Source organism: Propionicicella superfundia DSM 22317, assembly GCF_000423465.1.
Taxonomy (GTDB): Bacteria; Actinomycetota; Actinomycetes; order Propionibacteriales; family Propionibacteriaceae; genus Propionicicella; species Propionicicella superfundia.
Genome location: NZ_KE384023.1, coordinates 55,124 through 112,794, shown reverse-complemented (window position 1 = coordinate 112,794; position 57,671 = coordinate 55,124). Strand labels below are relative to the sequence as shown.

The window sequence follows — 57,671 nt, the reverse complement described above, 5'->3', positions numbered from 1 at the left end:
CTGCGAGCCGGCACTGAAGGGCATGAGACCGTGCAACCACGCGGGTACCGTGCTCAGCGGGTCACAACGGACGGTGAACCAGCGGGGAAAGGAGTTGCCCAGTGGCGGAGTCGGCCGGGGCGTCCCGCCCCACACTGCTCGACGTGGGCAAAGTGGTCGGCGTGTCGCCGACGACCGTGTCACTGGTCCTGTCGGGCCGGGACGCGAAGATCAGCGCCGAGACGCGCGCCCGCGTCCTCGCCGCCGTGGAGCAGCTCGGCTACCGCCCCAATCGGGCCGCCCAGAGCCTGCGCCTCGGCCAGTCCCACACGATCGGCTTCATCACCGAGGACATCGCGACCCACAACTTCTCCGGCCCACTCATCTCCGGCATCCACGACACCGCCTGGGAGCGCAACTCGCTGATGCTGATGGTCAACACCACGCGGAACCCCTCCCGGCTGAAGAACGCGCTCCACGATCTGCTCGACCGCCAGGTCGACTCGGTGATCTACGCGTCGGTCGGAACCCGGAAGGTGGCCTTCCCCAGCACACCCAAGAACGTCCCCGTCCTGCTGGTCAACGCCTTCACCAAGGACGATCGCATCCCGGCCGTGCTGCCCGACGAGGAGGGTGGAGGACGCGCCGCCGTCGAGCACCTTCTCGGCCTCGGGCACGAGCGGATCGCGTTCCTCACCGGACGACCCGGCGCGTGGGCCACGAAGAAGCGGATCGCCGGGTTCCGCGCGGCGCTGGTCGCGGCCGATCGCGACCCCGACGAGGCCACGGTCCTGACCGGGAACTACCGGCTCGACTCCGGATACGAACTGACCTACGAGCTCATGAGCCGAAAGGGACGGCGCCCCACCGCCCTGATCATGGGCAACGACCAGATGGCCGGTGGCGCCTACCTCGCCCTCGCCCGGCTGGGCATCCGGGTGCCCGAGCAGGTGTCGGTCGTGGGGTACGACGACGAGCCGCTGGCTGCCGACATCGCACCGAGCCTCACCACCGTGCGGTTGCCCTTCTACGAGATGGGACGGCTCGCCGCGACGCACGCGCTGAGCTCCACCGTGTCGTCCCTGCCGGCCCGCACGCTCCTGCCCTGCCCACTGGTCCAGCGCTCGTCCACCCTGCCCCCTCCCGGACAGTGACGCCGCCGCGCAGGAACGGCGTGACACCGTGCCGCGCGGCCCGGGGACCCGCGCGACGCCGGGCGCGGGACGCTGCGGACCCGCGGGCGCGGATCGGCGGCCGAAAGCGTCGCCCGCGACCGGTGCGGACTAGCTCTCGGTGACCGTCGTCTCGTCATCGGTGTCGCGGGCACGGGCCCGCCGGCGCTCGTTGAGGATGACGCTGCCGACCATGACGACGACGATCGCGAGGCTCACGTACCACAGGTACGTGTTGTACTGCTCGATGAGCTGGACCGCGGGGGCGCCGAGGAGGAACCCCAGCCCCATGTAGGCCGCCGTCGAGAGCACCGCGCCGATCGCGTCCACGACGAGGAATTTGCGCAGGCTGGTGCCCGCCCACCCCAGGACGGCGTAGATGACCGCCGCCGGCAGCGGGATCGGCAGATAGGTGAGCAGGATCGCGAGCGTCTCGTACTTCAGGGCGAGCCGCTCGGCGCGGGCATTGCGCTTCCGCGCCCGGGCGGAGCGCCCGGACCACATCTCGATGATGCCCCGGCCCCACAGCTTGCCGGCCCACCAGTAGATCCAGTCGAACTTCATCGCCATGAGGGAGGCCAGCACGAGCAGCAGTGGCCACCACGGGTCACCCGTGGCCGCGAGCGCGCCGATCATGACGACGCCGGTGCGATAGCCGAGCCCGGCGAGCAGATGGGGGGTGAAGCCGAGCATCACCGGACGCAGCGGCAGCATCACCAGCGAATACGCCGCGACCGCGAAGATCAGCGCCATGCACGCGATGTCGCGGCGCCCGGGTTTGCGCCCCTGCCACGGCATGCCCTCGGCCTGCCACCAGTGCTCGATCTCCGCGTCGTCGGCCGCGGGCGCCCCGTCCGTGGCATCCGCCGTGGCGGGCGATCGGGGCTCGTCGCCACCGGGCAGGCCGCCGTCGGGCGCGGGCGCGACGGGATCGATGACGTCCGGCGACGGCTCGGTTGGATCGGCGACCATGCGCCTGAGGATAGCCGGGGGCAGAATCGGAGCATGTCCGGCTCCGTGTTCGACCTGTTCACCATCGGCATCGGCCCGTCGAGTTCGCACACGATGGGACCGCTCGCGGCCGCGGCGCGGTTCACCGGCGGGCTCGCTGCGCCCGCCGACGTCACCAGGGTCACCGTCGACCTCTACGGCTCCCTCGGCGCGACGGGGAGGGGGCACGGCACCGACCGGGCCGTGGAGTGGGGACTGGAGGGCGAGGACGCGCGCACGCTCGATCCGGTGGCCGCGCGCCGACGCAGCGATGAGATCGCCGCCACCGGACGGCTGCGGCTCGGCCGGGCGACGTCCCGCCCCGGCCCGGAGATCGACTTCTCTCCCGACGACATCGTGTTCCATCGCCGAACGCTGCCGGGCCACCCGAACGCCCTCCGGCTCACCGCCTGGGCGGGGCGCCGCATCCTCGCCCAGCGGACGTACTTCTCGATCGGCGGCGGCGAGATCCGCGAAGCGGGTCCCGACGGGCTCCCCGTGCGGCCTCCGCAGACGCCGGCGACGGTCCCGTTCCCGTTCCGGACGGCCGCCGAACTCCTCGCCCACTGCAGCGACCGCACGATCCCGGAGGTGATGTTCGCCAACGAGTGCGCGCTCCGCCCCCGCGAGGAGGTCCTGCACCGCCTGAGGGAGGTGTGGGACACGATGGACGCCTGCATCGCCGCCGGCGTGTCGACCGACGGCACGCTGCCCGGCGGGCTGGGGGTCCAACGGCGCGCGGCCTCCTTCCGCCGCCACCTGGAGGCCTCTCAGGGCCGCGAGCGCGGACTGCCGGACCAGTTCGCGGGCGTGGACTGGGTGACGTTGTGGGCGTTGGCGGTGAACGAGGAGAACGCCGCGGGCGGGCGTGTCGTCACCGCCCCGACGAACGGTGCCGCAGGCGTCATCCCCGCCGTCTTGAGCTACTGCGTCCGGTTCGTGCCCGGGAGCTCGGAGAAGTCCATCGCGTCCTTCCTGCTCGCCGCCGGCGCCATCGGCCTGGTGTACAAGGCGACGGCATCGATCTCGGGCGCCGAGGTCGGCTGTCAGGGCGAGGTCGGCACCGCATGCTCGATGGCGGCCGCCGGCGCCGCGCAGATCCTGTCGGGGAGTCCCCAGCAGGTCACCAACGCGGCCGAGATCGGCATGGAGCACAACCTCGGCCTCACCTGCGACCCCGTGGGCGGGCTCGTGCAGATTCCGTGCATCGAGCGCAACGCGATGGCCGCCCTGAAGGCGATCGCGGCCGCCCGGCTCGCGCTGCTGCGGGAACGACAGCAGGTGTCGCTCGACCAGGTCATCGCGACGATGATGGCGACGGGCAGGGACATGTCCCGCAAGTACAAGGAGACCTCGCTCGGTGGTCTGGCCGTGAACCTGGTGGAGTGCTGAGCGATCCTCGCCGACGGCCTTTCGGGACGGCGGCCGCGACGCCCCGGAGGCGTCCGCGCGGCGGGCCCCGGGCAGGGCCATCGGCCGGACCCCAACGTTCAAGGAGAATTCGCGTTTCGTTGAAGCTGCCCCCGCGGCGTGGCAGGATGCGTTTTGCAGTCGCGTTTTTTCCACTACGGATCGTCGGGCACGTACCTGCCCGTGGAAAGGGCTATACAAGAAAATGGCAACTATCAGCTTCCGGGATGCAACCCGGGTCTATCCGGGTGCCGACCGTCCGGCGGTCGACAAGCTGAACCTCGAGATCGGCGACGGCGAGTTCATGGTTCTCGTCGGACCCTCGGGATGTGGCAAGACCACCTCGCTGCGTATGCTCGCCGGGCTGGAGGAGGTCAACTCGGGCTCCATCTGGATCGGTGACCGCGACGTCACCCACCTGCCGCCCAAGGATCGCGACATCGCGATGGTGTTCCAGAACTACGCGCTCTACCCGCACATGACCGTGGCCGACAACATGGGCTTCGCGCTCAAGATGCAGAACGTGCCCAAGGACGAGCGGGAGCGCCGCGTCGCCGCCGCCGCCGATCTGCTCGGGCTCAAGGACTTCCTCGCCCGCAAGCCGAAGGCGTTGTCCGGTGGCCAGCGGCAGCGCGTCGCCATGGGCCGCGCGATCGTCCGCGAGCCGCAGGTCTTCCTCATGGACGAGCCCCTGTCGAACCTCGACGCCAAGCTGCGTGTCCAGACCCGCACGCAGATCGCGTCCCTGCAGAACAAGCTGGGTGTCACGACCGTGTACGTCACGCACGACCAGGTCGAGGCCATGACCATGGGCAACCGCGTCGCGGTCCTCAAGGACGGCCTCCTGCAGCAGGTCGACACCCCGATGGCGCTGTACGACAAGCCGGTCAACGTCTTCGTGGCCGGCTTCATCGGTTCGCCGGCCATGAACCTGCTGACCGGCACAGTCACCGAGGGCGGTGTCAGGGTCGGCGACTACGTCGTCCCCGTCCCCCGCGACACGCTGGCCAAGGCCGGCGACGAGACGACGCTCATCATCGGCATCCGTCCCGAGAACTTCACGATCGCCGACGACGGCATCAGCCTCGAGGTCAGCGTCGTCGAGGAGACCGGGGCCGACGGCTACGTGTACGGCACCCTCGTCGGCGACGAGCAGGCCGACGGCACCGCGGGGCAGCAGCTCGTCGCCCGCGTCTCGACCCGTCAGTCGCCGCAGATGGGTTCGGTCGTCAAGCTCGCCGCCCGGGATGCCGACGCCGTCCACGTCTTCTCGGAGAAGACGCAGAACCGGCTGTAGACCGCGCCGCTCCGCCGTCGAGCACGAGCCGGCGGCAGGCGCATCACCACCACGCGACTGTGAGGAAGGCCCCGGCATCGCCGGGGCCTTCGCCCGTCCGGCGTGTCTCTCCGCCTTCGCCGCCGGACTCCATGGGGCAGGGGCGCCGGCATGGTGTAGAACTTGGGCGTGCCCAGGTTTCTGTCGTCGCGGCCAGACTCGCGGCTGATCCCCCTGCCCTGGGGGACGCCGCTGGCGGAGTGGCCCACCGAACACCTGGTCGCGCTCCCCCGCGGCCTGTCCCGGCACGTCGTGCGGTTCATCCGTGTCGGCGAGTCGGTCTACGCGGCGAAAGAGATCGTCGAACCGGTCGCGCTCCACGAGTACCGTCTGCTGCAGGACCTCACCCGGTTGGGCACCCCGGCGGTCGAACCCCTGGCGGTCGTCACGCAGCGTCATCGCGCCGACGGACGCGAACTGGAGTCGGTGCTCATCACGCGGCACCTGCAGTTCTCGCTGCCGTACCGCTCGCTGTTCTCCGTCGGTGTCCGTCAGGACACGGTGAGCCGCCTCGTCGACGCGATGGTCGTCCTCCTGGCCCGGCTCCATCTGATCGGGTTCATGTGGCGCGACGTGTCGCTGTCCAACATCCTGTTCCGGCGGGACGCCGGCGAGTTCGCCGCGTATCTGGTGGATGCCGAGACCGGCGAGATGCACGCCGACCTCACGACCGGCCAGCGCGAGCACGATCTGAGCATCGCGGTGACCAACCTCTTCGGCGACTTCTCCGACCTGCAGGCGGGCGGGATGCTCGACCCGTCCCTCGACCCGTTGCAGCTCGTCGAGACCATCGAGACCCGGTACCGCGAGCTGTGGTCCGAGCTGACCGGCGTCGAGGAGTTCCCCGAGCGGGAACTGGACCGCATCGAAGGGCGTGTGCGGCGACTCAACGCTTTGGGTTTCGACGTCGCGGAGCTCGACATCTCCACGGCCGGGAAGACGATCCGGATCCAGCCGAAGGTCGTGGACGCCGGCCACCACTCGCGACGCCTCATGCGCCTGACCGGCCTCGACACCGAGGAGAACCAGGCGCGGCGGCTGCTCAACGACCTCGACACCTATCGCGCCCGCAACAACCTCCAAGGAACCGACGAGGCCGTGGCCGCCCACCAATGGCTGGCCACCAGCTTCGAGCCCGTCGTCAACGCGATCCCGAAGGATCTGATGGGCAAACGCGACCCGGCGCAGATCTACCACGAGGTGCTCGACTACCGCTGGTACCAGTCCCAGCGCGAACGCCGGGAGGTCCCGCTCACCGAGGCCGTGCACGGGTACATCGACGACGTGCTCACGAGCCTGCCCGACGAGGAGCTGTCCGCCGACAGCGTGACGCTCATCCAGCCCGACGACGCGCAGGCTCTCGTCAACCCGTACGACCCGTCGCAGGGGTACGTGGACGACGAGGAGACGCCGTACGACCCCTGGGAGGACGACGCCGGCGAGAACGCGACCGAGCCCGCCGTCCTCGACCTGGACACCCTGCGGAGACTGCGCGGCCCGAAGAACTAGAGAGAGGCGTCGGCGGCGGAGTTTTTCACCTTATGAGAGCGCTCCACGCCGAAGCGAGCCCCGACCGCGGACTTCTGTACCCAATGACGGCGCCTGCAGGGCGCATCGGGTGCAGAACCGCGCATCCGGGCGGTCCGATCGCTCCGACCGACGGCATTCGGTAAGAAAGACCGCACGTCGGCACCGGCGCCCGGACGGACGCCGCGGCGGAGGCGGCGGCGCCGAACCTCTAGACTTCTGGGGTGACGTTCCATCTGTACGACAGCGCCACCCGCGCGGTCACCGAGTTCGTGCCGACCATCCCCGGCAAGGTCTCGATCTACCACTGCGGGATGACCGTCGACGGCGCCCCGCACCTGGGCCACATCCGCAAGGAGGTCGTCTTCGACGTCCTGCGCCGCTGGCTCACGTCCTCGGGGTACGAGGTCACGGTCGTCGCCAACGTGACCGACATCGACGACAAGATCCTGGCCAAGTCGGCCGCGCGGGGGGTGCCATGGTGGGCACACGCGTACCACTACGAGCGCGAACTGCACGCGGCCTACGCCGCGCTCGGCTGCACGCCCCCCACATACGAGCCGCGCGCGACGGGGCACATTCCCGAGATGCTCGCGCTCACCCAGCGGTTGATCGAGCGCGGCCACGCCTACGTCGCGCCCGACGGTTCGGGGGACGTGTACTTCGATGTCCTGTCCTGGCCCGACTACGGGCGCCTCTCCGGGCAGAAGGTCGGCGAGATGGAGCCGGCCGCCGACGCCGACCCGCGCGGCAAGCGGGACCCTCGCGATTTCGCCCTCTGGAAGGGCTCCGGCCCCACCGATCCGCCGACCGCGTCCTGGCCGTCGCCGTGGGGGCCGGGTCGTCCCGGCTGGCACCTGGAGTGCTCGGCGATGGCCGGGAAGTACCTCGGCGCGACGTTCGACATCCACGGCGGAGGGATCGATCTGCGCTTCCCCCATCACGAGAACGAGCTCGCCCAGTCGACGGCGGCCGGATACCCCTTCGCCCGGTACTGGATGCACAACGCCTGGGTGACGGCCGCCGGCGAGAAGATGTCGAAGTCGCTGGGCAACACCGCGCGCGTAACAGAGGTCACGAAACGCTTCCCCGCGCGCGCCGTCCGCCTGTACCTCGCCGCGCCCCACTACCGGTCCGCGGTGGAGTTGTCCGACACATCGCTGGCGGAGGCGACCGCGTCGCTGGCCCGCATCGACTCCTTCCTGGAGCGGGCCGCCGAGGTGGCGCCGTCCGAGCCGCTGCCGGTGCCGGCCGCGTTCGCCGCCGCGATGGACGACGACCTGGCGACGCCGGCCGCCATGGCGGTCGTGTACCAGCGGGTCCGCGACGGCAACGTCGCCCTTGAGACCGGCGACGCCGAGGCCGTGGGTGCGGCGCTCGGGGACGTGCTCGGCATGCTCGGCGTGTTCGGCCTCGACCCCGCCGACGAGGTGTGGGCGAGCACGACCGGGGCCGGGGCCGACCTCAAGCCGGTCGTCGACGGCCTCGTCGCATCCCTGCTGCAACAGCGGCAGGACGCCCGCGCCCGCAAGGACTACGCGGCGGCCGACGCGATCCGCGATCAACTCGGCGCCCTCGGCGTCAAGATCGAGGACACGCCCTCGGGCGCGCGCTGGAGCCTGAGCCGCTGATGGCCGGCAACAGTCAGCGCAAAGGCGCGGTGCGCAAACGCGGCAAGGGCACCGGACAGGGCAACACCGCCGGCTCGGGAGGGCGCATCCGGCGGTCGCTGGAGGGCAGGGGACCGACCCCGAAGGCCGAGGACCGCCCCTACCACAAGGCATATCGCAAGACCGGATCGTCACAGGGACAGCAACGGGCGCCGCGCGCCAAGAGGTCCGGACGCGCGGGGCCGGAATGGGTCGCCGGCCGCAACCCGGTCCTGGAGGCGCTGCGCGCGGACCTGCCGGTGCGGCAGCTCCACGTCGCCGAGGGGATCGAACGGGACGACCGCATCGCCGAGATCCTCAAGACCGCGGCGGCCCGGTCCATCCCCCTGCTGCAGACCACCCGGCACGAGCTCGACCGTCTCACCGACGGCGCCGTCCACCAGGGCGTCGCGCTGCAGTTGCCCGCCTACGAGTACGCGGACCCGGCGGACATCCTCGACGCAGCGATCGACTCCGACGCCCCGGCGCTCGTCGTCGTCCTCGACGCGATCACCGACCCCCGCAACCTCGGAGCGATCATCCGGTCGGCCGCTGCGTTCGGAGCGGTCGGGGTGGTCATCCCCGAACGTCGCGCGGCGTCCGTGACGGCCGCGGCGTGGAAGACCTCCGCGGGCGCTGCGGCCCGGCTGCCGATCGCGCGGGCGACGAATCTCAACCGCTCGCTCGAGACGTTCGCCAAGGCGGGCTTCACCATCGTCGGACTGGCCGGGGAGGCCGAGACCGACCTCGCCGCGGTGGACCTGTCCGATCCCGTCGTGCTGGTCGTCGGGTCCGAGGAGACCGGCCTGTCCCGGCTCGTGCGCGAGCACTGCGACGTCCTGGCATCGATCCCGATCTCGTCGGCGATCGAGTCCCTCAACGCGGGGGTCGCTGCCGGGATCGCGCTGTACGAGATCGCCCGCGCCCGCGGCTGACGCCTGCTGGCTTCGACAGGCTCAGCCACCGGCCCTTGAGCCTGTCGAAAGGGCCCTTGAGCCTGTCGAAAGGACCCTTGAGCCCGTCGAGAGGATCCTTGAGCCCGTCGAAAGGACCCGGGGTTTCGACAAGCTCAACCACCGTAGCTGGCAAGCTCAACCACCACGGCGGGGGTCCCTGAGCCTGTCGAAAGGACCCTTGAACCTGTCGAAAGGACCCGGGGTTTCGACAAGCTCAACCACCACGGCGGGGGTCCTTGAGCCTGTCGAAAGGGTCCTTGAGCCTGTCGAAAGGGTCCTTGGTTTCGACAAGCTCAACCACCGTAGCTGGCAAGCTCAACCACCAGGACGGGGGTCCTTGAGCCTGTCGAAAGGACCCAGGGTTTCGACAAGCTCAACCACCGTGGTGACAAGCTCAGCCACCGGTCTACGACAGGAGCGGGTCTGCGTCCTGCAGGTCGCGGACCTCTGCGAGGGTCGGTGCGTACGACCCGGCGCGGCTCACGGTGATCGCCGACGTCACCACCGCCCGGTGGAGGGCGGGTTGCACCTGCGACCAGTCCGCGCCGCGCAGCCGCCGCCGGGCGTCCGCACCGCCGAGAAGCCCGGCCTCCAGCAGGCCCGAGACGAGCCCGGCCATGAACGAGTCGCCGGCACCCACCGTGTCGGCCACCGGCACGGTCAACGGGTCCACGACGAGCAGATCGCGGTTGCCGCGCAGCAGCGCGTAGGCACCCCACGGCCCACGGGTGCACACGACGAGTGCAGGCCCGAGACCCGCCCAGCGGCGCAGGACGTCCTCGACGGGCTCCTCCGGATACAGCCAGGCGAGGTCCTCGTCGGAGGCCTTCACGACATCGCAGAGACCGACGAGATCCTCGACGCGGGCCAGCACCTGTCCGGGCGTCCCCATGATCGCGGGCCGGATGTTCGGATCGTAGGAGACCGTCGCCGTCCGCCGCGCGCGGCCGACCACGCCGACGACCTTCGCCCCGCCCGGTTCGAGCGTCGCCGCGATACTGCCGGTGTGCAGGTGGTCGACGAGGTCCAGACCGGCGATGCCCGGGACGTCCCAGGTCAGATCGAAGGTGTAGGAGGCCCGCCCGTCCCGGTCGACCCGCGCGTAGGCGACGGACGTCGCGGCCGCGCCGTCGCTGCCGGGTTCCACGCGTGCCCCGGCCGCTGCCGCGGCTTCGGCGAGCCGGTGCCCGCGGTCGTCGCGCCCCCACCATGCGCAGATGCTCGCGGCGTGCCCCAGCCTCGCGAGCCCGGTGGACACGTTCAGCGGACTGCCGCCCACATGCTCGACCGGCTCGGCTCCTTCGCGGACGACGACGTCGATGAGCGCCTCGCCCAGGCACAGGACACGACGGGGGCGCACGCCGTCGCCGGCCTCGTCTGCCGTCTTCGCCACCATGCGTGGAGCGTAGTACGCGATCGCCGCGCGTCCGGCGCGCCGGACGACACCGGCGCGAGGCGGACACGACCGGACGACCGGTTCACCGCCTCAGGTGCCCCGGACGTCCAGGTCGGCGACGAGTCGCCGCGGCGCCGTCTGCCGGTACGACCCCTCGACGAACTCGGCGACCTCCTCCCAGTCGGTGTGGCCGCCCAGATCCTGGCCGAGCCATCCGGCCGGACCGAGGTAGGCGGGCACCCACGTGCGAGGGTCGGCACGCAGCGCCGGGCCCAGCCCCGGCTCGGGAAGGAACAGCACGGCGCGCTCGTGCCGAACCCACTCGCCGCCGATCCGTTGCGAGCCCCCGAAATAGGCGAACACCTTCACCGTGTGGAAGGCGGGATGCCCGTGCGACAGCTTCTCCCGTGCGCCCGGCAGGGCGAACGCGATCCCGCGCAGCCGCGCGAGCAGCGGATCGTCCGGCGCGAACATGAGCGGATGCGGCATCCGGCCAGTGTAGGAACGCGGTGCCACGACCGGAAGGACGCCCCCGCCACGACCGGAAGGACCGGCACCGGGGCGTCCCGCCGTGGGCATCGGTAGGCTCCGGGGCGTGGAGCCCTGGATCATGCCACTCGTTCTCGTGGTCGCGGCCGCCGTGAGTGCGTGGCGCGACCCGCGCAAGCTGCGCATCGGCCTGGCGCTGGCCGCCGCGGTCCTGCTGAGCGCGCTGTACCTGCTCGTCATCGTCCTCACCGTGGCCAGCGAGACGCCGGATCTCGGGGTGTGGGTGGTGCTCGGTCTCTTCCTCCTCCTGCTCGCCCTGGTGATCGTGCTCGGAGTGGTTCTCGTGCTGAACGGGCTCACCATGGTGCGCAAGGAGGGCCGGCACCTGGCGAACCTGCTCTCGCTGCTGCTCGGGATCGCCATCCTCGGCTACGTGGGCCTGGGCATCGCCTCGGTCATGCTGTCGCTGAGCCAGGTGTTCCTGTTCCTCCTCCTGCTCGGTCTGCCGGTCGGCTACCTCTCCTTCGGCTTCGTCGCGTATCTCGGCTACTCGCAGCTCTACCAGGCGTGCACGAAGCGGTGGGGACGGCCGGTCGAGGCGATCGTCGTCCTCGGATCGGGGCTCGTCGGGGGCCGTGTGCCGCCGCTGCTCGCCAGCCGGCTCGACCGGGGGCGGGCCGTGCTGGAACGCGCCCGGCTCGCCGGCCGGGACCCGCTCATGATCACGTCGGGAGGCAAGGGCGATGACGAGACCCGCGCCGAAGCCCACGCGATGAGCGAGTACCTCGTCGAGCACGGCGTCGATCCCGACCGCATCGCCGAGGAGGACCGCTCACGCACGACGGAGGAGAACCTGGCCAACACGGCCCGTGTCCTCGCCGCCCGCCTGATCACGGGCCGAGTGGCCGTCGTGACGAACAGCTTCCACGCGTTCCGGGCCGCGCTGCTCATGCGACGCGTGGGCATACCCGGCTACAGCCTCGGGTCCGCGACGGCCGGCTACTACTGGCCGAGCGCGACGATCCGCGAATACGTGGCGATCCTGCGCGACAGCCGGTGGTTCAACGCGGTCGGGCTCGGCCTGTCCCTGCTGCCGCTCGCGGGCCTGCTGATCGTCGGCCTGCTCGACGCCGTCTGACGCGGCACTTCCCCTCCACCGACAGCGGCCCTCAGCCGCGTTGCGTCTCCAGGTACGCCGCGAAGCGCTCGTACCGCTGTTCCCAGAAGGCGGTCCTCTCCGGGTCGGGGGTGACGACCTGGCGCGGCTCGCGCGTCATCCTGGACACGGCGGTCACGACGTCGGGCCACATCCCGACCGCCACCGCCGCCATGATCGCGACGCCGAGCGTGCCGGCCTCGGGGGCGTCCACGACCTGCAGCGGAGACCCGATGGCATCGGCGAACATCTGCGTCCACATCGGCGAGTTCGCGGCGCCCCCGGTGAACGTCGCCGTGTCGGCAAGCGTGGCGTACCCGCGCAGCCGCCGGATGTCGTACAGGTGGCTGAGGACGACGCCCTCGTACACCGCCCGCACAAGGTGCCGCACGTCGTGCAGTGTGAGCAGGCCGACGAACGCGGCGCGTCCGTCGGGGACGACCCCGCTGCCGTTGATGAACGGCACGAAGAACGGGTCGTCGAGGCTCGGCTCGATCTCGCCGATCATCTGCTCGCAGGCGGCGAAGACGTCCCCGTCGCCGGGCTCGGCACCGAAGCGCGCCAGGAGCGGCTTGAGCACGGACCGCAGGTACCACTCAAGGTTGGACACGCCGTTCGGGGACGCCTCCAGCACGAGCCACGTGCCCGGCACCGGGTACACGGCGGTGAGGAAGGGAGCCGAGTCGGGGCTCGGCTCGGTGGTGACGTACTCGTTGATGCTCCACGTGCCGGTGACGACCGCGAGCTTGTCGGGCGACACGACGCCGCTGGCGAGCGCGGACGCGGCGATGTCGGCGCAGCCGCCGGCGACCGGCGTCCCCTCGGGCAGGCCGGTCAGGGCGGCGGCCTCGGCGGTCAGCCTGGCCGCGATCGCCGTCGACGGGACCTGCGGGGGCAGCTTGTCGATCCACCGGCCCACGCCGAAGAAGTCGAGCAGGTCACGGTCGTAGACGCGCCGCGTGATGTCCATGACGCCGACGAACGACGCGTCGGTCTCCTCGAACGCCGCCTCGCCGGTGAGACGGAAGCGGACGTAGTCCTTCGCCATGAAGACGTAGGCGGTGTCGTCGAACACCTCGGGGTGGTGCTCGTCCATCCAGGCCAGCAGCGCGACCGGCTGACCGGCCCACACGCTCGACAGCGTCTTGCGCCGCGCCCGCTCGTCGAAGTCGGGACGCGCGTGCCAGGCGTCCACGTAGGGTTGCGCCCTGCCGTCGGTCGAGATGATCCCGTTCCATGGGGCCGAGCCATCCGCACGGGACAGGTACATGCCGTTGCCGTGCCCGGTCAACGCGAGCCCGGCGACCTCGGCCGGGTCCACGCCCGCCGCGGCGATGCACTGGCGGATCGCGCTGATGTTGGCCTGCCACAGCGCCTCGGTGTCCCGTTCGGTCCACAGCGGATGAGGCGTGAGCGTCGGAACCTTCACCGAGGCCGTCCCCAGCAGGCTCCCCTCGGCGTCGTACAGACACGCCTTCGTGACGGTCCCGCCGTTGTCCACACCTATGACGTACGTGCCCATCAGCGACTCCTTCGTCTCCTGATCCGGACCCCACGGTAACCCGCGGGCCCGACGGCTGGGGAGGCCTGCGGGCTCCTGGGTGCCGGCGTGCACGGACTTCGCTCATCGGCGCGCCGGAGGTCCGCCCGAACCACGCTCTTCGTCGTCCCACAGATCGTGATCATCCGCGTGAGTGTCGCTCCGTGTCGTCGGGTGTGGGCAGCGATGCTGCTCTGTGCGTGTAAGTGAGACACGTGCGCGCGGCCAAGGGATGTGCAGTGAACACTGCGGGCTAAGCAGTAGCCCATCTGACGATGGCCGCCCAGAACCAGATCATTGCGGTGAGTTCCAGGGAGAGAACGACGTAGCCAATGACAAGTGCGGCAAGAGCAATGCCGTCACCGTCACCGCCCCGTGTGCGGATCTGATGCCGGCTCACATGACCGAGCACGATGCCGATGATCGGGGCTCCGATCAGCGCGACGGCGAGAGCGACAACAGGCAGGGCGATGCCGTGGGGTCCATGTGCAGGCTTCGTCAACAGGGCGTCCGGGGCAAACGCGGCGTAGAACATGAGGGCGGCAAGCGCGACGCCTGGCAGGATCACGGCAATCTGCGCGCTGCCAAGCAAGGCCCCCCCCCGGCGCCGAGAGCCATGTAGCCGAGCGCGAGAGGCGCTGCCATGTCCACTCCGAACTGGGTCATCGGAACGCGTTCGTTTGTGATCAAGGCGATCCCCCTCGGGTGCGGCCACCAAGAGCGCAATGCATGCATCAGTGGCGTTTCGTCATCTGCGGCGAAACGAGGATATCGAACTCCTTCGGCCGGCGCGCTGCAGCCAACGTCAAGAAGCACGAGCGTCTTCAGTTCGGCGTGATCCCGCAGGCGGCGAACCACGCATCGTCCGCACCACCCGCGACGCGACATCGACCCCGTCGGCTTCCGACTCCTCCGCTGGTTCTGCCTGATGACACAGCCGAACAGGCTGACCGCCAGGTTGCGAGGCATACCGGCCGGGTTGGCGCGCCGCGGAAGGCTGACCGCCAGGTTCTGAGGCATACCGGCGCGGATTCGCAGCTCGTATGCCGCACAACGTGGCGGTCAGCGAGACGCGCCCCTCGGACCGTCCCTCGGAGCCCGCACAACCTGGCGGTCAGCGCTCCGCCTCATGCCTGGGCCGGGACGTCCGTGGGCACGCCGCTGCACGGCGCGACCTTGGACGCCGGCCGTTGCGCAAAGCTGCAGCCCGGCCCACGGTGTCCGGGTCGCGGCAGCGCTGCGTGGACCACGCCCGCGCGGAGCGGGGCGACACGCACCCGGCCGAGCGCGGCGCCTACCTCCGCAAGAGACAATGCCCGCGCCGGGGGCGGGGCGGTACGCGACCGCCCCGCCTGATCGTCACCGCCGCAGGGACGCCGCCTTGAAGGCCGCCGTCGCCGCGCGCAGCGGCTCCTCCACCGGGATCCGCTCGGCACTCGACGCGCCCAGGAACCCGACGGCCTGGGTGTGCTCGTACATGTAGGCCGTGTCGGGCGGGTACGCGATCGCGCCGCCGTGGCAGAAGACCATGATGTCGGGGTTCTCCGCCCGGGCCGCGTCGCCGATGGCGTCGACCAGCTTCGCCGCCTGCGCCAGGTCCTCCTCCTTCGAGATCGTCGATCCGATCGACCCGCCGCGGGTCAGGCCCATGTGGGCGATGACGACGTCCATCCCGGCAGCGCCGACCATCGCGCCCTCCTCGGGCCGGAAGGCGTAGCCCATCGTGAACAGTCCGAGCTCCTTGGCGATCTTCAGCGCCTCGATCTCCTGGTCGTACCCCATGCCGGTGCTCTCCAGTTCCTGGCGGTACTTGCTGTCCCAGTCGATGAGGCCGACCGTCGGGAAGTTCATGACGCCCGCGATGCCCAGCCGCTGCAACTCCGCCAGGTAGGTGCGCATCTCCCGGGTCGGGTCCGACCCGCAGATGCCGCCGATGACGGGCGTCTCCTTGACGACCGGGAGGACGGTGCGCGCGCCGAGGTCGATGACGATCTGGTTGGCGTCGCCGTAGGGCATGAGCCCGGCCAGCGAGCCGTGCCCGTCCATGCGGTACTTGCCCGAGTTGTAGACGCCGATCAGGTCGGCTCCGCCTCGCTCGGCGAACTTCGCCGAGATGCCGGTTCCCGCGCCGACGATGACGACGGGGCGTCCCGCGTCGATCTCGGCCCGCAGGCGGGCGAGAACCTGCTCGCGCGTGTAGTGAACAGCCATGGTTGTTGTCCCTTTCGTTGTTGTCGAAATCTCCTACGATGCCCGCGGTCAGGTGCGGGCGAGGGCGCCGCGGAAGGCCCGCACGGCCGCGCTCATGCCTTCGAGCACCGGCAGCCGCTCCAGCGACGAGCCACCCAGATACCCGTCGGCGCCCGAGTGGGCGAGAGCCTTGGCCACGCCCTCCGGATCGTGCAGCGGCCCGCCGTGGACGATCGTGATCGCGTCCGGGTTCTCCCGCCGCGCCGCCGCCGCCATCTCGGCCAGCAGGTCCAGCGACTCGGCGAGCGCGACGCCCGGCTCCGACCCGAGGCGCCCGCCCGCGGTGATGCCGAGCATCAGCCCCACGTGGCTGGCCCCGGTCGCCGCCATCGCCGCGGCCTCCTGGGGGTTCCATGCCCAGCCGAGCACCAGTGCCCCCGCTCGCGTCGCCTCGCGGGCGAGGTCGAGCTCCCGCGCATAGCCCAGGCCCGCGGCCTCCAGTTGCGTCCGCAGATCGCCGGAGTACACCCCGACGAACGGCTCGTTCATCACACCCACCGCGCCCTGGTCGAGCCGGGCCCGGACCAGGTCGCCGGGCCGCCAACGCGGGTCGTGCGCCCCGATCCCCGCGAACACCGGGACGGTCCCCGCCGCGGCGACGACATCGGGCAGGACGTCGGCGACGGCCCTGTTCGGATCCTCGTAGGGCAGGAACGCCAGGACCGACGGCAGTCCGCGGGAGCGGTACACGGCCGTCGAGTAGCAGGCCAGCAGATCCGCCCCGCCCGCAACGGCTCCGGCCGCGGTCAGTCCGCAGCCCACCCCCACGGCGATGAGTGGTTCGGCACTCATCGGCGCTCCCAGGCCGCGGCGAACTCCGCCAGGACGGCGTCGGTGAACGTCGGCTCGTTGATCGCCGCGTCCACCTCGACGAGCTTCACCTCCGGGCGCAGTCCCGCCCTGATCTCGGCGAACAGGGCATCGTCGGCGGCGCGGTCCTCGTACGGCTCGCCGGGCGCATCCAGCGCCGAGAGCCCCTTCAGCGGCAGGACGACCGTCGTCGGACCGACGGCCAGGTTCGCCTTCGCGGTGAAGATCCGGCCCAGCTCGCGGCTCTCCTCGATGTTCGTCCGCACGATCGTCACGGCGCTGTTGTGCACGTGCAGTCGGCGCTCCGGCGTCCGGAAGGCCGCGGGCACGGTGGGCTCCGCTCCGAAGTTGACGATCTCCAGCGCGCCGGGGACGAGCACCTGTGGGATGCCTCGCCTGCCGGCCGCCTCCATCCGCTCCGGACCGGCGCTCAGCACACCCCCGACGAGCTCGTCGGTGAGCTCGCTCGTCGTGAGATCGACCACCGCGTCGATGAGCCCGTCGGCGACCAGCCCCTCCATCGCCCGGCCGCCGGCACCCGTGGCGTGGAAGACGTTCGTCTCGAAGCCCGCACGCTCCAGCCCGGCCTGCACCGCCATCACCGCCGGCGTGGTGACGCCGAACATCGAGATGCCGACGAGCGGCAACTCCTCGGTCTGCGTCCCGCCGGCCGCGCCGTCGGGAGCCGCCATCCCCGCCGCTGCGCGGGCGGCGTTGCGCAGCACCACGCGCGAGATGCGGTTCAGCCCGGCGATGTCGGTGACCGAGTACATGAGCGTGACGTCCCGGATGCCCACGTACGGGGACACGTCCCCGCTGGCCATGGTCGAGACCAGCAGCTTCGGCACCCCGACGGGCAGCGCCTGGAGGGCACCGCCGATCACCGACGACCCGGACGAACCGCCGATGCCGAGCACGCAGCCCAGCCGTCCGGCGTCCAGTTCCCGCCGCAGGGCTGCGGCGAGCCCCTTCGTCATGACCTCCAGCGCGTGGCCGCGCGCTCCTCCCTGTTCGCTGCCGGTACGCAGCGATTCGAGAGACTCTCCGCCCAGCCCGGCCACCTCGTCCGCCGGGACGGCGATGGGGACATCGACCTCCGACGTGGTCCCGAGCACTCCGATGTCGATGACCCGAGCGCTCGCTCCGGCGATCGCAAGCTGCTCGAGGATGTACTGCGCCTCGCGGCCCTTCGTGTCGACGGTCGCGACGACGACGACATCCGGCATGATCCACCTCCTTGTGTGTCAGTGGGTTCAGCCAAGCGGCCGGGCTCCGCGCGCCCAATGGCCACTTGTGGGCTAGTGGCAACGGTTCTCATCCGGGACCCTCCGGCGGGTGCGGCCGTGCGAGGATGGGACGAAGCCTCCGGATGACGATGCGCAGGAGGTCTCATGGACGGATCGAGGATCGCTCCGAACCACCTGGCCCGCCAGCTCGCGGGGTGGGATCTCGGCAAGGGTGCCCTGCACACGCTCCTCGCCGACGCGTTGCGGGACGTGCTGGCCGAAGGGGGCCTCACGCCCGGCAGCGTGCTCCCCTCACGGCGGGAGTTGGCGCGCGTTCTCGCGGTCAGCCGGATGACCGTGGGCGCGGCCTACGACACGCTGAAGGACGAGGGCTGGGTGTCGACGCGCCACGGCGCCGGGACGCGCGTGCGCATGTCCTCGCAGCGGTGCGCTCCCGACTGGCACGGAGACCGGCTGCGGACCTATGCGGCTCCCGACACCCCGCTCGACCTGAGCAGCGGCGCCCTCCCCGCCTCGCCGCTGCTGAGCCGGGCGCTGCGGGGGCCGTGGACGGCGTCGGTGCGCGAGTCACTGCTGCTCGACCGGTTCGTCCCGCGCGGGCTGGAGTCCACACGGGAGGCCGTCGCGGCCGCCTACAGCGAGCAGGGGCTCGCGACCACGACCGACGACATCGTGCTCACGAACGGCTCACACCATGCGCTGTCGATCGTCGCCGACGTCCTCGTCCAGCCCGGCGACACCGTGCTCGTGGAGGACCCCACCTACCGCGGCGCCCTCGATGTGCTGGGGCGCCGGGAGGCGCGCGTCGTGGGAGTCCCGTGCGACGAGGAGGGCATCGACCCGCTGGCTCTCGAGACGGCGGTGCGCCGTGACGGCGCGCGGCTGCTGTACGTCCTGCCGACGGCCCACAACGTGACCGGCGTCACGTGGAGTCCACGTCGGCGACGCGAGGTCGCCGACGTCATCGCCCGCACGCAGCTCCCGACGATCGACGACGGATCGACGGCGGACCTCCATGCCGGTCAGCACCCCGGACACCTCGGGGCGCTGGTGCCGCCCGGGCTGTCCATCAGCATCGGGTCGCTGACGAAACTCTTCTGGGCCGGCATCCGCGTCGGGTGGATCCGCGGGAGCGCGCAGGTCCTCGACGCGGCGATCGACCGGCGGGTGACGACCGACCTCGCCGGCAGCGTCCCGTCACAGGTGCTTGCCGCGGAACTGCTCCCGCTGGCCGCCGAGGCGCGCGACCTGCGCCGCGCCGAACTGGCGCACACCCGCGACCTCACCGTCGGCCTGCTGTCGGAGTATCTGCCGGGGTGGACGTACTCGGTGCCCGACGCCGGGGCCTGCCTGTGGGTCGACGCCCACACCGACACCGTGGCGCTCGCGGCGCGGCTGGCTCGCGCCCGGATCGTCGTGATCCCCGGCTCCCACTTCTCCCCCACCGACAACTGGACGACGCATCTGCGTCTGCCTCTCGGACGTCCGGCCACCCTCGAGCGGGCGATCCCGGCCATCGCCGGGTTCCTCGCCGAGTGGGCGGGCGGGCCGCGAGAAGTGGCGACCTCCCGCTGATCCTCCGTTAGGTTGGAGGCGAACATTCCAAGGAGGTAACCCGTGGCCGATCTCGCCGCGACCGCATCCAGCGTCTACCGGCAGGCGCTGTCCGTCATCGAATCCGTGGAGCCGCGAATCGCGCAGGCCACCCGCCAGGAGCTCGCCGACCAGCGCGCGTCCCTGAAGCTCATCGCCTCCGAGAACTATGCGTCGCTTCCCGTGCTCATGACGATGGGCACCTGGTTGTCCGACAAGTACGCAGAGGGCACGGTCGGCAAGCGGTTCTACGCCGGCTGCCGGAACATCGACACCGTCGAGGCCGTCGCCGCCGAGCACGCCCGCGAACTGTTCGGAGCCGAGTACGCCTACGCGCAGCCGCATTCCGGCATCGACGCCAACCTCGTGGCGTACTGGGCGATCCTCGCGAAGAACATCGAGTCCCCGACGCTGGAGCGCCTCGGCGCGAAGACGGTGAACGACCTGTCCGAGGCGGACTGGGAGGAGTTGCGCGCGGAGTTCGGGCGGCAGCGGGTCATGGGCATGTCCCTGGACGCCGGCGGGCATCTCACGCACGGCTTCCGCCACAACATCTCGGGCAAGATGTTCCAGCAGCACTCCTACGGCACAGACCCCGAGACCGGCCTCATCGACTACGACGCGCTGCGGGCCACCGCGAGGGAGTTCAAGCCGCTGATCCTCGTCGCCGGGTATTCGGCCTACCCGCGCCGTGTGAACTTCGCGAAGATGCGCGAGATCGCCGACGAGGTCGGCGCCACCCTGTTCGTCGACATGGCCCACTTCGCCGGTCTCGTGGCCGGCAAGGTGTTCACCGGCGAGGAGAACCCCGTCGGCTACGCCGACATCGTCGCCACCACGACGCACAAGTCCCTGCGCGGTCCTCGCGGCGGCCTCCTGCTGTCGACCGAGGAGTACGCCCCGTTCATCGACCGCGGCTGCCCGATGGTGCTCGGCGGCCCGCTCGGCCACGTCATGGCCGCGAAGGCCGTCGCGCTCGCCGAGGCACGCACGCCCGCGTTCGCGACCTACGCGCAGGCGGTGGCCGACAACGCGCAGACGCTCGCCGAGGCTCTGGCCGCACGTGGCGTGACGCTCGTCACCGGCGGCACCGACAACCACATCGTCCTCCTGGACGTCAGCGGCTTCGGCGTCACCGGCAGGCAGGCGGAGACCGCGCTCCTCGAGGCCGGGATCGTCACCAATCGCAACTCGGTGCCGCGCGACCCGAACGGCGCCTGGTACACCAGCGGTGTCCGCATCGGGACGCCGGCCCTGACCAGCCGCGGGTTCGGCGCCGACGAGTTCGTCCAGGTCGCGGGGCTCATCGCCGATGTCCTCGCCGCGGCCGAGCCGGCGACGACCAAGGCCGGGACGCCGTCGAAGGCCAACGTGCTCCTGCCCGCCGGGATCGCGGAGCGGACGCGGGCTGCGGCGGCCGAACTGCTGGACGCGAACCCGCTGTATCCGGGACTGGAGCTCTGAGCAGCAGCACGGGGCGACCGGGTCCGACGGCGGTCACTTCTCCGTGGGATCCGGCGCCGCGCCGGTCGGGCGCGTGCTGCTCGCTTCAGCGGCTGAACAACGTGCCCTGCAACGTGGTGAGCAGGTTCCGCAACGATCCCGGCAGATCCTGCAGATGCCAGGTGGCGGGCGCGTGGTACCAGTCCAGGTCGGTCGGGTCGGCGACACCCGCGTCGTCGTCGGCAGCGACGAGCGCACGGATCCACCGGTCCTGACCGCCGAGGACGACGGCATAGGGCAGCACGCGCGAGAGCTGCTCGTACTCCCTGCCCGCCGGGGCCTCGTCGGTGGGGTGTGTGAGCAGTTCGGCCTGCAGCGCGCGCAGCCCGGCCAGCACCGAGGTGCCGGCCGCCGTTCGCGACGGCATCTCCTGCGCGACGAACAGCAGCCCCAGCGCGAGCAGGACGATCGCGAGCCCGACGAGCCCGAAGGTCGTGAACGCCACGAGCACCACCGTCGCGACCGCCGCGACGGCGAGGACGATCCAGCCGAGACGTCCCCACAGGCTGCGGGTGTCGTCGGGGCGCTTGGCGAACCAGCCGCGGGACACGACCTCGTCGTAGAGCTCGGACTGGATCCGCGGCACGGCGTCGACCACCGCAGGCCCGATCTCGGACACCGTGAGCCGCCCCTCGGCCGGCGCGACCGCGTCCAGGATCGCCGACTCGTAGGGCGCGAGATCGTCGGTCGCGCGGTCGGTGCGGGTGAACGTCCAGTCTGTCGGCGCGTAGTCGCTCTCGCGCGGTAGCTCCGTGATGAGGAGGTAGCCGCGCACCGCGAGGTCGAGGACGCTCGCGGTGACATCGACCGGGTCGACCCGTTCGTCGAGCAGGGTGCCGACCATGCCGGGGCGGACGTCGTTCGCGACGACGAACTCGCTCGCCCCCGCCCCCACGGGGCGGAAGGAGGCCACCACGGTCGGGTCTTCGAGGGACGTCGCGTCGCGGCCGATGCGGCGGTGCAGCGCGTAGAGCGCGGCGCCCCCGAGCACCAGCAGCCCGAATGCGGTCAGCAGTTCGGCCAGGCCGGGCCGGAACGCCCGGTCGAGGCTCCACAGCTCGACGACCGTCTCGTTGGCCGCGACGCTCGACCCGGGATAGCGGACCGACGGCGCGACGATCTCGCCCGCCCCGCGCGGGCCGTCATGGAAGGTGGGGTCGGGAGTATCATGCGTTCCGCCCTGGAACCACGAGCAGGTGCTGGGAGCGCTCGGCGGGCCGGACACGCAGTCGACCTCCAGCACGGCCGCTTCGGACGTGACGGTGACGTCGACGGACTCGACCCCCGCCGAGAGGCCCTGCAGGACGCGCCACTGGACGAGTGTCGAGCCGTCGGCCTGGCGCAGCGCCGCGCCGCGCACCGTGTAGGTGAGGGTCACCGAGCCGGACAGCCCGCCCGTCGGAACCGACAGCACGGTGTAGTCGCCGTCCTGCGAGACCTCGGCCGCGAGGTCGGTGTCCCCGTTGACGGCCTTGAGGTTGGACACTTCGAAGACGCGTTCGCTGTTGTCGAGGACGCGTTCGCGGGTCGCGAACCGCTGCGTGACGGTCGAGGGGAAGGAGCCGGACGGGTCGAGGGTCGCGGTGACCTGCAACTGTCCGTCCTGGAGGACCTTCACCGTCGCGTTGTACGCCGCAAGCTCGTCCTGGGCGTGAGCCATCGGCGCGGCGACGAGCCAGAACAGCCCCGCGACCGACAGCAACAACGCGGCTCGGACCCGTCGCCGGGCTCCGTGCGACCTCACCATCTGCACTCCTCGGCACTCGCTGGCGGCCGGCCGGGCCGCCGCCTGGTCTCGCGCAGGACTCTATCCCACGCGGGGGCGCCCGGCCCTGCCTGTGCGCCTCGGTCGTGAGTGTCGGCTCCCGGCCTTCTCGTCTGAGAACCCCGGTCCGACTACGCTGAGCGCGTGACACAGCAGCCGTGGCGGCCGCCGCAAGGGCAGGGTGGATGGCCGCAGAGCCCCCAGACCTGGGGCCAGCAGCAGCCCGTCTGGGGCGCACAGCAGGGCCGTGCGCCGCAGGGTCAGCCGGGCTGGGGCCCTCCGCAGGGTCAGCCCGTCTGGGGCCCGCCGCAGGGGCAGCCCGTCTGGGGCGCTCCGGTCATCGGCCCGCAGTCCTACGGGCAGCCGTCCACGGCATCGTGGCAGGGCACCCGGACGCCCACCGCCTACCCGCCGATGATGGGCCAGTACGCCGGGTACCAGCCGCCGCCCACACCGCCCCGGCGCAACCCGCTGCGCACCGTCCTCGTGGTACTCGTCGCGGTGTGTCTCGTCACTCTCGCCGGCATCGTGGCCGTGAGGCTGTTCCGGGGTGAGGCGCAGGTCACCGGCGACTACCAGAACGAGGACTACCGGCCGCCGGCGGCCGACACGAATCCCGACCAGGTCCCGATCCCCGCCGAGACCGAGTACTCGGCGACGATGCAGTCGAACCCGTTCTACGACCAGACCGTCCCGTCGCCCGTGCGCTGCGACGTCGACGACATCGCACCGAGGACGGCGTCCAACTCCACCCAGGAGGCGTATCTCAACGAGCTCACCGCGTGCCTGATGCGTGTCTGGGACACCACCGTCCAGAAGGCCGGGTACACCCTGCCGCGCCCGACCGTCACGGTGTACTCGACGTCCATCACCACCAAGTGCGGCAAGGCGTCGGATCAGAATGCCTTCTACTGCATGGCCGATCAGCAGGTGTACTTCGCCGACAACGTCCTGGACATCCTGCCGAGCAGCCTCCGCTCGAGCCGGCTCGCGCTCGACATCATCCTGGGCCACGAGTTCGGACATGCGCTGCAGGGCCGCACCGGGATTCTGGCCGCGGCGAAGCTCGAGGCCTACGACCTGCCCGAGCGCGAGGGGGACGTCTACCAGCGGCGGCTCGAGGTCCAGGCGGACTGCCTCGACGGCATCTTCCTCAACTCGGTCGCGCGCAGCCGCGGCATCACCGACGCCGATCGGCAGGACATCTCCGACACGTTCTACGCCATCGGCGACGACGTGCTGACCGGCAAGTCGACGGTGTGGGGCAACCACGGGCTCGGCAGGACGCGGCAGGCGTGGGGCGAGAAGGGTCTGGCGACGACCTCGGTCGGCGTCTGCAACACCTTCACCGCCTCCGACGACGCCGTGCGCTGACCGCCGAGCCACACCGAGACCCGCGTAGCTACCCTTCGGGACAGGCCGCTACGCCAAGGCCGCGACGCTACCGGTCCCCCGGTAGCGTCCCGGCCGGAGCGTAGCTACGCCGGAGCCTCCTCGCCCCCGCCGAGCCTGCGAGGCGGGTGGTTGCGAACCGCACCCGTGGCCCTGTGGTCCGGGAAGACGGTGCCGCGAGCGTGGACGGGACTGGCCCCCGCCGAGCTTGCGAGGCGAGTGGTCGCGAACCACACCCGTGGCCCTGTGGTCCGGGAGGACGGTGCCGTGAGCGTGGACGGGACTGGCCCCCGCCGAGCCTGCGAGGCGGGTGGTTGCGAACGGCACCGATCCCCGGACCACAGGACCGAACCAGACCGGACCCACAAGGGACCGGACCGAGCCGTCGTCGCCCCGACGTAGCTACCCTTCGGGACAGGCCGCTACGCCAAGGCCGGGATGCTACCGGTCCCCCGGTAGCGTCCCGGCCGAAGGGTAGCTACGGCAGGGTTTCCCCTGTCGGTACCGTCGCCGCTCAGGGTTCCTCGCCCGTGTCGGCGACGACACGGGCCACGTGGAGCGACAGGTAGGAGACCTCGTCGCCCGAGATGGACGCCCCGAGCCGCAACTCGAGCATCCCGGCCAGCCGCTGGGAGCATTCCGCGGCCTCGGGATAGGCCTCGCGGATCGCCGCGCCCACGGCCGAATGCTCATCGCTGAGCTGTCGGTGCTGATGGATCCGGACGAACAGGTAGCGCAGGTGGGTGATGAACCGCCCGACGCTGACGCTGCTCGTCTCGAGCGTCCGGCCGAACGACTGCTCGATCACCGTCACCATCTGCTGGATCACGCCGGTCATCTTGTAGGTGTACGACAGGTCCCCGCTCGCGAATCCCGCGTTCACCAGGTGCAGCGCGAGACCCACCGCTTCGCTGTCGGGCAGAGGAATGTCGCTGTGCAGGTTGATCGCCGTGAGAAGCGCCCCCGCCTGGGCGTACTCCTCGGTGTAGAGATGCTGCACCTCGGCGAGCAGCGGGTACTCGAGGTCCTTCCCGAGCGCCGCCCGGCGCAGGGCGAAGCTGACGTGATCGGCCAGCGCGATGACGAGGGCGGGGTTGCGTGCGACGGTGTCGAGGCCGACCTCCGCGAGTGCCCGGCCGACCAGATGGATGTGCTCGGGCGGAATGCCGGCCAGCAACTGCGCGAGGTGGTCCGGATCCCGCCCGTCCATCGGCACGAAGACCCGGGCCACCAGGTTCTCGTCGACGTCCTGCCCCGGCCGGGCCTGGAAACCCAGGCCACGGCCGGTCAGGATCACCTCGCGATCCGCGTCGTCCAACGCGAGGACGATGTTGTTGTTGAAGACACGCGCGATCCTCATGTCAGGTCCCGCGACGACTCGGGTCCGGCATCACGCGCGCGCTCCTCTCACGGGGTGACACCAATAATGGCCTCACCGCGGGCAACCTCGCCATGCGCCTGCGGCTCGACCGCGGCCAGGGACTTGGTGTTGATGACGACCACCACGGTGGTCGGGTCGAAACCGGCGGCCGCGACCGCGTCGAGGTCGACCTCGACGAGCACGTCGCCGACCTCGACCCGCTGGCCCTTCTGCACCTTGACGTCGAAGCCCTCGCCGCCCATCCGAACCGTGTCGATCCCGACGTGGACGAGCACCTCCACGCCGTCGTCGGTCTTGATCCCGAAGGCGTGGCCGCTCTTGTGCACCGTCACCAGGACGCCGGCGACCGGAGCCACGACGCGGCCTTCGCTCGGCACGATGCCGACGCCGTCGCCCAGAGCCTTGGAGGCGAACACCTTGTCGCCGACCTCGGCGAGCGGCAGGACGCGACCGGCGACGGGTGCGACGAGAGCACTCGTGCGGACGAGCGTGGCCACCCCGCCTGCGGGGACCGCCGCGACAGGGGCGGATGCGGACTCGGCCTGCGCCAGATCGGCCTCGGCCTGCTCACGAGCCGCGAGAGCCTCGGCTTTCTGCTCGGGAGTGCGGTAGTCGGACACGATGACGAGCACCATCGCCACGACGAAGGCCGCGAGGACGCCGAGGGCGTACAGGCCGATCGGATCGAAGGCGGGAATGGTGAGCAGGGAGGTGAACACGAACGCGCTGGTCTTGATCTTGAGCCCGAACAGGCTGCCCAGGCCCATGACGAGGCCACCGGTGAAGCAGCCCACGAGCATGCGCGGATAGATCCGCTTGAAGCGGAGATGGATGCCGTACAGGGACGGCTCGGAGATACCTCCCAGCAGGCCGGCGGCGAGCGCGCCCGTCGCGGTCTGCCTCATCTGGGCGTCCTTGTCGCGAACGGACAGGAACAGCACCCCGGCGGTGGCGCCGAAGCAGGCGAAGTTCCACGCGCCCATCGGCCCCTGGATGAAGTCGTAGCCGAGCGTCTGGATGTTGAGCAGCATGATCGCGTTGATCGGCCAGTGCAGTCCGAGCGGCACCATGAACGGGTAGAGCAGCGGGATCAGGATCGCGAAGATGAACGGCGAGAAGTTGTTGATCGCGTTGAGCGCCCCCGACACCGCTGCGCCGGCGTAGACGCCGATCGGACCGATGACGAACGCGGTCAGCGGGATCATGATCAGCATGGACAGGAACGGCACGAAGATGAGCTGCACGTTCTCGGGAATGATCTTCTTCAGGCCCTTGTACAGCGGCCCGAGCACTCCCGCCATCAGCAGCGGCGGGAACACCTGCGAACTGTAGTCGAAGATCGTCAGGGGAAGTCCGAAGATGTGCACGACCTTCACCGCCGACCCGAACACGGTCATCTCGGTCGCCGACGTCCCCAGCGCGGTGAACCCCGGCAGCATGAGCACGGCCATGACCGCGAACCCGATCCACGGATCGGCGTTCACCTTCTTGCTCGCGTTGTAGGCCACCATCAGCGGCAGGAAGATGAACACGGCCTGCCAGCAGAAGTTGATGAACTGCCACGACGGCTCCAGCGTCACCCCGGGCGCATTCCAGGCCGGGATCACCTTCAGGGTCGCCATCAACGCCATGAACGTGATGAACAGCGACGCCCCCAGCAGGGCGCCGAGGACCGGACGGAACGAGTCCGACAGGAACTCGAAGAACGAGTCGAGCCAGGCGAAGCGGCCCCGCGGGCCCTGCGCCCGTGCCGCCGCCTTCACGTCGGCGTCGCTGCCCCCCGTGGCCACGCCCCGCATCTGGGGCAGGTTGACGATCTCGTTGAACGTGGTCTGCACGGCTCCGCCGATGACCACCTGATACCGGTCCCCGCTCTGGGGCACGGCGCCCATCACTCCGGGGATCGCCTCGATGGTCGATTGCTCGACGCCCGATGCGTCCTTCAGTTCGAAGCGCAGCCGCGTCGCACAATGCGTCAGCCCGAGGATGTTGTCGGCCCCGCCGACGCCGTCGACGATCCGTTCGGCCGTGTTCTGTTTCGTTCCGGACTCCATTGTCAGACCTCCGTTCCTTCCGGAAAACAAAAAAGACCTGAGACGCACCTTCGTGCATCCCAGGTCTTGCCCCTCGATGGGGTAACAATCCCGTGAACTTTCGTTCGCGAGCACGGTAGCACACCGGTTTCGCCACCGCCAGCCCCCCGTGGAGAATCCGGTTCCCAGGCGAGAGCGTCCCGCGCCGGGCATAGTGGCCCTGGATGATCGCGAGGAGGCGCCATGGGGACCACACGACGGCAGGCGGAGCGCATCGGCTTTCGCGCGCCCTTCCTGATCGTGAACTCCAAGGCATACCTCACCGGGGCGGCGGTCCGGGAGCTGGCCGTGCTGACCGACGAACTGGCAGCCGCGTTCGGCATCGACACGCTCTTCACGGCGCAGCACGCCGACCTGCGGCTGGTGGCCGAGGCCACGACCCACCTCACCGTGACGGCACAGCACATGGACCCGCTTCGTCCCGGCCGCGGAATGGGGCACGTCCTGCCGGAGTCCCTGGCCGAGGCGGGCGCACGCGCGGTGGTGCTCAACCACGCCGAGCACCCCCTCACAGTGGCAGATCTCGACGCGTCCATCGGCCGGGCCCGTGAAGCGGGACTGCTCAGCATCGTCTGCGCCGACAGCGACGCCCAGTGCCGCGCCGTCGCCTGCCTCGGGCCCGACATCATGATCTGCGAGCCGACCGCGCAGATCGCCAGCGGGGCGATGACCGACACCGCCTACGCGGTGCGCACCACCGCCCTCGTCAAGGACATCGACCCGTCGATCCTCGTCATCCAGGCGGCCGGGGTCTCCGGTCCCGCGGACGCGGCGCGCGCGCTCGCCTCAGGCGCCGACGGCACAGGAGGGACGACGTTCATCGTCGAGGCGTCCGACCGCCGCGCGGTGCTCTCGAGCCTCTACGTCGCGGTGCGGGAGCACCGCGACCAGCGCTGTGGCTAAACTCGGCAATATGCCCGAGCCCGTCGTCGCCCTCGTCGTCGCTGCGGGGCTTGGGCTCCGGTACGGCGGCTCAACGCCCAAGCCGGCGCTCCGACTCACCGGGAAGGCCCTCATCGGCCTGTCCATCGAGGCTCTCGCCGCCGGCGGCTGCACCGATGCCGTGGTCGTCCTGAATCCCGACACCGCTCACCACCTGACTGCCGAACTCGCCGTCTCGCCGATTCCCGTGACGATCGCCATGGGCGGATCCAGCCGGCAGGAGTCGGTGCGCAACGGGCTCGATGCGATCCGTTCCGACGAGCACCTCGCCTCTACGGAGGTCGTGCTGATCCACGACGCCGTGCGCCCGATGGTGCCCGCGTCTGTCGTCGCCGACGTGATCGCCGCGGTCGCAGGCGGGGCGAAGGCGGTGACCCCGGTCGTGACGCTCGCGGACTCGGTTCGCATGATCGGCGACGACCCCGCGACGAGCGCGGTCGTGGATCGTTCACGCCTGCGGGCCATCCAGACGCCTCAGGGCTTCCCGCTCGACGTGATCTGCGAGGCGCACGCCGCGGCCGCCGAGTCGGAGACGTCCTTCACCGACGATGTGTCCTGCGCGGAAGCCCTCGGCCACCCCGTCACGCTCATCGAAGGGTCGCGCCTGGCGATGAAGATCACCGAGCCCACCGACCTCACCGTCGCGAACGCGCTGTGGAAGATCCGCAACACCATCGGCCACCACTCCGGACGCCGGCTGCTGCGGCACGTGCACCATGGCGAGTGACCTGCGTGTCGGGATCGGCACCGACGTCCACGCCCTCGCCGCAGGCGTCCCCATGTGGCTCGCCGGGCTCCATTTCCCCGCGGAGCCGTGCGGACTCCGGGGACACTCCGACGGGGACGTGGCCGCGCACGCCGCCTGCGACGCGCTCTTCTCCGCGGCGGGCCTCGGCGACATGGGCAGCAACTTCGGAACGTCCGAGCCACGATGGGCCGATGCGCACGGCGTCGTGTTCCTCGCGGAGGCGGCGGCGCGTGTCCGCGCGGCAGGGTTCGAGATCGGCAACGTCGCGATCCAGGTGATCGGCAACCGCCCGCGCCTCGGGGCCCGCCGGGCGGAGGCGGAGCAGGTGCTGGGGGACGCTCTGCGCGCCCGCGTGACCCTGAGCGCCACGACCGCCGACGGCCTCGGGCTCACGGGCAGAGGCGAGGGTGTGGCGGCGGTGGCGACCGCGCTGATCACCGAACGGTGACCTGACCGTCGCGACCGATCCCGGGATCGTGACGACACGCGTCACGCCCGGGATCGCACGATCAAGACCGCGTTGCCGCCTTCGGTCGTGGCGGCGTCGGAGGCGTCAGTTCAACTGGCGAGGACCTCGTCGAGCAGCACCTCGGCGCGCTCCTCCTCGACCCGCTCCGCCAGCGCCAGCTCGGAGACGAGGATCTGACGGGCCTTCGCGAGCATGCGCTTCTCGCCCGCCGACAGGCCGCGCTCGCGCTCGCGGCGCGACAGATCGCGCACGACCTCGGCGACCTTCATCACGTTGCCCGAGTGCAGCTTCTCCAGGTTCGCCTTGTACCGGCGCGACCAGTTCGCGGGCTCCTCGGTGTGCGGCGCGCGAAGGACGTTGAAGACTCGCTCCAGACCGTCGGCGTCGACAACGTCGCGAACGCCGACAAGGTCGAGGTTGTTCGCAGGGACACGAACGACCAAATCACTCTGCCCGACGATTCGCAGGACGAGAAAAGACCTTTCTTCACCCTTGATCGTGCGAGTTTCGATAGCCTCGATGACAGCCGTCCCATGATTGGGGTAGACCACTGTTTCGCCGACAGCAAAAGTCATATTGATGTGACCCCTTCCAACGACCAGTGTAGCACGCCGGGTGTACCCTCGGTAGTGTTTGCGCTAGCCAGAGGCCCATTTGGGGGTTGACAACCGCCAACGTGTATGCTCGGGCCACCCCGGGCCGACACGAGGAGTAACCGGATGCGATCGTCCATTGTACCGCTCGCCAAGGCCACGGGCGCGATCGCGCTCGCCGCAACGCTCTCCCTCGGACTCGCCGGCTGTGGTTTCGACGTCCAGACTCTTCAGGTGGATTCCCCTGGTCAGGGCGTGAATACTGACGCCGGGCAGGTGAAGATCCGCGACATCGCCCTGGTCGCGACAGGGGAGCACACCGCCCGTGTGACCGGCGCCGTCACGAGCCCCGCCGCCGACAGGCTCGTGTCCGTCGACGGGCACCCGTTCACCCCCGACGGGGACACGGGCACCGCCTTCAGGGTCACCGGCGCTCCGATCGCCGTGCCGGCCGGCGACGTCCTCGATCTCACCTTCGGGACGACGGGCATCATGGTCACCTCGCCCGACCTCACCGCCGGCTATTCGGCCGAGCTCACCTTCACGTTCGCCTCGGGGGCATCCGCCACGGTGCAGACCCTCATCCTGGACACCGAGGCGAAGGACTTCTCCTCGGTCACGCCGGTGCCGCCGGCGACCACGTCCGCCACGCCGTCGACCCGCGGCTGAGCGGCCCCTGTCGCGCCTGCGGGCGCCTCAGGCGCCGTAGGTGTTCTCGGGCGAGAACAGACTGCTCACCGACTCGCCGCAATTGATGCGTCGCACCGCCTCGGCGAACAGCGGCGCGACGGAGAGCTGAACGAGGTTGGGAAGGTCGAATCCCGGCGGCCGCGGGACGGTGTTCGTCGTCACGATCTCCGCGATACGGGGCTCGGACGTCAGCCGCTCCACCGCCCGGCCGGTGAACAGCCCATGGGTACAGGCCAGCGAGATCCGGCCGACGTCCTCCTCGACGAGCCGGCTGATGAGCTCCATCATCGACCCCGCCGTGGCGATCTCGTCATCGAGCACGATGACGTCCCTGCCCCGCACATCCCCGACGATCGCATCGATGACCACGCGATCGTCGGACAGTCTCCGCTTCGAACCGGCCGCCATCGGAACGCCCAGCCGGTGTGCGAAGTCCCCGGCGACCTTGGCGTTGCCGAAATCCGGCGACACGACGACTGTGCGGGACAGATCGCGGTCGCGGAAGTGCCCGGCGAGGACGCCGATGGCGGTCAGATGATCGACCGGAACGCTGAAGAACCCGTGCACCTGCTGGGTGTGCAGCGCCATCGTCACGACACGGGTCGCACCGGCGGCGGCCAGCAGGTCGGCGACGAGCTTGGCGCCGATCGAGATCCGCGGCGCGTCCTTCTTGTCGGAACGCGCGTACGAGAAGTGCGGAATGACCGCGTTGACATGGGACGCCGAGGCGCCGCGCGCCGCGTCCAACATGAGGAGGAGCTCCATGAGGTTCTCCTGCACCGGCGGGACCAGCGGCTGGACGATGTACACGTCGCGCCGGCGGCAATTCGCCCGCAACTGCACCTGCAGGCAGTCGTTGCTGAAACGCGTCGTGCGGTGCGGCGAGAGGGAGACCCCGAGAAGGTCGCACATCTCCTGCGCGAAATCCGGGTCGGCGGACCCGCTGAAGACGGCGATATCGCTCACGTCCGAATAGGCTAGCGCCGCCGCCGCGGGGTCCGCACCGCGGGGGCCTCCGTGGACGCCCCCGCCCGCCTCCCGAGCACGTGCCTCGCGCCGCGAGGCGGTTCGACCCCGCCGCCCGCGTCTCGCGGCGAGCCGGGGTCAGGCGTCGAACTTGTACCCGAGCCCGCGCACCGTCACGAGCAACTTCGGATGGGCCGGGTCGGCCTCGATCTTCGCCCGGAGCCGCTTGACGTGGACGTCCAAGGTCTTGGTGTCGCCCACATAGTCCGAGCCCCAGATCCGGTCGATGAGCTGGCCGCGCGTCAGAACGCGACCGGCGTTGCGCAGGAGCAGTTCGAGCAACTCGAACTCCTTGAGCGCCAGCCTCACCGGACTCCCCGCAACCGTGACCTCGTGCCGCTCCACATCCAGGCGAACGCCTCCGGCCTCGACGATGTCGGGGACGAGGTCGACGTCCTGGCCACGGCGCAGCACCGCCCTGATGCGGGCGACCAGCTCTCGGTGGCTGAACGGTTTCGTGACGTAGTCGTCCGCGCCGATCTCCAGCCCGACCACCTTGTCCACCTCGCTGTCGCGAGCGGTCACCATGATGATGGGCACGTTCGAGTGCTGCCGCATCCGGCGGCACACCTCCGAGCCCGCCATTCCCGGGAGCATGAGGTCGAGCAGGACGATGTCGGTTCCGGACTGCTCGAAGGCCTCCAGTCCGGCCGGTCCGGTCGCCGCCTCCAGCACCTCGTAGCCCTCACGGCGCAGCATGTAGGCGGTCGCCTCGCGGTAGGACTCCTCGTCCTCGATGATCAGTACGCGCGTCACGCGCCTCCCTTTCCGTGCGTCGGGATCCTGATGGTGAAGGTGGAGCCTCTGCCGACCTGGCTCCACAGTGTCACGTCGCCGCCGTGTGCCTGGGCGATGTGCCGGACGATGGGCAGCCCGAGACCGGTGCCGCCGCTGTCCCGGGACCGGGCGTAGTCGACCCGGTAGAACCGCTCGAAGACCCGCTCCTGTTCGTCGTCGGCGATGCCGATGCCGTTGTCGGTGACGGCGAGCTCCACGACATCGGTCCCGTCGCGGACCGCCGTGCGGACGCTCACCGTGACCCGGGCATGGTCGGACGAATAGGCGATGGCGTTGTGGACGAGATTCGCCAAGGCCGTCTCCAACTGTTCGCGGTCGCCGTGGATCACGAGATCGAGGTCCCCGGCCCTGGCGATCTGGACCCCGCACTGCCCGGCGAGGGTGCCGAACCGCGCCAGGACCGCACCGACGAGATCACCGACCCGGACGTCCGTGGCGCTGAGCATCGGATCGGCGGACTGGAGCCGGGACAAGGCGATGAGTTGAGAGACCAGTTCGGTGAGGCGTGTCGTCTCGGTCAGGATCCTCCCCGAGAATCGCTCGACCATCGCGGCATCTGTCGGCTCCTGGGACAGCGCCTCGGCGAGCAGCGCGATCGCGCCGACGGGCGTCTTCAGCTCGTGGCTGGTGTTGGCGACGAAGTCGTGCACCGCGACCATCACCCGCTCCTCCTGCGCCTTGTCGACGGCGACGACGAACACGGACTGATCGGCGGCGGGGCTGACGTGGGCGAGCAGGTCCACAGACACTCCCAGACCACGGCTGAGACTGACCTGGACCTCCGTCGCGATGCCGGTCCTGCGTGCCTCGCGGACCGCCTCCAGCAGGGGCGCGCTGCCGACCCGCGTTCCCTGAGCGACGCCGAGCGAGACGGCGCGCGGGCTGGCCGACAGGATCTCGTCATGCTCCCCCACCCACAGGACTGCGGACTCCAGGAGCGGCACCAGGTCCGCGATCGAGGGTGCGACAGGGACGTCCGTCTGTTCCGCGGCCCGGCGCCGGGCCAGCCACGAGCCTCCGGCGCCGATCGCCAACCCTGCGAACAGTGCCAGGACACTCGCCGCGATCGGATCCACAGCCCGATCTTAAGTGGACCGGAGCGGGCCAGGTGATCGTTGGTTCATCCCCGGCGTCGGCGCCCGGCCGATGTTCATGCACAGTTCACCAGGGGTTCAACGAGCCTTGGGCGGATGACGGCCGGGACGCTACGGTGGCCGGGCAGGCTTTGCGCAACGCAGCGTGCGGCGAAGCAGCCGGGCAGAGAAGTGGAGCGAGATGCGAGAGACCTACCACGACGAACTCAACACGGTCGTCAACGACCTCGTCGCGATGAGCGAACGGGTGCGGGGCGCCCTCATGGCCGCCACCCAGGCCCTGCTCAGTGCAGACCTCACCGTCGCCGAGCAGTGCATCTCCGACGACGACGAGGTCGACGCGATGGCCGACGACCTGGAGACGCGGTGCTTCAGCCTCCTCGCCCGCCAAGCGCCTGTGGCCGGAGAACTGCGGATCGTCGTCGCTGCCATCCGCATGGTCGGCGACCTGTCGCGGATGGGCGACCTCGCCGCGCACATCGCCAAGATCGCACGGATGAGGTACCCCGAGCACGCCGTCCCCGAGAGCCTCACGCAGAACTTCCGGCGCATGGCGACCGTCGCCGAGGAGATGGTCACGACCGCCGGACGCACGCTGAGCGAACGCGACGTCCGGGACGCCGAGAGCCTCGCCGACAGTGACGAGGAGATGGACGAACTGCGTCGTCTTCACTTCCGGGTGATGCTGGACGGCGAGTGGCCGCACTCGATCGAGGCCGCCGTCGACGTGGCGCTGCTCGGCCGGTACTACGAGCGGATCGCCGACCACGCCGTCCTCATGGCGCGCCGGGTGATCTACATCGTCACCGGCACGCAGCCCGAGGGCGAGCACTGGACGATCGCCTGAACACCGTCACTGAACCGGGTGGTTGAGATCGGGCTTGGCGGTTGAGCTCGGGCCCGGTGGTTGAGCCTGCCGAAGCCACCGCGACGGCTCAACGTCCTTTCGACAAGCTCAAGGACCCCTTTCGACAAGCTCAAGGACCGACTTGGGGCCCGGTGGTTGAGCCTGCCGAAGCCACCGCGACGGCTCAACGTCCTTTCGACAAGCTCAAGGACCCCTCTCGACAAGCTCAAGGACCGACTTGGGGCCCGGTGGTTGAGCCTGCCGAAGCCACCGCGACGGCAACGCCCTTTCGACAGGCTCAAGGACCGACTTGGGGCCCGGTGGTTGAGCTTGCCGAAGCCACCGCGACGACAACGTCCTTTCGACAAGCTCAAGGACCCCTTTCGACAGGCTCAAGGACCGACTTGGGGTCCGGTGGTTGAGCCTGTCGAAGCCACCGCGACGACAACGTCCTTTCGACAAGCTCAAGGACCCTTTCGACAAGCTCAAGGACCGACTTGGGGCCCGGTGGTTGAGCTTGTCGAAGCCACCGCGACGACAACGTCCTTTCGACAAGCTCAAGGACCGACTTGGGGCCCGGTGATTGAGCCTGCCGAAGCCACCGCGACGGCTCACAGCCCTTTCGACAAGCTCAAGGACCCTTCCGACAAGCTCAAGGAGCCTTTCGACAGGATCAAGGAGCCTTTCGACAAGCTCAAGGACCCTTCCGACAGGCTCAAGGACCGACCGTCGAGGCTCAGGAACCGCCGTGGATCAGCGTTGCGCTGCCTCCGCGATGGACTGGGACGTCGCGCCCGGCTCGCCCTGCGCGAGCGGGCGCACGACGACCGCGGTGCCGTACGCGCAGATCTCGGTGAAGGTGCTCGCGATGTCGCCGGTGTCGAACCGACAGGCCACGATCGCGTTCGCGCCGCGGTTCACGGCCTCCTGCCACATCCGGTTCATGACCTCGTTGCGGGACTCGTAGACGAGCTTGGTGTACTCGGTGATCTCGCCCCCGCCGAGCGCCCGGAAGCCGGCGGTGAAGTTGGCCCCGAAGTGTGCGCTGCGCACCGTCATGCCCATCACCTCGCCCAGGACGGACTCGATGCGGAATCCCGGGATGTCGTTCGTCGTGACGATCAGCATGAGGCGAGTGTAAGCGGACGCCGAGAACCCGCGGCGTCGGGCGAATGGCGACCCGGTCGGGGCCAGACCTGTCCCTCACGCCCGCCTCCCCGACCGCAGGACACACGTGAGGCTCAGCGGGGATCAGAGACGTCCGCACGCCCCGGACCGGACCCGGACCGCCAGGTTGCGAGGCATACCGGCTGCGATGCCGCAGCCCGCGAGAAGTCACCGCCACCTTGCACGGCATACGACGCCGAATCCGGGCCGCATACCCCGTGCAACCTGGCGGGGGAGGCCGCACCGACTCCGACAACCGGCCCGATGCCCCGACAAACCGGCGGTCAACCGGCCAAAGGGACCCCGTCCGATCAGCAGCCTTGTGCCCCGGCGTCGGAACCGGTCCTTCGTAGAGGGGCCCACCGTGTCTTGGACCCGGCGACGCTGCACGCGAACGTCTCTCCGCCGGCACGACCCGAGGTGAACCATCATGTTTCGGCGCGACTCCCCGATGATGCGCGCGCTGAGCCCCATGGACTCACCGATCCTGCGCGAAGCGACCCTTCTGAATCTGAACTGGGGTGAAGGGCGCTTCTCGATGGCTGACGTGCTGGGCGAGCCCGGGCTCGCGCACTACACCGGGTTGGTTCCCGAGCGTGGCGACTTCGGGTACCTCCTCTCGCATGCCATCGACGTCTCTCGCGCGGGCTCACTCGGCGCGATCACGTTGAGCGTCGAGGACGGAAACCCGGCCGGACGCCTGTACCAGCGGCTCGGCTTCATCGCCGCGCCCGAAGCGCCCCTGGAGGGCGCACTGATTCTGCGCCTCGACGACCACACCGCAACGCCCCTGGCATGATCCGCCTCGCGCCACCCCCGGAGCTGCGTCGCACGAGCCGTCCGCCGAGGCCGAGAAGTGAGCGCACACCCCTCGAAAGGGTGGTGCGGGGATGCGGAACAGCACGATCTCGCTCCGCATCCCCGTCGGTGCTGCAGGACTACTTCTTGCCCTGGTTCTTGACGGCTTCGATCGCCGCCGCCGCGGCGTCGGGGTCGAGGTACCGGCCACCGGGGTTGAGGACCTTCTGGTCGTCGTCCAGCTCGTACAGCAGCGGGATGCCGGTCGGGATGTTCAGACCGGAGATGTCCTCATCGGAGATCCCGTCCAGGTGCTTGACGAGCGCCCGCAGAGAGTTGCCGTGGGCGGTGACGAGCACCAGTTTGCCGTCGCGCAGGTCGGGGACGATCGCGTCGTACCAGTAGGGCAGCATCCGCACGACGACGTCGGCGAGGCACTCGGTCAGCGGCCGGACCTCGGTCGGCAGCGACGCGTACCGCGGGTCGCGGAACTGCGAGAACTCGTTGTCGATGTCGATGGGCGGCGGCGGGGTGTCGTACGAGCGGCGCCACAGCATGAACTGCTCCTCGCCGAACTGATCGCGGATCTCGGATTTGTTGAGCCCCTGCAGCTTGCCGTAATGGCGCTCGTTGAGCCGCCACGAGCGGCGCACGGGGATCCAATGCCGATCGCAGCCGTCCAGGGCGAGGTACGCAGTGTGGATGGCTCGCCGCAGCACCGACGTGTGCAGGACATCCGGGAGCAGCCCGTTCTCGGCCAGCAGCGTCGCGCCCTTCTTGGCCTCGGCGATGCCTTTCTCGTTGATGTCGACGTCCACCCAGCCGGTGAACAGGTTCTTGGCGTTCCATTCGCTTTCGCCGTGGCGAAGCAGAATCAGTTTCGACGTCATGTCGGCAGCCTACTGTCCACCGCTGCCGGACGTTGCCCGGTGAGTGACCTCGGACACTCGTGCGGAACCGCGCGACTTCGGCGCCTGCACGGGAGAATCGGCAAGGTCCTTTCGACAAGCTCAAGGACCGGGATGGGCTGCTCAAGGACCGGTGGCGAGCTCAAAGACCGGTGGCGGGCTCAAGGACCGGTGGCGAGCTCAAGGACCGGTAGTTGAGCACCAGGATCCGGTGGTTGAGCACCAGGATCCGGTGGTTGAGCCTGTCGAAACCACCGGCACCACACCATGTCCTTTCGACAAGCTCAAGGACCGGGATGGGCTGCTCAAGGACCGGGATGGGCTGCTCAAGGACCGATCGACAACGAATGCCGCCCGCACCGAGGTGCGGACGGCATTCGCGTCAGCTTCGTCGCCGTGCCGGCGACGGCTCGATCAGGCCAGCTCGACGAGCCCCTGCCCACCCTGGACCGGGTCGCCGACGCCCACGAGGATCTTCGCGACCTTGCCCGCGTACGGAGCAGTGATCTCGGTCTCCATCTTCATGGCCTCGAGGACGACGAGCACCTGGCCCGCCGTGATCTCCTCGCCTTCCTCGACGAGGATCTTGAACACGGACCCGGCCAGCGGGGCCACGACCGCGCTCGCACTCGCCGCCTGAACGGAGGCCGTCGTCGGAGCGGTCGGCGCCGCACCCGGACCACCGAACACGATGGCGCCCAGCGGGCTGCGCTCCTCCTCCTCGACCTCGACATCGATCTCGTACGCCGTCCCGTTGACGGTCACCTTGAGCTTCATCTTGGGTTTCCTTCCCGGTCAGCGCAGATGCATAGGTTGATGTTCCTGCTGCGCCCGGCGCGTGCCGGTGACCCAGCCACGCGTCGAGCTGAACCGCACCGCGCGGATCTTCGCGCGATGGCCGAGATAGCCGGCCACCGCGGCGGCGATCGCCACGATGTGATCCTCAGGGATCTCCTTGCTGAGGGACGCGACCTGCTTCTCGAGCTGCGCGATCCTCTTGGTCAGCGCCGTGAGCTGTGCCTTGAGTTCTTCTTCGGACATCGTCACCCCACCTCAGACGGGCATGTTGCCGTGCTTCTTGGCCGGCCGCAGCTCGCGCTTGTTGATCAACAGTTCGAACGCCATCGCAATCTCGCGACGCGTGTCGGCGGGGTCGATGATGTCGTCGACCAGCCCTCGGGAAGCCGCCATGAACGGCGTCGAGAACGTCTCGCGGTACTCCTCGACCAGCTCCGCACGCCGGGCATCCGGATCGTCGGCCTTCTCGATCTCCTTGCGGAAGACCACGTTGGCCGCACCCTCGGCACCCATGACCGCGATCTCGGCCGTCGGCCACGCGAACACGGCATCGGCACCCAGATCCTTGCAGCACATCGCGATGTACGCGCCGCCGTAGGCCTTGCGAAGCACCACCGTCACCTTCGGCACCGTCGCGGCCGAATACGCGAACAGCATCTTCGCGCCGTGCCGGATGATGCCGCCGTGCTCCTGGGCGACGCCCGGCAGGAAGCCGGGGACGTCCACGAGGTTCAGCAGCGGGATGTTGAAGGCGTTGCAGAAGCGGATGAACCGCGCACCCTTGTCGGACGCGTTGATGTCGAGCACACCGGACATCACCTGCGGCTGGCTGGCCAGCACACCGACCGTCCGGCCGACGACGCGGGCGAAGCCCACCACCAGGTTCTGCGCGTACCCCGCCTGCACCTCGAGGAAGTCGCCATGATCGACCAGCCGCGAGATGACCTCCCGGACGTCGTAGCCCTTCTTGCCGTCGACCGGGACGATGTCGCGCAGCGACTCGTCGGGCTCCACCACCGGATCGGGGTTGACGATCGGCGGATCCTCGGTGTTGTTCTGCGGCAGGAAGCTGAGCAGCTTCTGCGCGATGAGGATGGCCTGCGAATCGTCGTCGGCCACGAAGTGGATGACGCCCGACTGGGTCATGTGCGCATCGGCGCCGCCGAGCGCGTCCTGAGTCACGACCTCACCGGTCACCTGCTGGATGACGCTCGGCCCCGTGATGAACATGTGGGCCTTGCGGGTCTGGATGATGAAGTCCGTCAGCGCCGGCGAGTAGGCCGCCCCTCCGGCGCACGGGCCGGAGATGATCGAGATCTGCGGCACCGAGCCGCTGAGCAGCACATTGTTGTAGAAGACCTTGCCGTACCCGGAGAGGGAGTCGATTCCCTCCTGCACGCGAGCACCGCCCGAGTCGTTGATGAAGACGAAGGGCGTGCCCGTCTTGAGCGACGCCTGCATCATCTCGACGACCTTGTCGGAGTGGGTCTCCCCGGCCGATCCGCCCGCGACCGTGAAGTCCTGGCTGGCCAGGTGCACCGGGCGGCCGAAGACGGCGCCCGATCCGGTCACGACGCCGTCCGCCGGCATCTCGGCCTTGTCCAGTCCGAACGTGGTGGTGCGGTGCTTGCGGAAGAGGCCGACCTCCTGGAAGGTGTCGGGGTCGAGCAGGGCGTCGATGCGCTCGCGCGCCGTCATCTTGCCCTTCTCGCGCTGTTTCGCGAGCCGCTTCTCGCCGCCGCCCTCCTCCATCCGCTCACGCTCGTCGACGAGGTGGTCGAGCCGTTCCTCGATCGTGTGGGCCTTGGTCATGGATTCCCCCTCAGGCCCGCTCGACGACGACGGAGTGCTCGCGTCCACCAAGGCTCACCCGGTACTGGATAGGTCCGGCGACCGCGGTGTCGGCGGCGTTCCGCTCGGCATCGAGTTGGGCTTGCGTCTTGCCGACGCTCTTCGGGCCCTCGTCGCGGGTCTTGAAGAAGTTCGGGGCGACGCCGGGGAACATGGCGTTGGTGAGGGTGTCCTCCTCGGTGCCGTTGGAGCCCTCGAGCGCCTCCGAATCCGCCACGAGCTTGTCCCACTCGGGTTCGAGGTAGTCGGCGGGACGGCCCGTGATCGGCTCCTTCTTGGCCTGCTGCCGTGCGATCTCGATGACCTCGGGGTCGCGCGGGCCGATGCACTCGCCGTAGTAGCCGAGCATGAGGTCGGCGAACTCGCCGGTGAGCACCTTGTACTCGCCCATCAGCACGTTGAACACGGCCTGCGTGCCGACGATCTGGGACGACGGCGTGACGAGCGGCGGGTGCCCCGCGGCCGCCTTGACCCTCGGCACCTCCTCCATCACTTCCTTGATCCGGTCGCCCGCACCCTGCGCCTTGAGCTGGCTCTCCATGTTCGAGAGCATGCCGCCGGGGATCTGGGAGCTGAAGATGTCGGTGTCGACCAGCGTGGCCGACTCGAACGCCGCGTACTTCGGGCGGACCGTGGAGAAATGGTCGCGGATCTTGATGAGCCGGTCCATGTCGAGCTCGGTCTTGTACGGCGTGCCCTCCAGCATCGCGACCAGGGACTCGGTCGGGTTGTGGCCCGGGCCGAGCGACATCGACGAGATCGCCGTGTCGACGACATCGGCGCCGGCCTCGATGGCCTTCTGCAGCGACACCAGGGTCACGCCGGTCGTGGAGTGGCAGTGGACGTTGATCTGGACGTCGTCGCCGTAGGCCTCTTTGATGCCGCGGATGATGTCGTAGGCCGGCTGCGGTTGCAGCAGCGCCGCCATGTCCTTGAGGGCGATGGAGTCGGCGCCCATGTCCAGCAGCGTCCCGGCCAGCTTCACATAGCCCTCAACCGTGTGAAGGGGGCTGATCGTGTAGCAGATGGTGCCCTGCGCATGCTTCCCGGCCCGCTTCACCGCCGCCATGGCGTGTTCGAGGTTGCGGGGATCGTTCAGGGCGTCGAAGACGCGGAAGACGTCCATGCCGTATTCGGCCGACTTCTCCACGAACTTGTCGACCACCATGTCCTGGTAGTGACGGTAGCCGAGCAGGTTCTGGCCGCGCAGCAGCATCTGCAGGCGCGTGTTGGGCATCAACTCGCGGAACGTGCGCAGCCGTTCCCACGGATCTTCGTTAAGGAATCGGATACACGAATCGAACGTCGCGCCGCCCCAGCACTCCACACTCCAGTAACCTGCAGCATCGATGTCCGCGCAGGCATCGACCATGTCTTCGAGGGCCATTCGAGTGGCCATCAGGCTCTGGTGGGCGTCCCGCAGTGCGACTTCAGTTACACCAATGGTTCGCTGACTCATGGTCTCCATCCTGTCATGACGACCAGTTCCCGGCAGCCCTTAGGGGCAAGTGGGCAAAGGTGCACCGGGCGGTCAAAGGCAAGGCGCTCATGACGGTGGGGATCAGCGTTCCCGAGGCCGCGACGAGGCGGTCCGATCCAGCGATCCGACCCCCGCCGATGACCCGTGGCTAGTCGTCGGTGGCCGGGAAACGTTCGACGACGGCGGCTGCGCGCAGTTCCCGGAGCGCGTCGCGCGCGATCCACCGGGCGCTGGGCGAGCCGGCCTGTTCGTCGAGGATGCGCTCGGCGGTGGCCACCGCTGCGGCGTGGCAGCCCGGCGAGCGCTTCCCGATCTGCCGCAGCGCCCAGTTCACGCCCTTCTTGACATACGGGCGCGCATCGGACGCCTCGCGCTCCACCAGCGGCAGGAAGGAGATCATCGCCTCATCGGATGCCTGCTTGTCGTGCACCGCGAGATGGCAGACGACGACGAACCCTGCCCTCTTCACGAAGTCGGCCCGCCGACCCGCCCACGAGGTCGCCAGGTCGGCCGCGAACGGCGTCTGGGCGAAGAGGCCGGTCACCTGGTCGCACACGTCCCACGAGTCGAAGTCGACCACCCACCGCTCGGCCTGTTCGCGCGTCACCAACGTGGGAACGTCCATGATGCCGGCCAGCAGGCGCGCCTCGTGGACACCCGACGCCCACAGCGCCTCAGCGACCTCGTGGACGTGGACGGGGTTGGACCGCCGCAACGTCCGGAAGTCGCGGGCGATCTCCCGCAACCGCGGCATGGCGACGCCGAGCGTTCCGGACGTGTTGATCCCGTACCGCGCCATGCCCGCCACGTTCGCGGGATTGGCCAGTGCCCGCAGCCGGGTCAGAAGCTCCTCGGCCCGCGTCTGCGGCGCGACGGTCGGATCCATGGGCATAGCTGACTTTACCGCCGCACGAGCACCGCGGATCGCGCATGGACACGCCGACAGCGCAGACGCCTTGGCACAGGCACCGCCCGGCCGTGCCGGCGGTCCGCGTCACCCCGGCTCGCCGGGTTCGGAGAACGCGGCGTCGAGAGCGTCGACGGTCAGGCGGTAGCCGAGGTCGATGAGTTCGTCGGCGCGGTGGAAGTCCATCGTGCGCGCAGCCTTGCCCGGCACCGTCACGAGCAGATCGGGCGGCTGGGAGGCGAGCCGGAACCGGGTGATGAGGCCGCTCATCGCGTCGATCGCCATGCTGGTCACCTGGGGGATCCCCAGACCCGACGGCGGCGGGTCGAACGCGGGGTGGGGATGCTCCGCCGTCACCTTCGCGACCCCCTTGCCCGTCCTCCCCGCGACGGCCTTGTCCTCGGCGGCGGCCTTGCCCTCGGCGGCGGCGAGCGTCTCGGCCTCCACGCCCCGGGCGTCGTCCTCGTCGTCGCGGCCCCTGCCCCCGAACCGCGCGAGCACCGCCGAGATCCACTCGGCCTCGAAGATGCCCGACGCCCCCTTGAGGAAGCGATCCAGCCACTCGCTGGCGGGGCGCGAGGCGGCGCTCTGGATCGTGGGCCCGGTGCCGAAGTCCTGCGGCTCCCAGCCGTTGAGGATGACACCCAGCGTGTAGTCGGCGTCGAGGCCCATCACCGGCTCCACCGGGACAGGGTTGAGGACGCCGCCGTCGACCAGCAGCCGTCCGTTCACCATGATCGGCATGATCATCCCCGGAATCGCGACGGACGCCCGGATCGCCACATCGAGAGGACCCGACTGGAACCACACCTCGCGCCGCGCACCCAGGTCTGTCGCGACCGCGGTGAACGGGATCGGGAGGTCCTCGATCTGTGCGTCGTCCAGGATCTCCGACATGCGCGAGAGCACCCGTTCCAACCGGATCGCGCCTGCGCCGAACGGCGAGGGGTCCATGAGCCGCAGCACGTCCCGCTGCGTGAGGGGCGAGACCCATTCCACGTAGTCGTCCAGCTTCCCCGCGGCGTGCAGGCCCCCGATCAGCGCGCCCATCGACGTGCCCGACACCGCGACGATCTCGTGACCGCGTTCCGTGAGCGCCCGGATCGCGCCGATGTGGGCGTACCCTCGTGCCCCTCCCGAGCCCAGAACCAGGGCCACACGCTTTCCTGTCATGCGGCCATTATGTGCGCCGTTCGATGCCGAACGAACGCCCGGATCGATGGGTGTACCTGCCGCGTCCAGGGCCCGGCGCCCTCCCCGTGACGGAACCCGCGGCGAGCGGATCGACGCTGCACGGTGTCCCGCAGCACGTTCGTGCAGATACTGGTTTTTCACGGTTTCTTTGGGGAATATCGAGTGAAGAGCGCAAGCCAAAGGAGGATCGTGCCCACCACCGCGTTGTCACCCGATCAGAGAGCCCAACACCTGTCGGCCATGGCCGACACCACCTACGACGTCCTCGTCATCGGCGGCGGCGTCACGGGCGCGGGCATCGCGCTCGACGCCGCGTCCCGCGGCCTGCGAACCGCCATCGTCGAGGCGCAGGACTGGGCGTCGGGGACGTCCAGCCGATCGTCCCGGCTCGTCCACGGCGGCCTGCGCTACCTGTACAACCTCGACTTCGCGCTCGTCTCCGAGGCACTGACCGAGCGAGGCCTGTTGCTGACCCGGATCGCGCCGCACCTCGTGAAGGCCCAGCCGTTCCTGTGGCCGTTGAAGACCCGGGTCATCGAGCGGGCGTATTCGGCGGTCGGGGTCGGCCTGTACGACACCCTCGCCGTCGCCGGCGCCGGCTTCCACAAGACCGTCCCTCTGCAACGGCACCTCTCGCGCAAGGGTGCGCTGCGGCGCTTCGGCGACCTCGCCCCCGACGCGCTCGTCGGCGCCATCGAGTTCTACGACGCGCGGGTGGACGACGCCCGCCTCGTCATCACGCTCGTCCGGACGGCCGTCCGCTACGGCGCGCACGCGGCCAGTCGCACGCAGGTGTCCGAGATCACGACCGATGAGACCGGCCGGGTCGACGGCGTCGTCGCCACCGATCTGGAGACGGGCCGGCCTGTCCGGATCCGCGCGACATCCGTCATCAACGCCACCGGCGTCTGGACCGAGCGGACGCAGCGGCTCGCCGGTTCGGGCGGCGGCCTGAAGGTCCTCGCCAGCAAGGGCGTCCATCTCATCGTGCCGCGTGATCGCCTGAACGCCAGGACCGGGGTCTTCCTCCGCACGGAGAAGTCGGTTCTCTTCATCATCCCGTGGCAGCGGTACTGGGTCATCGGCACGACCGATACCGCCTGGCACGAGGAACTGGCGCACCCGGTTCCGACGAGCGAGGACATCGACTACATCCTCGATCACGCGAACTCGGTGCTCGCACGGCCCCTCACCCGCGACGACATCATCGGCACGTATGCCGGCCTGCGGCCGTTGCTGCAGCCCGACGTGCTGGACGAGTCGAAGTCGACGAAGGTCAGCCGCGAGCACACCGTCACGGAGGCCGCGCCCGGCCTGACGGTCATCGCCGGCGGGAAGCTGACGACGTACCGCGTGATGGCGAAGGACGCCGTCGACTTCGCGCTCGGCAAGCAGGACGCCGCACGCCGTCCGTCGGTGACGGCGCAGACGCCGCTGCTCGGCGCCGACGGACTCGCGGCGGTGACCGCCCAGTCGGCGGCGATCCAGGACAGGTACGGCTTCAGCGCGGACCGGGTGCAGCACCTGCTGGACAGGTACGGGTCGGAGGTCACCGATCTGCTGGAGACGATCGACGCCGACCCGTCGCTCGGCGAGCCGCTGGAGAGCGAGCCGGACTTCCTGCGGGCGGAGGTCGTCCGCGCCTGCACGCACGAGGGCGCGCTGCACCTGGAGGACATCTTCGTCGCCCGGGTCCGGCTGAACTCCGAGGCCCGCGACCGGGGCGGTGCGGCCGTCGACGAGGTCGCGGACCTGGCCGCGGGCGTCCTCGGGTGGGATGCGGAGCGGACCGACGCCGAGAAGGCCTCCTACCGTGCCCGGATCGCGGCCGAGCTGGCCGCCGAAGAGCGCCACACCGACGCGGAGGCCGCCGCGGAACGCGTCCAGGTGCCCGACGTGGTCGGAGACTTCGCGGCGTTCTGACCGGGGGTATCGGTCGTTTCCGGTTCCCTGGGTGTGGTTCGGCCCGGATGCGCGCGGCGGGGGGACGCTGCATGGACGGACGCGGTGCGTGTCGGTGTGCGGTTTTCTGTACCGAATGCGGCCGGTCGGGGCGGTACCACCGCCCGGATGCGGTGTTTTGTCCCTCATGCGCCCGCCGGGGGCCGTCAGTGGGTACAGAACTCCGCGGTCGGGGCTCGCTCCGGCCGGGAGCGCCCGCGTGAGGTACACAACTCCGCAGCCCGGCCAGCCCCGGGAACGACCCGGGGCTGGCGGGTCCGGGGCCGCGTCGCGCGGACACGAGGAACCCGGCGCCTGCGATGAGCAACGCGATCGCCGCGCACGCCAGCGCGAGACTTCCGGTCGCGGCAAGCCCGGCCGGCGCGGCTCCTCGCTCCAGCCCGCTTCCCTGGCCGGGAGCATCGAACCAGACCGCGCACATATGAGCAGATATCTGCAATCCGCACACAGGGTAGGCATTTTTCCCAGCCCCGTCTCCAGAAGCCTTGTCGAGTGCTAGCCTGAAAGACAGTCGGCGATGCGGCCGTGTTTTCGACCCACCCCGGCGACGGAATCCCCTTCATGGGTCAGCACACGACTTTACGTTTGATTTGGAGGGACGTAAATGTGTGACACAATGATTGCTTTGGCCAACACCACACGTTCAGGATTCAATGTCTTCGCAAAGAACAGCGATCGCGATCCGAACGAACCGCAGTACTTCACTTTCATTCCGGCAACCGACCATGCGCCCGGCTCGAAGGTCATGTGCACCTATATCGAGATCGACCAGGCGCCCCACACGAACGCGATGATCCTGAGCAAGCCGTCCTGGATCTGGGGCGGCGAGATGGGCGTCAACGAGTTCGGAGTCGTCATCGGCAACGAAGCCATCTGGACGAAGATGCCCTACGGCGACCCGGCGCTGCTCGGGATGGACTTCCTGCGGCTCGGTCTCGAACGCGGCAGCACCGCCGCAGAGGCCGTGGACGTCATCATCGAACTGCTCGCGGCCTACGGCCAGGGCGGAAACTGCGCCTTCGACGGCGAGTTCTACTATCACAACACCTTCCTCGTCTCCGACCCGGACGGCGCCTACATCCTGGAGACCGCCGGAAAGTTCTGGGCTCTCGAAAAGGTCCGTGACATCCGGACGATCTCCAACGTGATGAGCGTGTCGAAATACGAGCGCATCCATCCTGACGCCATCAGCTTCGCGATCGAGCAGGGCTGGTGCGACGGGGCGGACGACTTCAATTTCGCCACCACCTATCTGGATCACGACCACCCGGTCAACATGGGCGGCACCTTGCGTTCCGGATGCACCGATCGGGTCATCCATTCCGCCAGGGGCGAGGTCGACGTCCACACCATGCAGACCGCTTTGCGCAATCACAACAGCAACGAGTCGTGGACGGGAAGCCCCGCGAGCGCACCGTGCATGCACGCGGCCGCGCTGGGTGGCTCCCAGTCGACGACCAGCCTCATCGCCGTGATCCGCCCCGAGGGCAGGTCCACCTACTGGGGCACGGGCATGTCGACCCCGCACGTGGCTCCCTTCCGTCCCTTCTGGTTCGACGCGTACTCCGAGAGAGTGGTCTTCCCGTACGACAAGCAGGAGGCGGCGATGGAGGACTGGATCCGCCGCGAAGGCATCAGCCGGGCGTTCGTCGCCGGAAAGCTGGACGAAGCCGCCTATACGGCGGAGCTTCACGAGATGGAGGCCCGCTGGATCGCGAGGGCCGAAGAGATCGAGGGTGCGTCCGCCGAGGTCCGCAAGGCGTTCTGCGAGGACGTCGCCACCGAGGATCGAGCCTTCATCGACACCTGGCTCGCCAGGGCCGCCGAGTCGGAGGCGCGGCCGCGTGGCGACAAGGAGTTCCAGAGCGCGTGGGCCTACTGGAACACCAAGCTGGGAGCGAACCGGTTCGTCGCCGTGTAACGCACGGTCTCGGTTCCCGGCTCCGGTGTGGGCCGGGAACCGGTCCGGGTCCTGTGGTCCGGGTCCGCCCACGCACTCAATAGGGCGAGGAGGGCCCGCGTCGCTACGCTCCGGCTGGGACGCTACCGGGGGACCGGTAGCGTCCCGGCCTTGGGGTAGCGACGCGGCCCGGAACGTAGCGACGCCAGGGCCGCCGCGCTCCCGCTGACCGCCAGGTTGCGAGGCATTCCGGGCCCGATGACGCGACCCGCGGGCGGTGACCGCCACCTTGTGAGGCATACCCCGCCTCATCCGGGGGTCGTATGCCTCACAAGGTGGCGGTCAGCCCATGCCGCTCGGACTGCCCGGTCCCGTATGCCTCGCAACCTGGCGGTCAGCCACGCCGTGGCCACACGCACGCGACCCGGACCGGTCCGCCGAACGCTCCAGAACCGCCGGTTCGGCACGCGCCGCGATTCCCTCTGCGGGGACTGCCGCTCCGGCTCGGCGGGTCGCCGCCGACGGCGGCGGAAACGGTCAGCCGGGCGGAGTCGGCTGCTCGGAACATCCGTCCGACGACCCCGCGGCGGCCGCGTCCAGCGCGGCATCGATGCGGGCAAGCAGGTCGATGGCGACGGTCAGCTCCTGGCCGGAGCCCAGCACCGGACCGAGCACTCGCCACCACTCGGCCTGCATCAGCGTGAGGTTCTCCGCGGCGAGACGAGTCGGATGAAGGTGGACGCCGCGCCGATCGACCGCGTCCGCCTCGCGCCGGATGAAGCCGCGCCTCTCCAGCGCCCGCAGGGCCGCGGAGGCGTTGCTGCTCTTCAGCCCGATGCAGGCTGCGACTCGCGACGGCGTCGTCCCCGGATTGCGGCCGATGTGCTGCATGACCTGCGCCTCGAGCGGTGTGAGCTCCACGACATCCGGGGCATCGTGACCCAGCCGACGCAGCTTCCGCGACGTCGCGAAGAGGAGTTCGGCCACCGCCGCCAGCGCATCGGACAGCTCGGCGTCCCGCTGCGCGATCACCGGCGACTGCGCGGATTCCTGCATCCGAACACACCTCTCAGAAACCAATATGATTATGTTAACATAGCTAGTCGGTGCGGCGACGAAAGGTGGCAGATGACGCGGACGGAGACGGTCCCGACCGAGGCGACGGCGGGCGCGGACGCGCCGGGCCACGATCGGCTCACAGCCCCGTTGCTGGTGACGCTGGCCCTGTTGTCGGCGGCGGCTCCGCTCGCGACGGACATGTATCTGCCGTCCTTCCCCGAGATGGTGACCGAACTGCAGACGAGCACGACCGGCGTGCAACTCTCTCTGACGAGCTTCTTCATCGGCGCGGGTCTCGGCCAGCTCCTCTTCGGACCCCTCTCGGACCGGATCGGCCGGCTCCGCCCGCTGCTCGCCGGGGCGATCGTCTACGTCGCCGCCAGCGCGCTGGCCGCGCTGGCGCCGTCGATCGGCCTGCTCATCGCCGCCAGGTTCGTGCAGGGACTCAGCGGGGCGGCGGGCATGGTCGTCGGCCGCGCCATGGTGTCCGACATGGCCCACGGACGCGCTGCCGCGCGAGCCTTCAGCCTCCTCATGCTCGTCGGCGGCATCGCGCCCGTACTCGCGCCGGTGCTCGGGAGCGTCCTGGCCGGCAGCATCGGCTGGCGCGGCATCCTGTGGGTCGTGACAGGGGTCGGCGTCCTCGCGCTCGCCGCCGCGCTGCTGGTCCTCCGCGAGACCCGGCCACCGGCGGTGCGCGCCACCGCACGCCGACAACCCGTCCCGGTAAGCGCCCTGTTCCGACGCCGCTTCCTCGGAAACGCGCTCGCGTTCGCCTTCGCGTTCGCCACGATGATGGCCTACATCTCCGCGTCGCCATTCCTGTACCAGACCATGATGGGGCTCGACGAGGTGGAGAACGGGCTCCTGTTCGGCCTCAATGCCCTCACCCTCACCGTCGTCGGAGGATTCTCCGCACGACTCACCCGGCGCCACTCCCCCGTGGCCCTCGCCCGCACCGGCCTGCTCATCAACCTGGTCGCCATCGCGGTGCTGGCGGTCCTGGTCGTGACCGGCGCACCCGCGTACTGGCTGGCTGTTCCCCTGCCCTTCGCCGTCGGCGCGCTCGGCCTCGTCTTCGGCAACGCCACGGCCCTCGCCCTCGACGAGGTGAAAGGCGCCGGAGGCATGGGCTCGGCCGTGCTGGGCCTGCTCCAGTTCGTCCTCGCGGGCAGCGCCGCTCCCCTGGTCGGACTGGGTGGCGGCACGACGGCCATCCCGCTCGCGGCGACGATGCTCGTCGCCTCGCTCGTCGCGAATGCGGCATTCCTGCTGGCCGGTCACAGACTGTCCGCGCCCGCCTCCGTCGCCGGGCCCGACGCGCCATAGCCCCGCCGGCCCGGACGGCCCGCCCCGTCAGCCGCGCTCGCCGCTGCGCCGGGACGCGGGCATGAGGAACGGCCAGGGGGACGCATCGACGTCCAACGGCATGGACACCGCGATGACGGCCGGCTCGTCCCGCTCGATCGCCTCGGCAAGCGCCCTCCGCAGGCCCTCGGGATCCCCGGCGCGATACCCGCGAGCACCGAAGGACGCCGCCAGCGCCACCCAGTCGGGATTGTGCAGCGTGCTGCCCGACGGACGTCCGTAGATACGCACCTGGTCGGCCATCACGTTCCCGTAGGCGCCGTTGTCGAACACGATCGCGACGACGCCGAGCCCGTACTGGACGGCGGTGGCCAGCTCGGCCAGCCCGAACCCGAAGCCGCCGTCGCCGTTGACGGACACGACCGGCACGCCGGGGTGCGCGGCCTTGACGCCCAGCGCCGTCGGATAGCCGAAGCCCAGCGTCCCCTGCTGTCCCGCCGTGACGAAGTGGCGCGGGTCGTGCACCGGGAAGCCGAAGGTCGAGGCGAAACCGATCTGGCAGATCTCCTCGACGAAGTACCCCTCCCGCGGCAGGACGTCGCGGATCGCGGCGAGGTGACCCAGGTGGGGCTGCAGCCCGGCCGCCCGGGCCGCCACGGCGTCGCGGACCGCCGCGAACTCCGCGGTCCTTGACGCGCGAGGACCAGTGCCCCCGAGCAGCCGCTCCAGCGCCTCGACCGCGACGAGCGCGTCGGCGGTGACCGCGATCTGCGGCCGGAGGCGAACGTGCTGCACGGGATCGATGTCGATGTTGATCACGGTGAGCCCGTCGGGCCGGTCGGGCCAGCGGAACCAGACGAGCTCCTGCCGGGAGCCGATCGCCAGCAGGACGTCGGTATCGGCCCACCGCTCGAACCCCTCCGCGGACGTGAAGCCGAGCGGGTCGTCGTTGTCGGCGACGCCGCGCCCGCCCCGGTGCGCGACGACGGGCGCCTGCAGCCGCGCGGCGAGGCGCCGGATCCCGTCAGCGGCGTGCCGGGCGCCACCCCCGACCATGATCATCGGGTTGCGGGCCCCGGCCAGGGCGGCCGCCGCCGCGTCGAGGGCTGCGGCATCGGGCAGTGGCGACGTGACCGCGCGCACAGCGCAGGGCGGCACCGAGGCCCGCTGTGCGAGGACGTCCCACGGAGACGCGACGAGGACGGGCCCGGGACGTCCCGACCGGGCGGCGTGGAACGCGTCGGCGATCACGCCGGGCGCAGCCGCGGGATGGTCGACGGCGCCGGTCCACTTGGTGAAGCCGCGGGCCGTCCCGAGCTGGTCGGCCATCTCGTGGAGGTGGCCGAGGCCGCGTCCGACGTAGTCACTGGGGATCTCCCCGGTGAGCCCGACGAGCGGCGTCGACGTGCCGAGAGCGGTGAGCAGCGCGGCCGACGCGTTGAGCACCCCCGGGCCGGGAACGACGCTGAACACGCCCGTGCGGCCCGTGGACTGCGCATAGCCGAACGCCATGTACGCGGCGGTCTGCTCGTGACGCGGCGTGAACAGGCGCAGCCCGGACGTGGCGAGCGCGTCGAACAGCGGGTAGGTCTGGACGCCGGGAATGCCGAACACCGTGTCGACGTCGTGGGCGACGAGACCGTCCACGAGCGCCTCGCCCGTGGTACGGACCCGCGCCGGAGCCGGACGCCGCAGGCCGGGCGGCTCGGCCTCGCCGCCCAGCACGGACGCGCTCGCGCCGGCGAGCCCGTCCTGCTCGGCCGTGTCGCGAACCCGGGGCGTCATCCGATCACCTCACGGATCCCCGCCAGCACCGACAGCACGCGGTCGTCGGCCTCGGGCGTCCCGATCGTGATCCGCAGCCCCTCCCCGTCCCAGGCACGGACGAGGACGCCCGCGTCACGGAGCGCCGCGTCGACGCGGGCCGTGTCGTCACCGGCCCGCAGCCACACGAAGTTGGCCTGCGATTCCCCCACCGGCCACCCGCTCGCGGCGAGCCCGGCCGTGACGCGGTCGCGTTCGGCGACGATGCGGTCGACCCGCGCGGACAGCTCCCGGTCGGCGTCCAGCGAGGCCAGCGCGGCCGTCTGCGCCAGATCGGTGACGGCGAACGGCACCGACACCCGGCGCAGGTCGTCGGCGATCGGCTCCGGCGCGACCGCGTACCCGACGCGCAGCCCGGCCAGGCCGTACGCCTTGGAGAAGGTGTGGAGGACGATGACGTTGTCGTGAGCGCGGAACAGGTCCATGCCCGAGACGGCGTCGGGACGCCGGTTGAAGTGGACGTACGCCTCGTCGATCACCACCAGGACGTCAGCGGGGACGCGGGTCAGGAAGGCCTCGACCTCGGCCGCGCTCGGCGCCGTTCCGGTCGGGTTGTTGGGGGTGCACACGAAGACGAGCTTCGTCGCCGGCGTGATCGCCGCCGCCATCGCGTCGAGGTCGTGCCGGTCGCCAGCGGTCAGCGGCACCGCGACGGGGGTCGCCCCGGCGATGAGCGTGATGATCGGGTACGCCTCGAAGGAGCGCCAGGCGAACACGACCTCGTCACCCGGTCCGGCGACGGCGTGCACGATCTGCTGGGCCACCTCGACCGACCCCGCGCCGACGGCGATGTTGCCGGGGGCGACTCCGTAGCGCTGCGCGAGGGCGGAGCGGAGCCGGACAGCTCCCATGTCGGGGTACAGGTTGATCGCGCCGAGCGCGCCGGTGAGCGCGGAGACGACCGACGGCAGCGGGGGGTACGGGTTCTCGTTCGACGACAGTTTGACGACGTCGGCACTCGTGGGCATCGCACCCTGCTTGTACAAGGGGAGCGACGCGACCACGTCTCGGCGTCCGGTCATGGGTACCCGTCCTTCCACGGTCGCGCGCGGCCCCTCCGCACCGGCGACCACTCCGGACGCTATGCCTGCCCGGAGCGTCCGGCAACTGAGGCACTTGATGCCGGACAGGATGCAGTTATTGTCACTCGACACACGGAATCGATCTGACAGTTTGTAAGGTTCTCAGGGAGGACGTCCACAGGAAGGACAGGACCATGGCCATCGACACGCTGGACGCCCGCATCGTCCGGCTGTTCACCGATCAGCCCGGCATCAGCGTGCTGGAGGCGTCCCGCCGCCTCGGCGTCGCGCGTCCCACCGTGCAGGCACGACTCGCAAAACTGCACGCGTCGGGCGTGGTCCGGGCGATCGCCCCCGTCGTCGATCCGGCCGCCCTCGGGTACCCGGTGACCGCGATCTGCCACGCCGAGATCGACCAGGCGGTCGGATACCGGACGGCGCAGCGCGCGCTGGGCGACATTCCCGAGGTGCTGGACATGTACACGACCTCGGGCGACAGCGACATCCTGCTGCGCATCGTCGCCCGCTCCAACGACGATCTGCAGCGCGTGTTCGACCTCATCATGGAGTCGGGCGCCGTGACGCGGACACGCACACAGATCGTCCTGCGCACCCATTTCCACAACAAGCTGCTCCCCCTCGTCGCGGCCGCCGCGGACTCCTGAGCAGGCCGGCCACGCACGTGAACCTCCCGGTCGATACCATATCGATCATCGATAAGGAGGCACCGTGTCCGTCCACCCTCTCAGCATCATCCTCGTCTTCGCCGTCGTCGCGACACCTGTCCTGATCGTCGTCCTCATCGTCCGTGCCACGCCGCCCGCCCACCGGATCCCGGGCCTGGTGAAGGTCGCCGCCGTGGTGGGCATCGCCATCGCAGCGCTGGGGATGCTCCTGCCGGTCCTGGCATCCCTGGCGGGCGACTCGACGACCGTGTCCGTCCCGCTCGAGCCGTTCACCCCGCACATCGCGGACGGAATCGAGCTCGCACCCGCGAGCGCGACCATCCTCGGCGGGGGCATCGACCGGGCGACGCTCAGCCTCACCGGCCTCTCGTGGACCACCCGGATCCTCCTCGCCCTCAGCCGACTCGCGGAGGCCGGGGCCATCATCGCGGTCAGCCTCCTGGCGCTCAAACTCGCCCGCTCCGTCCAGGCCGACGACCCGTTCCGCGCGGGGTCGAAGGCCCACTCCGTCGCCGCGATCGTCGTCACGGCAGGCGGAGTCGCCGGCTCCGTCCTCGGCGACCTGGGCTCTTGGCGGGCAGGCCGCGAGGCCCTGGACGTCGCCGGCTGGGGAGCGAGCGCCTCGCATCCCATCACCGAGACCACGGCGCTCGCACAGTACGGATGGCCCGAGCCGATGCAGTCCTTCACGCTCACCGTGCCCTGGTGGCCGCTCCTGGGCGGGCTCGGCCTCGCGCTGATCGCCACGGCGTTCCGCGCCGGCGAACGGCTCCGCGACGACACCCGGGGGCTCGTCTGATGCCGCCCGAGGAGGACGGGGACCGGGTCCACTGCCGCCTGGGCGAACTGCTCGCCGCCCGCGGCATGTCCCTCACCCGGCTGTCGACCCTCGTCGGTATCAGCGTCGTCAACCTCTCCGTGTTGAAGAACGACCGGGCCCGCGCCATCCGCTTCTCGACCCTGTCCGCCATCTGCGATGCCCTCGGCTGCACCGTCGGCGACCTTCTGGAGGTGCGCCCGGGCTGAGGGGACGCGGACCGAACCCGGACCGGGGCCAGATCCACCGGCACCCGCGAGGGCCCGACCACGCAGGGGCGGCGCGCTGCACCCCCTGACCAGGAAGACAACAACGCGAGCCGCGACAGCCGCCCACAGCGACGGCGCGCTGTCTCCTGTGGTCCGGGGGGCGGCGCCGTGAGCGTGGACTGGCCCCCGTCGAGCCTGCGACGCAGGAACGGGACGGTGGGTTCTGTGGTCCGGGGGGCGGTGCCGTGAGCGTGGACGGGACTGGCCCCCGCCGAGCTTGCGACGCAGGAACGGGACGGTGGGTTCTGTGGTCCGGGGGGCGGTGCCGTGAGTGTGGACGGGACTGGCCCCCGCCGAGCTTGCGAGGCGGGTGGTTGCGAACGGCACCGCCCCCGGACCACAGAACCGAACCCAGCGCACCAGAGGACCCGACCACGCAGCAGGCACAGACCGCCGGATCCGCGCGCGACGGGTGCGAGACGGGCCCGGGTGGCACACGGACGGCTACGGTGGCGGAGTGACCACCGAGACAACGCCGGAGCCCCCGGCCGGCGGCGAAGCCGTGCCACAGCCACCGCGGCCCGAGCGACGCCACGTCGTCCGCAGACATCACGGCGACGCGTTCGTCGACCCCTACGAATGGTTGCGGGACGCCGACGACCCGGCCGTCCTCGCCCATCTGGAGGCCGAGAACGCGTACACGGCCGCCCGGACGTCCCATCTCGCCGGACTGCGCGAACGCCTCTTCGCCGAGATCAAGGACCGCACCCTCGAGACGGACCTGTCCGTTCCCACACGGCACGGCGGCTGGTGGTACTACGGCCGCACGGTCGAGGGCTCCCAATACCCGATCCAGTGCCGATCGCCGCTGGCCTCGCCCACCGACTGGACGCCGCCCGTCCTCGACCCCGATGTCGCCGTGCCGGGAGAGGTGGTGCTGCTCGACGCGAATGCCGAGGCCGACGGGCACGACTTCTTCGCCCTCGGCTCCTTCGACGTGACGCCCGACGGCACCCGGATGCTGTACGCGGCCGACACGGTGGGCGACGAGCGGTACACCGTCCGCATCCGCGACCTGGCGACCGGGACGACGCTGCCCGACGAGATCCCCGGGACGTTCGCCGGCGCGACGCTGTCCCCCGACGGACGGTTCGTCGTGTACACGACCGTCGACGAGGCCTGGCGGCCCGACACGGTGTGGCTGCACGAGCTCGGCACCTCGCCGGACGCCGACACCCGGCTCTTCCACGAGTCCGACGAGCGGTTCTGGGTGGGAGCGTCCTTCACCCGCAGCGAGCGGTACCTGGTCATCGAGGTGGGATCGTCCGTCACCTCCGAGGAATGGCTCGTCGACGCCGCCGACCTGCGCGGCGCCCCTCGTGTCGTGTGGCCGCGCCGCGACGGAGTCGAGTACAGCCTCTCGCACGCGGAGGTGGATGGAGCCGACACCCTGTTCGTGCTCCACAACGACGGTGCCCGCGACTTCGAACTGGTGCGCGTCCCGACTGCGGCGCCGCAGGACCCCCCTCAGGTCGTGGTGCCGCACGTGCCCGGGGTGCGACTGCTCGGGCTGACCACGTTCCGCGACGGCGGCGCCCTCGAGTACCGGCGGGACGGCCTCACCCGCGTCGGCATCCTCACCTACGCGAGTGGCTCCGTCTATGAGATCCCGTTCGCCGATCCCCTGTACACCGTTGGCCTCGGCGACAATCCCGAGTGGGCGCCTCCGCTGCTGCGGCTCGGGTACGGCTCGTTCGTCACGCCCGGCACCGTCTACGACTACGAGGTCGGCACCGGGGCGCTGCTGCTGCGCAAGCAGCAACCGGTCCTCGGGGGGTACGACCCGGCCGACTACGGGGAACGACGCCTGTGGGCGGCCGCTGCCGACGGGACGCAGATCCCGGTGTCGCTGGTCTGGAAACGATCCTTCGGCGATCCCGGCGACGCACCCCGACCCGTCCACCTGTACGGGTACGGCGCCTATGAGGCATCCACCGACCCGTCGTTCTCGATCGCCCGGCTCAGCGAACTCGACCGTGGAGTCGTGTTCGCTGTCGCGCACGTCCGCGGCGGGGGCGAGATGGGCCGTGAATGGTACGAGGACGGCAAGCTCGACCACAAGCGGAACTCGTTCACCGACTTCGTCGACGTCGCCCGCCACCTCGTCGCTCAGCGAGTCACGACGCCCGACCGGCTCGTCGCCGAGGGCGGCAGCGCGGGCGGCCTGCTGATGGGCGCGGTCGCCAACCTCGCGCCGGAGCTGTTCGCCGGCGTCCTGGCCGCCGTGCCGTTCGTCGACCCGCTCACGTCCATTCTCGATCCGACGTTGCCGCTCACCGTGATCGAGTGGGACGAGTGGGGTGACCCTCTGCACGACCCGGCCGCCTACGCGTACATGAAGTCGTACGCGCCGTATGAGAACGTCCGCGACGGTCTCGCCTATCCGCGCATCCTCGCGGTGACGTCGCTGCACGACACCCGGGTGCTGTACGTCGAGCCGGCGAAGTGGGTGGCGCGGCTGCGCGACGCCGGCGCCGACGCCCTGCTGAAGTGCGAGATGGCCGCCGGGCACGGCGGAGTGAGCGGCCGGTACAACGCGTGGCGCGAACGAGCCTACGAGCTGTCCTGGCTGCTGGATGTGCTCGGCTTGTCCTGACACTGCTGCGTGGTCCGGGCTACTGCGTGGTCCGGGCTGCTGCGTGGTCCGTTCGCGATCGGGATCTCGCTCAAGATCGGGCTGCTGCGTGCTCCGGGCTGCTGCGTGGTCCGGGGCTGTGGTGCGCTGGGCTCGGTTGTGTGGTCTGGGGGGCGGTGCCGTTCGCAACCACCCGCCTCGCAAGCTCGGCGGGGGCCAGTCCCGTCCACGCTCACGGCACCGCCCCCCAGACCACACAACCACCGTCCCGTCCCTGCGTGACCAGGCCCCGCCGCTCGATCGTT

At 70.1% G+C, this 57,671-nt stretch carries 49 protein-coding genes; 23 read left to right on the top strand and 26 right to left on the bottom strand.

The features are described 5' to 3' along the window. The first annotated feature begins 101 nt into the window (after positions 1-101). Positions 102-1,133, top strand: coding sequence for a LacI family DNA-binding transcriptional regulator (locus tag G555_RS0116195; RefSeq protein WP_028709658.1), 1,032 nt, complete (start codon positions 102-104; stop codon positions 1,131-1,133). Between the two features lie 129 nt (positions 1,134-1,262). On the opposite strand, the gene G555_RS20750 is transcribed toward G555_RS0116195, so the two are convergent. After that, positions 1,263-2,123 carry a DedA family protein gene (locus G555_RS20750; protein ID WP_051209486.1) on the bottom strand — a complete coding sequence of 287 codons (861 nt, stop codon included), beginning with the start codon at positions 2,121-2,123 and terminating at the stop codon, positions 1,263-1,265. Positions 2,124-2,156: 33 nt separating this feature from the next. On the opposite strand from G555_RS20750, the gene G555_RS0116185 reads away from it, so the two are divergent. The 5 genes from G555_RS0116185 (at position 2,157) to rlmB (ending at position 8,998) form a co-directional block, all read left to right on the top strand. After that, positions 2,157-3,533 carry an L-serine ammonia-lyase gene (locus G555_RS0116185; RefSeq protein WP_028709657.1) on the top strand — a complete coding sequence of 459 codons (1,377 nt, stop codon included), beginning with the start codon at positions 2,157-2,159 and terminating at the stop codon, positions 3,531-3,533. A 223-nt stretch (positions 3,534-3,756) separates the two neighbouring features. Then, positions 3,757-4,848, top strand: a complete 1,092-nt coding sequence (locus tag G555_RS0116180) for an ABC transporter ATP-binding protein (protein ID WP_028709656.1) — start codon at positions 3,757-3,759, stop codon at positions 4,846-4,848. Between the two features lie 168 nt (positions 4,849-5,016). Beyond that, positions 5,017-6,396 (top strand): DUF4032 domain-containing protein, encoded by a 1,380-nt coding sequence (locus tag G555_RS0116175; RefSeq protein ID WP_028709655.1) that lies wholly within the window; start codon positions 5,017-5,019, stop codon positions 6,394-6,396. A 242-nt stretch (positions 6,397-6,638) separates the two neighbouring features. Then, on the top strand, positions 6,639-8,045 hold the full coding sequence (gene cysS / locus G555_RS0116170; RefSeq protein ID WP_028709654.1) for a cysteine--tRNA ligase: 1,407 nt from the start codon (positions 6,639-6,641) through the stop codon (positions 8,043-8,045). Next, positions 8,045-8,998, top strand: coding sequence for a 23S rRNA (guanosine(2251)-2'-O)-methyltransferase RlmB (gene rlmB, locus G555_RS0116165; protein ID WP_028709653.1), 954 nt, complete (start codon positions 8,045-8,047; stop codon positions 8,996-8,998). The genes cysS and rlmB overlap by 1 nt, the downstream gene beginning before the upstream one ends. A gap of 427 nt (positions 8,999-9,425) precedes the next feature. On the opposite strand, the gene G555_RS0116160 is transcribed toward rlmB, so the two are convergent. Further along, a complete protein-coding gene (locus G555_RS0116160; RefSeq protein WP_051209484.1) occupies positions 9,426-10,415 on the bottom strand; it encodes a PfkB family carbohydrate kinase in 990 nt (329 codons plus the stop codon). 90 nt (positions 10,416-10,505) lie between these two features. Then, the gene (locus G555_RS0116155; protein ID WP_028709651.1) at positions 10,506-10,904 is read right to left on the bottom strand and encodes an MmcQ/YjbR family DNA-binding protein; all 399 of its coding nucleotides are present in this window, start codon (positions 10,902-10,904) and stop codon (positions 10,506-10,508) included. A gap of 106 nt (positions 10,905-11,010) precedes the next feature. Between G555_RS0116155 and G555_RS20745 the strand changes: the two genes are divergently transcribed. Beyond that, positions 11,011-12,042: a YdcF family protein gene (locus G555_RS20745; RefSeq protein WP_156887622.1), complete on the top strand. Its 1,032-nt coding sequence runs from the start codon at positions 11,011-11,013 to the stop codon at positions 12,040-12,042. Positions 12,043-12,073: 31 nt separating this feature from the next. On the opposite strand, the gene G555_RS0116145 is transcribed toward G555_RS20745, so the two are convergent. The 5 genes from G555_RS0116145 to G555_RS0116125 form a co-directional block, all read right to left on the bottom strand. Then, positions 12,074-13,582, bottom strand: coding sequence for an FGGY-family carbohydrate kinase (locus tag G555_RS0116145; RefSeq protein WP_028709650.1), 1,509 nt, complete (start codon positions 13,580-13,582; stop codon positions 12,074-12,076). Positions 13,583-13,853: 271 nt separating this feature from the next. Next, positions 13,854-14,192, bottom strand: coding sequence for a DUF4190 domain-containing protein (locus G555_RS20740; protein WP_156887621.1), 339 nt, complete (start codon positions 14,190-14,192; stop codon positions 13,854-13,856). Between the two features lie 767 nt (positions 14,193-14,959). Then, positions 14,960-15,811 (bottom strand): phosphoenolpyruvate hydrolase family protein, encoded by an 852-nt coding sequence (locus G555_RS0116135; RefSeq protein WP_028709649.1) that lies wholly within the window; start codon positions 15,809-15,811, stop codon positions 14,960-14,962. A gap of 48 nt (positions 15,812-15,859) precedes the next feature. Beyond that, positions 15,860-16,642: a phosphoenolpyruvate hydrolase family protein gene (locus G555_RS0116130; RefSeq protein ID WP_028709648.1), complete on the bottom strand. Its 783-nt coding sequence runs from the start codon at positions 16,640-16,642 to the stop codon at positions 15,860-15,862. After that, complete coding sequence (locus tag G555_RS0116125; RefSeq protein WP_028709647.1) at positions 16,639-17,886, bottom strand: Tm-1-like ATP-binding domain-containing protein; 1,248 nt, start codon at positions 17,884-17,886, stop codon at positions 16,639-16,641. Before G555_RS0116125 ends, G555_RS0116130 begins: the two co-directional genes overlap by 4 nt. Positions 17,887-18,051: 165 nt before the next feature. Between G555_RS0116125 and G555_RS0116120 the strand changes: the two genes are divergently transcribed. Both G555_RS0116120 and G555_RS0116115 read left to right on the top strand, forming a co-directional pair. Next, positions 18,052-19,482 carry an aminotransferase-like domain-containing protein gene (locus G555_RS0116120; RefSeq protein WP_028709646.1) on the top strand — a complete coding sequence of 477 codons (1,431 nt, stop codon included), beginning with the start codon at positions 18,052-18,054 and terminating at the stop codon, positions 19,480-19,482. A 42-nt stretch (positions 19,483-19,524) separates the two neighbouring features. Beyond that, positions 19,525-20,964 carry a glycine hydroxymethyltransferase gene (locus tag G555_RS0116115; protein ID WP_028709645.1) on the top strand — a complete coding sequence of 480 codons (1,440 nt, stop codon included), beginning with the start codon at positions 19,525-19,527 and terminating at the stop codon, positions 20,962-20,964. An 85-nt stretch (positions 20,965-21,049) separates the two neighbouring features. Here G555_RS0116115 and G555_RS20735 read toward each other — a convergent pair whose 3' ends face one another. Further along, positions 21,050-22,750 carry a DUF2207 domain-containing protein gene (locus G555_RS20735; RefSeq protein ID WP_051209478.1) on the bottom strand — a complete coding sequence of 567 codons (1,701 nt, stop codon included), beginning with the start codon at positions 22,748-22,750 and terminating at the stop codon, positions 21,050-21,052. 162 nt (positions 22,751-22,912) lie between these two features. On the opposite strand from G555_RS20735, the gene G555_RS0116105 reads away from it, so the two are divergent. After that, positions 22,913-24,142 carry a neutral zinc metallopeptidase gene (locus G555_RS0116105; RefSeq protein ID WP_156887620.1) on the top strand — a complete coding sequence of 410 codons (1,230 nt, stop codon included), beginning with the start codon at positions 22,913-22,915 and terminating at the stop codon, positions 24,140-24,142. A gap of 532 nt (positions 24,143-24,674) precedes the next feature. Here G555_RS0116105 and G555_RS0116100 read toward each other — a convergent pair. Both G555_RS0116100 and G555_RS0116095 read right to left on the bottom strand, forming a co-directional pair. Continuing rightward, positions 24,675-25,520, bottom strand: coding sequence for a PRD domain-containing protein (locus G555_RS0116100; RefSeq protein WP_028709643.1), 846 nt, complete (start codon positions 25,518-25,520; stop codon positions 24,675-24,677). A 47-nt stretch (positions 25,521-25,567) separates the two neighbouring features. Then, positions 25,568-27,595 (bottom strand): glucose PTS transporter subunit IIA, encoded by a 2,028-nt coding sequence (locus G555_RS0116095; RefSeq protein WP_028709642.1) that lies wholly within the window; start codon positions 27,593-27,595, stop codon positions 25,568-25,570. Between the two features lie 222 nt (positions 27,596-27,817). Between G555_RS0116095 and G555_RS0116090 the strand changes: the two genes are divergently transcribed. Genes G555_RS0116090 through ispF form a run of 3 tightly spaced genes read left to right on the top strand, consistent with a single transcriptional unit; the run spans position 27,818 to position 29,772 of the window. Beyond that, positions 27,818-28,537 carry a triose-phosphate isomerase gene (locus G555_RS0116090; RefSeq protein WP_051209476.1) on the top strand — a complete coding sequence of 240 codons (720 nt, stop codon included), beginning with the start codon at positions 27,818-27,820 and terminating at the stop codon, positions 28,535-28,537. Between the two features lie 10 nt (positions 28,538-28,547). Beyond that, positions 28,548-29,303, top strand: coding sequence for a 2-C-methyl-D-erythritol 4-phosphate cytidylyltransferase (gene ispD / locus G555_RS0116085; RefSeq protein ID WP_036923528.1), 756 nt, complete (start codon positions 28,548-28,550; stop codon positions 29,301-29,303). After that, positions 29,293-29,772: a 2-C-methyl-D-erythritol 2,4-cyclodiphosphate synthase gene (gene ispF, locus G555_RS0116080; RefSeq protein ID WP_036923526.1), complete on the top strand. Its 480-nt coding sequence runs from the start codon at positions 29,293-29,295 to the stop codon at positions 29,770-29,772. The genes ispD and ispF overlap by 11 nt, the downstream gene beginning before the upstream one ends. Before the next feature lie 110 nt (positions 29,773-29,882). On the opposite strand, the gene G555_RS0116075 is transcribed toward ispF, so the two are convergent. After that, positions 29,883-30,368, bottom strand: a complete 486-nt coding sequence (locus tag G555_RS0116075) for a CarD family transcriptional regulator (protein WP_028709638.1) — start codon at positions 30,366-30,368, stop codon at positions 29,883-29,885. 144 nt (positions 30,369-30,512) lie between these two features. Here G555_RS0116075 and G555_RS0116070 point away from each other — a divergent pair, with 144 nt between their 5' ends. After that, on the top strand, positions 30,513-31,055 hold the full coding sequence (locus tag G555_RS0116070; RefSeq protein WP_028709637.1) for a hypothetical protein: 543 nt from the start codon (positions 30,513-30,515) through the stop codon (positions 31,053-31,055). 27 nt (positions 31,056-31,082) lie between these two features. Here the strand turns inward: G555_RS0116070 and G555_RS0116065 are convergent, their stop codons facing one another. The 3 genes from G555_RS0116065 to G555_RS20730 all read right to left on the bottom strand — a co-directional run bounded on the left by G555_RS0116065 (position 31,083) and on the right by G555_RS20730 (position 33,976). After that, positions 31,083-32,042 carry a ribose-phosphate diphosphokinase gene (locus G555_RS0116065; RefSeq protein WP_028709636.1) on the bottom strand — a complete coding sequence of 320 codons (960 nt, stop codon included), beginning with the start codon at positions 32,040-32,042 and terminating at the stop codon, positions 31,083-31,085. Between the two features lie 138 nt (positions 32,043-32,180). Further along, complete coding sequence (locus G555_RS0116060; RefSeq protein ID WP_028709635.1) at positions 32,181-32,858, bottom strand: response regulator transcription factor; 678 nt, start codon at positions 32,856-32,858, stop codon at positions 32,181-32,183. After that, positions 32,855-33,976 carry a sensor histidine kinase gene (locus tag G555_RS20730; protein WP_051209474.1) on the bottom strand — a complete coding sequence of 374 codons (1,122 nt, stop codon included), beginning with the start codon at positions 33,974-33,976 and terminating at the stop codon, positions 32,855-32,857. Before G555_RS20730 ends, G555_RS0116060 begins: the two co-directional genes overlap by 4 nt. A 199-nt stretch (positions 33,977-34,175) precedes the next feature. Here G555_RS20730 and phoU point away from each other — a divergent pair, with 199 nt between their 5' ends. Continuing rightward, positions 34,176-34,841 carry a phosphate signaling complex protein PhoU gene (phoU, locus tag G555_RS0116050; RefSeq protein WP_028709634.1) on the top strand — a complete coding sequence of 222 codons (666 nt, stop codon included), beginning with the start codon at positions 34,176-34,178 and terminating at the stop codon, positions 34,839-34,841. Between the two features lie 753 nt (positions 34,842-35,594). On the opposite strand, the gene G555_RS0116045 is transcribed toward phoU, so the two are convergent. Beyond that, positions 35,595-35,969, bottom strand: coding sequence for a YbjQ family protein (locus G555_RS0116045; protein ID WP_028709633.1), 375 nt, complete (start codon positions 35,967-35,969; stop codon positions 35,595-35,597). Between the two features lie 469 nt (positions 35,970-36,438). On the opposite strand from G555_RS0116045, the gene G555_RS0116040 reads away from it, so the two are divergent. After that, a complete protein-coding gene (locus G555_RS0116040) occupies positions 36,439-36,807 on the top strand; it encodes a GNAT family N-acetyltransferase (RefSeq protein ID WP_028709632.1) in 369 nt (122 codons plus the stop codon). Between the two features lie 139 nt (positions 36,808-36,946). On the opposite strand, the gene G555_RS0116035 is transcribed toward G555_RS0116040, so the two are convergent. From G555_RS0116035 to G555_RS23165, 7 genes are all read right to left on the bottom strand, one after another. Further along, the gene (locus G555_RS0116035) at positions 36,947-37,696 is read right to left on the bottom strand and encodes a phosphoglyceromutase (protein ID WP_028709631.1); all 750 of its coding nucleotides are present in this window, start codon (positions 37,694-37,696) and stop codon (positions 36,947-36,949) included. 432 nt (positions 37,697-38,128) lie between these two features. Next, positions 38,129-38,491 (bottom strand): biotin/lipoyl-containing protein, encoded by a 363-nt coding sequence (locus G555_RS0116030; RefSeq protein ID WP_028709630.1) that lies wholly within the window; start codon positions 38,489-38,491, stop codon positions 38,129-38,131. An 18-nt stretch (positions 38,492-38,509) separates the two neighbouring features. Beyond that, positions 38,510-38,761, bottom strand: a complete 252-nt coding sequence (locus G555_RS0116025) for a hypothetical protein (RefSeq protein WP_051209472.1) — start codon at positions 38,759-38,761, stop codon at positions 38,510-38,512. A 6-nt stretch (positions 38,762-38,767) separates the two neighbouring features. Next, the gene (locus G555_RS0116020) at positions 38,768-40,324 is read right to left on the bottom strand and encodes an acyl-CoA carboxylase subunit beta (RefSeq protein ID WP_028709628.1); all 1,557 of its coding nucleotides are present in this window, start codon (positions 40,322-40,324) and stop codon (positions 38,768-38,770) included. A gap of 10 nt (positions 40,325-40,334) precedes the next feature. Continuing rightward, complete coding sequence (locus G555_RS0116015; protein ID WP_028709627.1) at positions 40,335-41,822, bottom strand: methylmalonyl-CoA carboxytransferase subunit 5S; 1,488 nt, start codon at positions 41,820-41,822, stop codon at positions 40,335-40,337. A 169-nt stretch (positions 41,823-41,991) separates the two neighbouring features. Next, positions 41,992-42,729 carry a DNA alkylation repair protein gene (locus G555_RS0116010; protein WP_036923523.1) on the bottom strand — a complete coding sequence of 246 codons (738 nt, stop codon included), beginning with the start codon at positions 42,727-42,729 and terminating at the stop codon, positions 41,992-41,994. A gap of 108 nt (positions 42,730-42,837) precedes the next feature. Continuing rightward, positions 42,838-43,923, bottom strand: coding sequence for a patatin-like phospholipase family protein (locus G555_RS23165; protein ID WP_028709625.1), 1,086 nt, complete (start codon positions 43,921-43,923; stop codon positions 42,838-42,840). A gap of 210 nt (positions 43,924-44,133) precedes the next feature. On the opposite strand from G555_RS23165, the gene G555_RS0116000 reads away from it, so the two are divergent. Then, positions 44,134-45,867, top strand: coding sequence for an FAD-dependent oxidoreductase (locus G555_RS0116000; RefSeq protein WP_028709624.1), 1,734 nt, complete (start codon positions 44,134-44,136; stop codon positions 45,865-45,867). Between the two features lie 664 nt (positions 45,868-46,531). Next, positions 46,532-47,827 (top strand): peptidase C69 family protein, encoded by a 1,296-nt coding sequence (locus G555_RS20725; protein ID WP_051209468.1) that lies wholly within the window; start codon positions 46,532-46,534, stop codon positions 47,825-47,827. Positions 47,828-48,343: 516 nt separating this feature from the next. On the opposite strand, the gene G555_RS20720 is transcribed toward G555_RS20725, so the two are convergent. Beyond that, on the bottom strand, positions 48,344-48,862 hold the full coding sequence (locus tag G555_RS20720) for a MarR family winged helix-turn-helix transcriptional regulator (RefSeq protein ID WP_051209466.1): 519 nt from the start codon (positions 48,860-48,862) through the stop codon (positions 48,344-48,346). Between the two features lie 72 nt (positions 48,863-48,934). Here G555_RS20720 and G555_RS20715 point away from each other — a divergent pair, with 72 nt between their 5' ends. Beyond that, positions 48,935-50,194 carry a multidrug effflux MFS transporter gene (locus tag G555_RS20715; protein WP_084635347.1) on the top strand — a complete coding sequence of 420 codons (1,260 nt, stop codon included), beginning with the start codon at positions 48,935-48,937 and terminating at the stop codon, positions 50,192-50,194. Positions 50,195-50,221: 27 nt separating this feature from the next. Here G555_RS20715 and G555_RS0115980 read toward each other — a convergent pair whose 3' ends face one another. Further along, complete coding sequence (locus G555_RS0115980; protein ID WP_084635346.1) at positions 50,222-51,958, bottom strand: thiamine pyrophosphate-dependent enzyme; 1,737 nt, start codon at positions 51,956-51,958, stop codon at positions 50,222-50,224. Further along, complete coding sequence (hisC, locus tag G555_RS0115975) at positions 51,955-53,019, bottom strand: histidinol-phosphate transaminase (protein WP_028709622.1); 1,065 nt, start codon at positions 53,017-53,019, stop codon at positions 51,955-51,957. Before hisC ends, G555_RS0115980 begins: the two co-directional genes overlap by 4 nt. Before the next feature lie 194 nt (positions 53,020-53,213). Here hisC and G555_RS0115970 point away from each other — a divergent pair, with 194 nt between their 5' ends. The 4 genes from G555_RS0115970 to G555_RS0115955 all read left to right on the top strand — a co-directional run bounded on the left by G555_RS0115970 (position 53,214) and on the right by G555_RS0115955 (position 57,387). Next, positions 53,214-53,684 carry an Lrp/AsnC family transcriptional regulator gene (locus tag G555_RS0115970; protein ID WP_028709621.1) on the top strand — a complete coding sequence of 157 codons (471 nt, stop codon included), beginning with the start codon at positions 53,214-53,216 and terminating at the stop codon, positions 53,682-53,684. Positions 53,685-53,748: 64 nt separating this feature from the next. Beyond that, on the top strand, positions 53,749-54,504 hold the full coding sequence (locus tag G555_RS0115965) for a hypothetical protein (RefSeq protein ID WP_028709620.1): 756 nt from the start codon (positions 53,749-53,751) through the stop codon (positions 54,502-54,504). Next, complete coding sequence (locus G555_RS0115960; protein ID WP_028709619.1) at positions 54,504-54,731, top strand: helix-turn-helix domain-containing protein; 228 nt, start codon at positions 54,504-54,506, stop codon at positions 54,729-54,731. The genes G555_RS0115965 and G555_RS0115960 overlap by 1 nt, the downstream gene beginning before the upstream one ends. A gap of 517 nt (positions 54,732-55,248) precedes the next feature. After that, positions 55,249-57,387 carry a S9 family peptidase gene (locus G555_RS0115955; protein WP_245581304.1) on the top strand — a complete coding sequence of 713 codons (2,139 nt, stop codon included), beginning with the start codon at positions 55,249-55,251 and terminating at the stop codon, positions 57,385-57,387. The last annotated feature ends 284 nt before the right edge of the window (positions 57,388-57,671 follow it).

What these genes read in the sequence shown, in the direction of transcription:
- G555_RS20750 (WP_051209486.1), bottom strand. Translation starts at nt 2,123, where the DNA reads ATGGTCGCCGATCCAACCGAGCCGTCGCCGGACGTCATCGATCCCGTC.
- G555_RS0116185 (WP_028709657.1), top strand. Translation starts at nt 2,157, where the DNA reads ATGTCCGGCTCCGTGTTCGACCTGTTCACCATCGGCATCGGCCCGTCG.
- G555_RS0116180 (WP_028709656.1), top strand. Translation starts at nt 3,757, where the DNA reads ATGGCAACTATCAGCTTCCGGGATGCAACCCGGGTCTATCCGGGTGCC.
- rlmB (WP_028709653.1), top strand. Translation starts at nt 8,045, where the DNA reads ATGGCCGGCAACAGTCAGCGCAAAGGCGCGGTGCGCAAACGCGGCAAG.
- G555_RS0116160 (WP_051209484.1), bottom strand. Translation starts at nt 10,415, where the DNA reads ATGGTGGCGAAGACGGCAGACGAGGCCGGCGACGGCGTGCGCCCCCGT.
- G555_RS0116155 (WP_028709651.1), bottom strand. Translation starts at nt 10,904, where the DNA reads ATGCCGCATCCGCTCATGTTCGCGCCGGACGATCCGCTGCTCGCGCGG.
- G555_RS0116145 (WP_028709650.1), bottom strand. Translation starts at nt 13,582, where the DNA reads ATGGGCACGTACGTCATAGGTGTGGACAACGGCGGGACCGTCACGAAG.
- G555_RS0116135 (WP_028709649.1), bottom strand. Translation starts at nt 15,811, where the DNA reads ATGGCTGTTCACTACACGCGCGAGCAGGTTCTCGCCCGCCTGCGGGCC.
- G555_RS0116130 (WP_028709648.1), bottom strand. Translation starts at nt 16,642, where the DNA reads ATGAGTGCCGAACCACTCATCGCCGTGGGGGTGGGCTGCGGACTGACC.
- G555_RS0116125 (WP_028709647.1), bottom strand. Translation starts at nt 17,886, where the DNA reads ATGCCGGATGTCGTCGTCGTCGCGACCGTCGACACGAAGGGCCGCGAG.
- G555_RS0116120 (WP_028709646.1), top strand. Translation starts at nt 18,052, where the DNA reads ATGGACGGATCGAGGATCGCTCCGAACCACCTGGCCCGCCAGCTCGCG.
- G555_RS20735 (WP_051209478.1), bottom strand. Translation starts at nt 22,750, where the DNA reads ATGGTGAGGTCGCACGGAGCCCGGCGACGGGTCCGAGCCGCGTTGTTG.
- G555_RS0116100 (WP_028709643.1), bottom strand. Translation starts at nt 25,520, where the DNA reads ATGAGGATCGCGCGTGTCTTCAACAACAACATCGTCCTCGCGTTGGAC.
- G555_RS0116095 (WP_028709642.1), bottom strand. Translation starts at nt 27,595, where the DNA reads ATGGAGTCCGGAACGAAACAGAACACGGCCGAACGGATCGTCGACGGC.
- G555_RS0116090 (WP_051209476.1), top strand. Translation starts at nt 27,818, where the DNA reads ATGGGGACCACACGACGGCAGGCGGAGCGCATCGGCTTTCGCGCGCCC.
- ispD (WP_036923528.1), top strand. Translation starts at nt 28,548, where the DNA reads ATGCCCGAGCCCGTCGTCGCCCTCGTCGTCGCTGCGGGGCTTGGGCTC.
- ispF (WP_036923526.1), top strand. Translation starts at nt 29,293, where the DNA reads ATGGCGAGTGACCTGCGTGTCGGGATCGGCACCGACGTCCACGCCCTC.
- G555_RS0116075 (WP_028709638.1), bottom strand. Translation starts at nt 30,368, where the DNA reads ATGACTTTTGCTGTCGGCGAAACAGTGGTCTACCCCAATCATGGGACG.
- G555_RS0116070 (WP_028709637.1), top strand. Translation starts at nt 30,513, where the DNA reads ATGCGATCGTCCATTGTACCGCTCGCCAAGGCCACGGGCGCGATCGCG.
- phoU (WP_028709634.1), top strand. Translation starts at nt 34,176, where the DNA reads ATGCGAGAGACCTACCACGACGAACTCAACACGGTCGTCAACGACCTC.
- G555_RS0116045 (WP_028709633.1), bottom strand. Translation starts at nt 35,969, where the DNA reads ATGCTGATCGTCACGACGAACGACATCCCGGGATTCCGCATCGAGTCC.
- G555_RS0116040 (WP_028709632.1), top strand. Translation starts at nt 36,439, where the DNA reads ATGTTTCGGCGCGACTCCCCGATGATGCGCGCGCTGAGCCCCATGGAC.
- G555_RS0116035 (WP_028709631.1), bottom strand. Translation starts at nt 37,696, where the DNA reads ATGACGTCGAAACTGATTCTGCTTCGCCACGGCGAAAGCGAATGGAAC.
- G555_RS0116030 (WP_028709630.1), bottom strand. Translation starts at nt 38,491, where the DNA reads ATGAAGCTCAAGGTGACCGTCAACGGGACGGCGTACGAGATCGATGTC.
- G555_RS0116020 (WP_028709628.1), bottom strand. Translation starts at nt 40,324, where the DNA reads ATGACCAAGGCCCACACGATCGAGGAACGGCTCGACCACCTCGTCGAC.
- G555_RS0116015 (WP_028709627.1), bottom strand. Translation starts at nt 41,822, where the DNA reads ATGAGTCAGCGAACCATTGGTGTAACTGAAGTCGCACTGCGGGACGCC.
- G555_RS0116010 (WP_036923523.1), bottom strand. Translation starts at nt 42,729, where the DNA reads ATGGATCCGACCGTCGCGCCGCAGACGCGGGCCGAGGAGCTTCTGACC.
- G555_RS23165 (WP_028709625.1), bottom strand. Translation starts at nt 43,923, where the DNA reads ATGACAGGAAAGCGTGTGGCCCTGGTTCTGGGCTCGGGAGGGGCACGA.
- G555_RS20720 (WP_051209466.1), bottom strand. Translation starts at nt 48,862, where the DNA reads ATGCAGGAATCCGCGCAGTCGCCGGTGATCGCGCAGCGGGACGCCGAG.
- G555_RS20715 (WP_084635347.1), top strand. Translation starts at nt 48,935, where the DNA reads ATGACGCGGACGGAGACGGTCCCGACCGAGGCGACGGCGGGCGCGGAC.
- G555_RS0115980 (WP_084635346.1), bottom strand. Translation starts at nt 51,958, where the DNA reads ATGACGCCCCGGGTTCGCGACACGGCCGAGCAGGACGGGCTCGCCGGC.
- hisC (WP_028709622.1), bottom strand. Translation starts at nt 53,019, where the DNA reads ATGACCGGACGCCGAGACGTGGTCGCGTCGCTCCCCTTGTACAAGCAG.
- G555_RS0115970 (WP_028709621.1), top strand. Translation starts at nt 53,214, where the DNA reads ATGGCCATCGACACGCTGGACGCCCGCATCGTCCGGCTGTTCACCGAT.
- G555_RS0115960 (WP_028709619.1), top strand. Translation starts at nt 54,504, where the DNA reads ATGCCGCCCGAGGAGGACGGGGACCGGGTCCACTGCCGCCTGGGCGAA.